Source organism: Lentibacillus sp. (assembly GCF_035301675.1).
Taxonomy (GTDB): Bacteria; Bacillota; Bacilli; order Bacillales; family Amphibacillaceae; genus Lentibacillus.
This window is the reverse complement of record NZ_DATGTT010000063.1, coordinates 1-44,401: the sequence shown is the minus strand read 5'-3', so window position 1 is coordinate 44,401 and position 44,401 is coordinate 1. Positions and strand designations below refer to the sequence as shown.

Genomic DNA, 44,401 nt, shown 5'->3' with positions numbered 1-44,401 from the left:
AAATACACGACGACTCCTGCGGGAGCAAAGGCATAGGTGAGACCCCGCAGGGCGTCAGCCCGAGGAGGCTCACCAGCCGCCCGCGGAAAGCGGCGTGTATTTCCGGAGCGGTAGAAGACGCACCAACTTATACCTTAAGTTATGTCGCAGTTTATGGATTTTGTTTCAAAAACGACAATCTTTTAAAACATAGCCAATATAAAAACGCCCGCCCCTCTGCTTTACAGCAAAGGGACGAGCGTTCAGCACGTGGTTCCACCCTCATTTCCGCAATAAATGCGGCTTCGTTTATCTTTAACGCAGACGATACGCTGCTGCTTACTCCTATTGTTCAACAGCAGAGTTTAAAGGTGGTAATCATTTACAGGGATAGCGGAAGCTTTCAGCCGGCGACTTCCTTCTCTTGTCTATCCAATAAAACAAACGATCATGTCCTTATCATTACTTTTCCATTCATCAATTTATTCCGCCTTAACAGGCTCCTCGCATCTAATGGTCAGTAACCCGCCAAAATACGGCGGCTAACTGACCTTAAATGCCCGATTCGGTTCAACTAACATTCAGTGGGAAGCTTTTTTCCCACTGAATGGAGTTTCACTTTATATAAATGGTATTATAGCTTGTGTATCAAATAAAATCAAGCCTAAGCATTTATTTTTTTATGTCATTTGGAAACGGAAAGCTGCTGAACGGCTCAAATTCGACCCGTTCCTGAAAGATATTAATCACGGTTAATGTTTTCGGATCTGATGGATCATCACCAAATAGCTTAATTTTTTCAGGTGCCATGGCAATCAGCGGTGACAAATTCAAGTCCTCATCATCAAGTCCGACTATGTAGAGCGGTTCTTTTTGCATAAGCACACGCATTTCCATCCGTGAAAACTGTTTGCCGTCCGGTTTAAAATAAGAAAACGGTTCTCCTTGTATAACATGAACGGTTTCAAACACGGGTTTTCGTTTTACGATATAATTCCTGAGCGTATCGATGAATGCCTGATGCTCCTCTTCCCGCTTAAATTCATCAATTGCAAGCCCGACATAGTGGATAAGCTGATCTTTAAACACTTTCAATTGAAAATTTATGAGTGAATCAAAATGAAGTATTTCGGCATTTTTAATATTTACCAGAAAGAGTGAATACAACAATTTGCTTGGATCCTTATTGTTTCTGACAAATTGACTGTCTTCATCATCCCCGGCAACAATCCAATGTGATAAATCCATGATACGTTCAATTTCATCCGAATTTGAATAATAATAATTATGTTTAATAATTCGGTTGATCATGTTTGTCAGCCGGTGTGCAACAAGCACTCTGACCATTGATCCGGCAACAGCTTCCATAAATTTGTCGCCGGACTCCTGATAATACAGCTGCAGTTGATTTCCCCATTCCTCTGTTGTTTTCCAGTGTAATTCAATTTTTTTATTCAATTGAAACAGATTTTCGCAAAAACTTATGGCTTCTTTATCCGACTCAAAGTATACTTCCAGCAAAAACATCACCCTCACCCAAGACCAAACTGTTACATTATATGGACATCCTTCTTAAAAAATGTATGGTCCCATGAAACTAGTAAATATCTATGGTCCGGGTGATTAAGATAGGGTGTAATACCCCGAAGGATACTCCAACCCACAGGCAAAAAGAAAGGTGCCATACCCGCAGTGGGCATAACACCTCTTAACTGTAATCTGATAGTGCATGAAAATCGTGACAATTATGAGTCACGGCGATTTTCACCGGACAACTTGACTTCCTTGCTGACCTGTTTGATCCGCTCAATGATCCGTCCTGCTTTGACCGTTTCACTTCCGCCGCGGTTTGTGATGGAAAGCTGCTCCTCCAGCTGCTTGAGACTGTAGTTGGATGTGAAAAATACCGGCAGTTTTTCCATCATCCGGTATTGTAAAATAGATCCAAGAATTTCATCCCTGAACCAGGCTGACTGCGTCTCCGCTCCAATATCGTCAAGAATCAGGACATCAGTTGTTTTGAAGTAATTGATTTTTTCGTTGATGGAATCGTCTTTGATAGAGCTTTTCATCTCACGGACAAATTCAGGCATATAGATGAGCATGGATGATATATGATAGTCTTTCAAAGCGTTCGCCAGCGCACCAAGCAAATATGTTTTTCCTACACCAAACGGACCGTGAAAGTAAATCCCTCTTGCAGGGAGTTCCGTACGGGCATTTTCCAGGAAAAGAAGCAGTTCACGGATACCGCCTCCTCTTTGCTTATCATGGTCAATATCATCGATGGTGGCATTTAATATATCTCTCGGCATATATAAACTTTGAATCAATTTTTGCTGTTCCCGTTGTTTTTCAGCATCAACAAATTTATGGCATTTCTCATATACCAGATGAATTTCACCATTTTCCACACGGAGAATTGGCGAATAGCCCTGAATCATGTTTATACAGCCACCAAGTGATTCACATCGGTCACATTGCTTGGACTGTGACTTATATTCATAAAGCTTTATCAGATTTTTATCGATTTCCTTTTGTGTAAGCTGCGGATGCAATGAGAGAAACTCACTGATTTCAGGATCATTCAGAACCTCCTCCCTTACCTTCAAGTAATTCTCCTTGAAATTGTTGTTTTGCTGCATCCATTTTTTTAATTCGGATTGTACCGGCTCCATTTATACCATCCTTACAAATGACTATTCTTCTTTTTGGAATACTTTTTGAGAAGTGCTTCCGTTTCTTCCCACTCCTTACCGTCATTGCTATCCTGTTTTACTGCACTGCCTGTTTCCTGTTTCTTTTTCCGTTCTTTAAACCAATCCGGTATAACCTCGTTTGATACAGGTTTCCGGTAGTTTTTAGCTTTATTTTTACGCTGCTGATACTGGGACTTTTGTTTTTTGGCAAATGCCATCGCCTCTTTTGCAGTTTTCAGATTTGCCCGCGACCAGTGGCTGGCGATGGTTTCCATATATGCTTTTGATAACTTCATATCAGTTTGCAAGAGAACATAATGAATCAGCACATTCATGACCGGCGAAGGGAGCCCCTGTGTCGTCATGACTTCACGAATCATTTTTAAGTCCTGGCCGGATGCCTGGCCGCCGCTCGATAAATCCTCAAGCAGGTTTCTGGGTGAGATATTTTCGAGCTTTTGAATCAGCTGTTCTTCTTTCGTTGTCGGTACATATTCAGTGGTTGGCTCGTTTTTTTGTTTATCGGTCAACCTGATTGAACTTTGCTGGTGCTTGGACTGAAACAGATCATGACATGCCTCTTTAAATTCCTTGGGGGCGAGCGTGTTCTCATCAGTCAGCGCCCATAATACGGCTTTTTCCACTTCAAATTCAACTAAATCATACAGTGTTATCATTTGCGACATCAATTTCTTGTTGGCTGTCGTCAACACTTTTTTGGAAGGAATCATTCGCGCCTGCAGCATTTGTTCCATCCAGGTAAAATCAATTGATGGAATGGTTTCTTCCACCGCGTGATGTTCCTCAGGCAACTCCATCCCTGTTGTGTGCGGTTGAAAAGTCTGGAAAACATCATTGAATGACGCGGTTATGTCCGTCCCTTTTTGGCCGGTCTGGATGCAAAACTGTTCCTGCAGTATAGTAAACTTCGCTTCTCCAATATGATGATACAGCAGCTGTGTAAGCATATCATCGGAAAAAAATTCAGCAGGGGCAAACGGACGCTGAATTTCATAAGCATATGTGTTTTGTCCACTGGATTCCTGCTGATAAGTTTTCAGCAGACCCACCCCTTCCAGTTTCAATCTGGCCCGGTAAATCTCATCCAGCGGCAAATCCATATAATTCATCAATGTATGATGTGTCTGGGCTGTGTCCCCATTCTGAAAATCCAATTCATTAATAAGTGTCTGATACAATGACATCGCTTGAATTCCAATCAGCGGCTGGTACAGGTGTGTTAATGATTTTGTATAGCCGGCGGGGAGGGTCCCCTTCAAAAAAACCCGATATCCTTCGATTGGCAAAATTTTTCCGATATCTCGCATGATGTTAATCCTTTCTTCTATCCAGCATACCGAATCGCTTATTCGGATTGTTCTTTATCGGATTTAATTAAATCTTTCAGTTCGTCCAAAAATACCGATATATCCTTAAATTGACGATAAACCGATGCAAAGCGGACATAGGCAACTTCATCAATCTCCGAAAGCCGTTCCATGACCATTTCACCTATCTCATTGCTCTCAACTTCGGAAACCGCTGTATTCCGGAGTTCTTTCTCCACATCGATTGCAATTCCTTCAATTTTTTCAAGGGGGACAGGCCGTTTTTCACAGGCCTTAATCAATCCCCTGATGAGTTTTTCACGACTGTATTCCTGCCGTGTGCCGTCCTTTTTGACGATAATCAGCGGCACTTCCTCAATCCGTTCGAATGTTGTGAACCGAAAGCCACACCGCTCGCATTCCCTTCGTCTGCGAATGGATTGGCCTTCTTCAATCGGGCGTGAATCCAATACTTTTGTACTCTTATTTTGGCAATTTGAACATCGCATGTTGTCCAACCCCATTCATTATTACTGCCGTTTATTGTCCACCAGCGGCAGTTCCTTGTCGACATATGTATACAATTGCTGAATCAGTCTGTAACTGTAACCAAAGTCAATTGGGAACATCGACTCGGTTGTGACCGAAAAATCAATCGCCGTTCTGTATGGTCTGACCATTATAACCGTCGCGACGATGAAGGCTTTTTTCCCTTTTACAATTGTTGCACTGATTTCCCCGCGGTCTTTGGAAACCGCATTAATATAGTACTTGGAATTGTTTTGAAACAAATTTTCCAGCACATTAAGGCCTTTTTCGCCTGTTGTTTTATAATAGTGTGTCTGCAGCGATTCATCAGTATGTACATCGCTTGTTTCGGCATGATCGCCGACATACCTTGCAATAGTCTGACGAAACGACATCCCGTCCACCTCATCCCAAAGAGCTTCTGGAGAATAGCTTACTCTTATTTCATGATAATCTATGTCTATATATTGTAACATGATTTTTATTGTTTCAGTAGGCTATTTTCATAAAGATTGCGGTTATCCGAAGCGCATATACATCCCGCATTCCTAAGACGGCTGGTGAACTCCCGTATATACAGGCCAATCAGTGAGTTTTAAAAGATTCCCCCTCCAACTGAACAAAAAAGATTGACCCTTCTTGCTGAAAAGGTCAATCTTTTTTACGCTTTTACATATTAATTATTCTGTTACTATGAAACTTTTACATGGTGCTGTTTCATATAGCTTCCGACATGTCTTGCGAGATCGACTACACGTGCGGAATAGCCCCATTCATTATCATACCAGGCTAAAATCTTAATCTTATTATCTTCCATTACCATCGTCGTAAGTCCATCTATAATTGCTGAATAATCGGTTGTTGTATAATCAATCGATACAAGCGGCTCTTCACTGTATTTGATAATCCCTTTCAGTTCCTTCTCTGAAGCTTCGCGGAAGATATTATTAACCATTTCTTCTGTTACGGATTCCTCTACATCAATGACAAGATCAACAAGCGAAACATTCGGAGTCGGAACTCTTAGCGCCATACCGTGCATTTTTCCTTCCAAATGCGGCATTACTTCGCCAAGTGCTTTTGCTGCACCGGTTGACGTCGGAATAATCGATTGTGTGCATCCGCGGGCACGCCGCAAATCTTTGTGCGGGTTATCAAGATTCTTTTGGTCGTTTGTAAACGAATGGACCGTGGTCATCAGACCGTTAACAATCGTAAAGTTATCATCCAGCACTCTGACAACCGGGGCAAGACAATTGGTTGTACAGGAGGCATTGGAGATAACCTCATCTTTTTTAGGGTTATACGATTGTTCATTTACACCCATCACAATCGTTTTATCGACTTGCTTTCCGGGAGCAGTAATGACAACTCTTTTGGCCCCTGCCTGGATGTGCCGGCCGGCTTCTGCTTTCGTTTTGAACTTACCTGTAGCTTCGATTACTACATCAATCTCGTGTTCTTTCCATGGAAGTTTTTCCGGTTCACGCGAACTGACAATATTTATGGATTCCCCATTAATTTCCAGACCATTTTGGAGCGCTTTCACTTCTCCGTCAAAAATACCATGGATACTGTCATACTTAATTAAATGTGCCAGTGTTTCGGGAGGATAATTGGCATTTATTGATACAACATCCAAATCATTATTTTTTACCGCCTGACGAAAGACCATTCGCCCAATGCGGCCAAATCCATTAATAGCAATCCGGGTTCTACTCATGTTTTCATCCTCCAATTTATGTTATACTCTTTTAACTTTGATTTGCAATTAGTATAACATATTAAGCTCAGAGTGTGCTATTTTTTTATAAAAAATTTCTCTTTATTTAAAAGATGTTTTATTGCCTATGTTAAAATAAGTATGAATTATCATACAAAGGAGGGGCAGGTTGACACATACATACAAAAAACCAGAGATAATGATTCTTGGCATATTCCATATGCGCGATACACCAGATTTATATAAAGCCCGACGTGATGATATCCATACTGAAGAAGGACAGCGGGAAATTAGGAAAGTTGTTGATTGCATCAAGGAATTTAAGCCGACAAAAATAGCATTTGAAATTGTTAAAGAAAAGCAGGGCACATTGCATGAAGAATATCGTCAATTTTTAAACGGCATGCTGGAGCCGGAAGTGAATGAAATCCATCAATTAGGATTCCGTGCAGCTGCTGAGCTGAGTCATGACACAGTGTACGCCGTTGATTGGATGGATGATGTGGAAAATATCGGACTGGGTGATGTCTTTGAGTGGGCTAAGAAACATCAGCCGGACATGGTTGAAATGATTAACGGGCACTACCGGCCGAAAATAAAGCAAGCAATAGAGGACTCAAGTATTATCGAACGCATAAAAGCCTTGAATACGGAATCAAATATCGAGTTGAATCACGAAATGTATATGGCCATCGCTCGTATCGGACAGTGCCCTGAATATGTTGGCATAGACTGGCTGAGGTGGTGGTATCAGCGAAATTTGATTATTTATGCCAACCTGGCTGAAATAACCTGTCCTACTGATCGCACATTGCTGATCATCGGCAGTGCTCACATTCATTTGATAACACAATTTTTAAAAGAAAGCGGGTTATTTAATGTCGTACCGGCGAATGGTTATTTGGCATGATTTTCTCAAATAGTTTAACCCTTTATATTGGCTTATTGCATGATTCAGTCTGGATAACAGTAGGAATCCAATCCTTATGTTTTGTTGTTCACAACTCATAAAGAGCTGAATTGTCCATCCTTTATCATAAACGAAGGAGACTGCAATAGTTCGAACAGTGGAAGAGGATATAATATAAACTTGGAAAAACTGTTGAATGCCGGAGTTCACAAAATGATATCTGTTAGTTAAGACAGAGCGCACAAAAACACCGCATCTAATCACCATGGTATGCCATTTTACGAAGCAAGAGATTTTGTATGTCGGTCCGGCTCAGTTCAAATACAACGCGTCCCGGACCGAACATCAATCAGACCATTATACAATCTCCCATTCCCTAAGCAGCGATTCCAACTGCTGATAGGAATCATGTTTTGACCCGTTGTTGTCAATAACGACGTCGGCAAGCTCCGCCTTTTCTTTGACGGGCATCTGTGCATTTATCCGCTGATAAGCTTCTTCCTCTGAATAGCCATCGCGTTCCATCAGACGCTCAAGCTGCACATCTTCATCAACATAGACAACAACGGTTTTATCCACAAAGTGCATCAGCTTGCTTTCAAATAACAAAGGGATATCGAGCACGACACATTTTTCATCGGATGCCGCAAATGCATCCCTTCGCTCAAGCATTTTTTCCCTGACAGCGGGATGCACGATATTATTTAACTGTTCACGTTTTTCCTCATTCTCGAATACAATCGCTCCTAATTTTTTCCGGTCGAGCGACTTGTCATCACGTAAAACATCCTCACCAAATTCATCGACAATCTGCTCATATGCTTTTCCTCCCGGCATAACAACTTCCCGAGATATTTTATCGGCGTCAATCACCGGGATATTAAAATCATCAAACATTAATGAAACAGTACTTTTGCCGCTTGCTATACTTCCTGTCAGTCCAATAACAAATGTCATTTGCAATCCTCACTTCATTCTTCATATAAACATTGCAAAAATTAGGATTATATATTTTAGTTACAATGTCATCCATGTCCAGCCTCAGTGCCCAGCAACTAGCGTGATTTCCCTCGCCTCCGTCGTCTCCCTGTAATGCCGTGTCTCCTTTATCTCCTGCGGTTCAGTAAAGTCCGTACGTCGCTAACCGGGCACTTACGCTTTTAGCTTTTGACACGAAACACAGACATGCGTGCCTCGACCGCCGATTTTCATTTTCACAATCGGTTTGCCACATGTTTTGCACGGTTCATTTTCTTGACCGTAGACAAAAAGCTCTTGCTGAAACATGCCCATATCACCCTGGGAATTGACGTACGACCGGATCGTGGTGCCTCCCTGAGCTACTGCTTCTTCCAAGGTGTGTATCGAAGCTTCCCAAATCGCTTTTACTTCCCTCTTCTTCAATTGTTTCGCTTTTGTTAATGGATGGATATTTGCTTTAAACAGCGTTTCGTCAACATAAATATTTCCCAGACCAGCAACAACCGTCTGATCCAATAATACTGATTTGATGACACGGTCGGTTATTTTCAGCTTCTGGTAAAGATAATCCGTCGTAAATACTTCATCAAACGGATCGGGGCCCAGTTGGTTCAGCGGCTTATTGTTCCGTTCATCACCTTTTTTGAATAGGTGCATCGTCCCGAATTTGCGTACATCGTTGTAGCGGAGTTCTTCTCCGTCACTGAATTTAAAAATGACGTGTGTATGCTTTTTTACTGGTTCCCCTGACGGATGGACATTGTACTTACCCTCCATCCGCAAATGGGATACCAGTACAGCATCATCCAGTTCAAACAACAGGAACTTGCCTCGACGATTGATATCATGTATCGATTGTTCTGTTAAAAGGTGTTTAAAATGTTCAATGTCATCGGGCTGTTTTATTATATTCGGCCAAAATACGGATACATCTGTAATGGTTTTATCAATAACAAATCGTTTGAGGGTATTTTTTATCGTCTCCACTTCTGGTAATTCCGGCATGCCATCTTCCCCTTATTTTGCATCAAACCAGCTATCACCATATTCATAGTCAACTTTCAATGGTACATTGAGATCAACAGTGTTCTCCATGATGGCTGGTACGATTTCTTTTAGTTGTTCAATCTCTTCTTTTGGTGCTTCCAGGATCAGCTCGTCATGCACCTGAAGCAGCATCTGTGTTTCGAGTTTTTCATTTTTTAATTTCTCATGCAGATCGATCATTGCTTTCTTGATAATATCAGCGGCACTTCCCTGAATAGGTGTATTCATTGCAGTCCGTTCAGCAAATGAACGCCGGTTGAAATTCCGGCTCGTGATTTCCGGCAAATAACGTCTGCGTTTCATGATCGTCGTCACATAACCCTGATGTTTTGCCTCCTGGACAATATCATCCATATACGCTTTTACGTCAGGGTAGCTTTCAAAATAACGTTCAATGAACTGCTTGGCTTCCTTCCTTGTAATTCCAAGGCTCTGCGAAAGCCCGTAATCGCTGATGCCGTAAACAATCCCGAAGTTGACCGCTTTGGCCTGGCGGCGCATATTGGCTGTGACCTCTTCCCGCTCAACATGGAAGACGTCCATCGCTGTCTGAGTATGAATATCAAGATTATTCGTGAACGCTTCAACCAGCTTTTCATCACCGGCAATATGTGCAAGCACCCGCAGTTCGATCTGCGAATAGTCAGCAGCAAACATGACCCAGTCTTTTTGAGACGGCACAAATGCCTGCCGAATCTTGCGGCCCTCCTCCAGCCGGATTGGGATATTCTGCAAGTTGGGATCGACCGAGCTCAAACGTCCTGTCTGAGTGAGCGCCTGGTTAAAGCGCGTGTGGATTTTATGGGTATCCTGATCCACCACTTTAAGCAGTCCGGCAATATAGGTTGACTGCAGCTTGCCCAATTGCCGGTAAAGGAGCAGTTTCGGAATAATATCATGTTCATTTTGCAGTTGTTCCAGCACATCCGCTGCAGTGGAATAGCCGGTTTTTGTCTTTTTGATGACGGGCAGACCGAGTTTTTCAAACAGAATCGGCCCAAGCTGTTTTGGCGAATTCAAATTAAATTCCTCGCCTGCCAGCTGGTAAATTTCCTGTTCCAGATCATTCAGCCGCTTCTTCAAATCATCGCCCATTTCCCGGATACGTTCAACGTCAACCAGCACACCGGTATACTCCATCTCGCCCAGAATAAGGGCAAGCGGCATTTCCAGTTCTTTTAGCAGTTCATATTGTTCATTCGTTTTCAGCTGTTCTTTCATGCTGTCTTTTATCTGAAACAGCACGTTTGTTTTTCGGACAACATGTTCACTCAGCTTGTCCTGTTCAGGCACTTTCATTTTGGCGCCTTTTCCGTAAACCTCTTCATCAAACAGCACATCTGTCACACCCATCCGATGAGCAATCGCCGGGATATCATGGTTATTCTCGGCAGGGTTGAGCAGATACGATGTCAGCAGCATATCAAACGTGATGCCTTTAATATGGATACCTTTGTTCAGAAAGATCACTAGCGTTTTCTTCGCATCAAAAACAACTTTTGACATGGAGCTGTCTTCAGCCCATGACTTAAATACTTCCGACTCAAGGGCCGTTTCAGTCGGAATAAAATATGCATTGGACTGATTCACAACACCAATGCCTTCAATCTTACCGTAGTGATAGTTTTCCTCAAGCATTTCAAGCACCAATGCGGTCTCATCGCCCAACATCTCTTCAGTGATGTCATCGACAATTGTATAATCGATATCACTTAGTTCATTCCTTTCCTCATCCTCGCCTTCTCCCTCTCCGTTAATCCGGTTCAATAGTGACTGAAAGCCCAAATCCTTAAAAATCGCACTGACTTCGGCTTGCGGATAACCCGCATATGTAATCTTCTTAAGCGAAACGTCAATTGGTGACTCACGGTCAATAGTGACAAGCTGCTTGCTCATGAACGCATCATCTTTGTGATTTTCCAGTTTTTCTTTTAATTTCTTGCCGCTCACATCATCAAGATTTTCGTAGACATTATCAACCGTTGCAAATTGTTTCAGCAGTTTGGCGGCCGTTTTTTCCCCGACACCCGGTACCCCCGGAATATTGTCCGAACTATCGCCCATTAATGCTTTTAGATCAATAATCTGTTTAGGGGATATGGACATCTTTTCCTGCATGAAATCGGGCGTATACGCTTCAATGTCGCTGATGCCTTTTTTGGTCAGATTCACTGTTACTTTGTCCGATACAAGCTGCAGCAGGTCTTTGTCACCGGAAATAACCGTGACATCCCAGTTCTCTCCCTGAGCCTGTTTTGAAAGCGTTCCGATAATATCATCAGCCTCATACAAGTCAAGCTGATAATGCGAAACATGAAACGCATCAAGCACTTCTTTCAAAAGCGGAATCTGCTCCGACAACTCAGGCGGTGTCTTTTGCCGGCCGCCTTTATATTCTTTATATGTTTCATGGCGAAAAGTTGTTTTGCCGGCATCAAATGCAACAAGCATATGTGTTGGTTTTTCATCCTCTATAATTTTCAGAAGCATGTTCGTAAAGCCATAGATGGCATTTGTGTATACGCCTTTATCATTATTTAATAATGGCAGTGCAAAAAATGCCCGATAAATCACACTGTTTCCGTCAATCAATACAAGTTTATTACTCATCAAAACGTCCTCCGATCATTCCGTTATCCCGCATCTGACTGGCATCAGGATACCCACTTTATTCTCACAAGGTAAAACCAGGGAGGGTGTAAGCAGGAAGCAATGCCAGTAAATGTCCGATTCTGTTCACTATTATTTTAACATAGTATAGCAAAAAGCACCCCTTAAGAGGATGCCGGATCATTTTTAGGTAAATGAACATGAAAGACTGACCCTTTATCAGGTTTACTTTCTACCGATATGTTTCCATCGTGCACTTCAACAATGTGTTTGACAATTGCCAAACCAAGCCCTGTGCCGCCGGTGTTTCGGCTTCGTGCCTTATCCACCCGGTAAAAACGCTCGAATATTCGCGTCACAGCTTCTTCCGGGATCCCGATGCCATCATCTGTCACCTGAATATGCACCTTCTCCCCTTCATCTGACACCGTCAGGTTCACTGTACCATTTTCTCCGGTGTAACTGATGGCATTGTTCATTAAATTGATGATTACCTGTTTGACTCGCTCACTATCAGCCTTAAGCATTATGTCATCTTTCACATTCGCTGTCAGCGTGATGCCCTCCTGCTTTGCACGCTGCTCAACAACCGGCAAGACTTCTTCAATCAGCTGATTCATATCGACATCAGTCCGCTCTATTTTAAATTCATCAGCTTCAAGCCGTGACAGAGTCAGTAAATCTTCAATCAGCCCCTGAAGACGTGAACTTTCATCATATATAATCGTTAAAAACCGATCCAGTGATTCCTTATCATCTTTTGCCCCGCTCAGCAGCGTTTCGGCAAAGCCGGTGATTGACGTAATCGGGGTTTTCAGCTCATGCGAAACGTTTGCCACAAAGTCTTTGCGCATCAATTCAAGCTTTTTCAAATGAGTGATATCGTACAGCAGCAGAACAGTACCTTTCAGCATTCCGCGTTCATTAAATATCGGTGCACCGACAATTTCGATGTATTTAGTGTCGATGTCGGCCGTCTGAGTGAATGAGTGTTTGATATTTGTCTCGTACAAAAAGGCTTCCTGGACAGTTTCATGTATCGTTTCATTTGCCAATACATTATAATATAAATAACCCTGATAGTCGTGTGCATTTCCGCCAAACATGGATATGAACTTGCGATTCACCAAGTGGACATATCCTTTCTCATCAATTAGCACTAAACCGCTCTGTGTATTGTCAATCACGGTTGAGAGCCTGTCCTCCTGCATCTGTTCCTGAATCTCAAATTCACTCAGGTTCCGTGCCAGAGCATTTAATTTGTTGTTCAATTCAGCGATCCTGCCGCCAGCAGAATGATGAATCCTTACCCGATAATTGCCTTTTACAAGCTCATTCACCGTCTGGGTCGTCTTTTTTATTGGCTTCATATATCGATCGTAAACATGAAGCATGATGACAAGCAGAATGAAATATTCCACAAATAAAATTGATCCAAGGATAATGTATTCAGATGTCAGTTGAGCTATAGCTATCCCTGTTACAGCAACAAGTACAAACAGGCCTGCATGGTAAGCTAATAGCGGTTTTTTAAATAAGGGAAGCATTATTTCGGTTCCTCCATTTTGTAGCCAAGCCCGCGCACTGTCTTAATGTAGACGGGCTTTTTCGTATCCGGCTCAATCTTTTCACGCAAATGGCTGACATGAACATCAACAATACGGGTGTCCCCGACGAAATCATAGTTCCACACGGCGCTCAGAAGCTGGTCCCGCGAAAGAACTTTTCCTTTATGGGAAGCAAGATAGTATAAGAGTTCAAATTCTTTTCTTGTAAATGTCAGCGCTTCGCCTTTTATTTCAGCCTCATAGCGATCAGGATAAATGATTAAATGCCCAATTTGCATTGATAGGGAATTTGCTTCTTCGGTTTTCTCTGACCGTCTTAAAATTGCCTTTATCCGAGCAACAACTTCTTTGAGGCTGAACGGTTTCGTCAAGTAGTCATCTGCCCCGATCTCCAACCCCAATACCTTATCAAATTCCTCATCCTTTGCGGTCAGCATCAAAATCGGAGTGTCAATCTTGTTTGCGCGCAGATGTTTGCAGACTTCCATCCCATCCATTTCAGGCAGCATCAGATCAAGGACAATCAGATCAAAATCTGCTGACTTGGTTTTAGTTATGGCTTCTGTTCCATCATAAGCAACATCCGTTTCAAAACCTGCCTGCTCAATATTAAACTTTAACAATGTCACAATTGATGCTTCATCATCAACAATCAGTATTCGCTTCCCCATCAGCAGCCCCCATTTCTTTCTAATCTGTACTATCTTCATCTTACAACGAAAGAAACACAAAGTGAACAGATGGGGATGTAAAGAAAAATTTACAAAAGACAATAGCGGCGTCATTAGCGTATTGTAATTTTTGTAAATTAGTTAATTTTAATAGAAATTCTCCAGTGAACTTCCTGTCAATGATTCAGGTTTATGAGCAGGTGAGGCATTCAGTTTTCCCTGTAATATTACATCACCATCATTATCAAAACCGACTACGGAAAGTGTTACTTCATGACTTTCAGTATCTATCGCAATGACTTCAAGTGTTATTTTCACCTCTGAATAATGAAACAGCGGTTTTGGGAACATCATTTCATGCCGGGTAATATGACTGCCTGGCCCGGGAAGATGCATGGAAACTATCGATGATACCATGCCAAACAGCATGACGGACGGAACGATAGGCTGTTTATATGGCGTTTGGGAGGCATAATCATGCTGAAGATAGAGCGGATTGGCATCGTCGGTTAAGCCTAAATATAATAATAAGTCCTTATCCTCGATTATATGAGATACTGTGTGGGAATCCCCGATTTTTAAATCCTCAATCTTTTTACCCAGTTTTCTTTTTCTGCCGATCATTTTATCACCCCTCGTATTTGTAAGCGCTTTCTATTATACCAAAAACTGTGAATTGCCGCCAACGGATTTGATAAAATGATAAGAAGCTTCCCTGTATGCCATACAGGGAAGCTTCTTCTGATGCATATTTACTTTAGTAAATCAAGTACATTCTTCACGGAATCTGCTGATTTATCTAATTGAGCTTTCTCACCATCAGTCAGATCAAGCTCTATGATTTCTTCCAGACCATTTCCACCGATGATAGTCGGCACACCGAGATAGATGTCTTTGTAGCCATACTCGCCTTCCAAGTATGCAATCGATGGAAGAACTCGGCGCTGGTCTTTCAGGATTGCTTCCGCCATAACGGTCAGGGAAGCAGCCGGTGCGTAATAGGCACTGCCATTGCCCAGCAGACCAACTATTTCACCGCCGCCTTTGCGGGTGCGCTCAACGATTTCATCGAGTCGATCCTTGGAAATCAGTTTTTCGAGCGGAATCCCGCCGGCATGAGAGTAACGGATTAATGGCACCATGTCATCACCGTGCCCGCCGAGAACAAAACCGGTAATATCTTTAACAGACAAGTTCAGTTCTTCAGCGACAAATGTGCGGAATCGTGCCGTATCCAGCACACCTGACTGCCCGATAACCCGTTCCTTAGGAAGTCCGGATTCATTGAATACGGTGTAAGTCATTGCATCTACCGGATTGGTCAATACAACAATTGTTGTATCCGGGGAATATTTTACAATATCCTTTGTGACGTTCTTCATGATTTTAGCATTGGTGTTTACAAGATCATCACGGCTCATGCCGGGCTTACGGGCAACACCGGCTGTGATGATGACAAGATCAGAGTCCTTCGTATCCTCATAATCTGCAGTACCGGTGATATTGGTGTCAAATCCTTGTACAGGACTTGCTTCTTTCATATCCAATGCTTTTCCTTTTGCCGGGTCTTCCTTATCCGGAATATCAACCAGCACGACATCCCCCAATTCTTTTTGTGCCATCATCAAGGCTGTCGTAGAACCTGTGAAACCGGAGCCAATGACAGAAATTTTTTTGCGTTTGCTAGCCATTCCAATCCTCCTTCCAACATTCAGAAAGTTTAATTTATAAGTGAAACTTGATAAAAGCAGCTGACAAAACAATAAGTAATGTCAGCCGCATGTATCCTTTCAAAGTAAGAGCACTTCCGCTTTCACTTAGCCCATGTTTTTAATCAATTCATCACCAAATCCGGATGTTTTCACTTCCTTTGCACCATCCATCATCCGGGCAAAATCATAAGTGACCACTTTAGAAGCAATTGTTTTGTCCATTGCTTTCATAATCAGATCACCCGCTTCTCTCCACCCAAGATGGTTAAGCATCAGAACAGCGGAAAGAATGACGGAAGACGGGTTAACTTTGTCCATGCCTGCATACTTCGGTGCTGTGCCGTGTGTCGCTTCAAAAATCGCATGACCTGTATCATAGTTGATGTTTGCTCCCGGCGCAATACCGATTCCGCCAACTTGTGCTGCCAGAGCATCAGAGATGTAGTCACCGTTCAAGTTCATCGTTGCAACAACATCAAATTCTTTCGGACGAGTCAGGATCTGCTGCAGGAAGATGTCGGCAATGGCGTCTTTGACCAGAAGCTTACCAGCGGCAACTGCTTCATCCTGTGCTTTGTTTGCCGCATCTTTGCCGTCTTTTTCAACAATACGGTCATACTCAGCCCATGTGAATACTTTGTCGCTGTATTCCTGTTCAGCAACTTCATATCCCCATGTTTTAAAAGATCCTTCCGTGAATTTCATGATGTTACCTTTATGTACTAAAGTAACATTCTTGCGCCCTTCATTAAGCGCATAATCAATTGCGGCACGCACCAGACGTTTTGTACCTTCTTCAGATACCGGCTTCACACCGATTCCGGAAGTCTCAGGGAAACGAATATTGTTGACGCCCATTTCGTTTTGCAGAAAATCAATGACCTTTTTCACATCATCTGAACCTTTCTGCCACTCAATACCTGCATAAATATCTTCAGTGTTTTCACGGAAAATAGCCATGTCCACATCTTCTGGATTTTTAACCGGTGATGGAACACCTGTGAAATATTGGACAGGACGCAGGCAGGTAAATAAGTCCAGTTCCTGGCGCAATGCAACGTTCAGGGAACGGATACCGCCACCGATTGGTGTTGTGAGCGGACCTTTAATTGCGATTTTATATTCGTCAATCGTTTTAAGTGTTTCATCCGGAAGCCATTCGCCGGTTTTATCATATGCTTTCTGACCGGCATAAACTTCTGTCCAGTTAATGGCTTTCTCGCCATTATAGGCTTTTTCCACAGCAGCTTCGATGACACGGCGTGCTGCGGCCCAAATATCCGGGCCAGTACCGTCACCTTCAATAAAAGGCACAATCGGATGATTTGGAACAGTCATCTTTCCATTATTATCAACTGTAATTTTTTCCCCTTGTGTCATAAAAAAATACCTCCTATTCTTCTTCAAACCATTATCAGTTTATCATAAAGTGCATTCAGCAGAAAGATTTGCTCTGCTGAATGGGCCACCAGTTTGATTTAGCGATTTTCAATAGCTATATATTCCTGAGTTTTTGGACCGACATATTCTGCACGCGGACGAATCAGACGGTTGTTATCGTATTGCTCCAGAATATGTGCAAGCCATCCGGATACACGGCTTGTTGCAAAGATTGGCGTGAACAAATCATGGTCAATTCCCAGGCTATGGTAGACAGATGCTGAATAAAAGTCCACATTCGCAGGCAGACCTTTTTCCTCTTTAATATACTCTTCAATTTTCACCGACATATCGTACCATTTTGCCTGCCCGGTGATTTTTGTCAATTCTTTCGACATTTCTTTCAAGTATTTAGCACGCGGATCGCCGTTTTCATAGACACGGTGTCCCATGCCCATGATTTTTTCTTTGTTTTCCATTTTTTCTTTGATATATGGAATGGCATTTTCCTCATCGCCTATCTCTGTAAGCATTTCCATTACACGCTCGTTTGCGCCGCCATGCAGCGGGCCCTTCAATGCACCGATTGCAGCCGTTATACCTGAATAAACGTCAGACAGGGTAGCGACACACACACGGGCTGTAAATGTGGAAGCATTCAGCTCGTGATCGGCATGCAGGATAAGTGCTTTGTTGATTGCCTCTTCTTCGGTATCCCCAGGCTCTTGTCCGTTCAGCATGTACAGGAAGTTAGCCGCAAAGCCTAAATCTTTTTTCGGTTTAACAGGGTCCTGCTTTTTCCGGATCCGTGCGAAGGCCGTCACTATAGTAGCTATTTTGGCCTGGAGGCGGACTGCCTTTCGTTTATTTGCAGCCTTATCCATCACGTCGGCTTCTTCATCATAAAGCCCCAAAATAGAAACGGCGGAGCGTAAAGCGGCCATTGGATGGACAGTTGACAGATCATATGAACGCAAATGCTCAATAATTGCCTCCGGGATCTCCATTTCAGCTGCCAGATCAGCTTTAAATTCATCCAGTTCTGCTTTTGTCGGCAGTTTCAAATTCCATAAAAGGAAGACAACTTCTTCAAAACTGGAATTTTCAGCCAAATCGTCGATGGTATAGCCGACATAAGTAAGCTGGTCATCGATAATTGAACTGATGGATGATTCCGTTGCGACAATCCCTTCTAGCCCTTTTGCCATAACAAACCCTCTCCTTTTTCTATGATATGTTCATTAAATTAGGATAAAGTAACGTGTTACTATTATGTGACAATATTTTAACAAATAACATTGCCATCCCCACAGACAATTATAAAGTATTATTCGCATTATGTGAATTGAAACCGATTAAGTTCAGCAATATTTTTTGCATAAATAAACATTCTTATAATATTTCCACCTTTTTCAGCACCGAAATTTCTGTCTCAAGTCTATTTTACCGTTTTTCGTCATATGTAAACTAGTACAGGCCATATTCTGCTTTCTGGGGGGTTCTGAGTGTATAAACAGAGAATGTACCAGGTCTTTCGGTTTTGCATAATCATATTATCCATTATGACGATGTTTTTTATCATACAATACACATTTTCTTATATTTACCCTTTTTTTCTGGCCATGATCCTTGCTTTGTGTCTTAACCCTATTGTTACATTTCTGGAGAAAACGATTAAAATGCCCCGCGGACTTGCTGCGTTTACCGCACTCACATTCACGGCAACAGCCTTAATGGGAATTATTTTTCTTCTGATTTCGGAGTTGATTCAAGGCACTGCTTATTTAGCAAAAAATTTACCAGATCATTTCCGCACATTTGCAATGATCGTGGAAACGTTTGTTAACGATCACCTTATCCCATTATACCATAAGCTTGCTTCCTTTGCGCATACACTAAGCCCTGACCAGCAGACAAGCATTAAAGAAAGCATCAACCACATCATTGATCAGCTTGTATTATTCAGTACAGATGTCATGCAAAATCTGTTACTTCACATACCTGGTGCATTGACCTTATTGCCTGGTTTTTTTACAGTATTCCTATTTACGATTTTGGCAGCGTTTTTCATGACAAAAGACTGGCACCGCCTTGTTTACACATTTAAAAACGTGATACCAAAAAATGTTCTGCATACGGGCAGCAGTGTCTGGAATCACCTGCGAAAAGCATTTTCCGGTTTTATCAAGGCACAATTGCTGCTTATCTCAATAACGTCACTCACAATATTCGTAGGCCTTTTACTGTTACAGGTTGATTATGCATTAACGATTGGGCTGTTTGCTGCACTGGCGGATATTTTACCGTTTATCGGAACAGGAATTATATTTGTGCCATGGATTATTTATTTGTTTTTAACAGGCAGCTACTCGCTGACCATTGGCTTATCGATTTTATATATGATTGTTGTCCTTCAGCGCCAGCTGCTTGAACCCAAAATAATATCAGACAAAGTGGGGATGAACCCCCTCGCAACCCTGATCGCTCTTTTTATTGGCCTCCAGATATGGGGAGCATTCGGGCTGCTCCTCGGACCATTTCTGGTGATTATCGGCAATGCTTTTTACCAGGCGGGAATCTTTCATAAGGCCGGCCGGTTCATTAAAGGAACATGATTTACCATCTGCGATAAATAAAGGTGCTCTTAGCCGCCAAATTTCGTAAAAGTCTTTCCAGCATGCCCTTAAAGGGACTGCGGGTGAACGGGAGCACCAGTATAAAACCCGCTATATCCGTCACAAAACCGGGAGCAAACAGAAAGACCCCGCCGACAAAAATGCAAATGCCATCGATAATTGCATCGCCTGGCGGCTGGCCTTGATTCATTTCATTCTGTGCCCTTCTCCATGCATCAAGACCCTCTTTCCGGGCAAGTGAGACACCAACGATTCCGGTTAAAATGATTAATCCAATAACCCACCATGGGCCAATAATGCCCCCTGCCCAGACAAATACACCAATTTCAACAGCCGGTATGATTATGAACGCAAGCAACAGCCATCGCATTGTTTGTTCCCCTTTCATCTGAAAACATGTGAAATGACAAAGTTGTTAGAGTACTCTTGCATGACCTTTGTAAATATCGCCTTTTGCCCCATCGATCGTAATATCATTTCCATCCTCAATTTTGTCAAATACGTCTTTGACACCGACGATAACTGGAATGCCAAGACTCAAACCGACAACAGCCGCATGTGATGTAATGCCGCCCTCTTCTGTTACAATGCCAGCTGCTTTTTCGACTGATTCCATCATATCGCGGTCTGTGCCGTACGTAACAAGAATGTCATTCTCAGTGACGTTCTCAGTTGCTTCTGCAGCATTTTTTGCAACGACAGCCTTGCCGTAAGCACTGCCGCGGCCTATGCCTTGCCCTTTAGCCATTACATCACCGATCACATGAACCTTCATAAGATTTGTAGTTCCACTTTCGCCGATTGGAACGCCGGCCGTTATAATAACTCTGCTTCCGCGTTCAAACAGGTTCGTACTTAATCCCATGTCAACTGCAATATCGAGCATTTCATCCGTGGAATCGGCCTTTCTTCCCATAACGGCATGCACACCCCATATGAGTGACAGCTGTCGATTAACATGTTCATTAAATGTCACGGCAATGATTGGTGCTTCCGGCCGGTATTTTGAAATCATTCTGGCGGTATGCCCGCTTTCTGTTGGTGTAATAATGGCACTGACTGTCAGGTTCATCGCCGTATGCGTGACTGATTGGCTGATTGCATCAGTCATCGTCATATCAACAGATTTTGAGCGATTGTCCAATATAAATTTATGATTCAGACCGCTCTCTGCCTTTAACGCAATATTGCTCATCGTTTGCACTGATTCCACCGGGTAATCCCCTGCAGCTGTTTCACCTGACAGCATAATGGCGTCTGTACCATCAAAAATTGCATTAGCCACATCGGACGCCTCAGCCCGGGTTGGTCTTGGATTGCGCTGCATCGAATCAAGCATTTGGGTTGCGGTAATGACCGGCTTTCCGGCCGTGTTGCATTTTGTGATCAGCTTTTTCTGCACAAGCGGCACATCCTCAGCAGGCGTTTCAACCCCTAGATCACCACGCGCGACCATCACGCCATTGCTCACTTCCAGGATGGAATCAATATTGTCGACCCCTTCCTGATTTTCGATTTTCGGTATGATTTTGATATGTGTCGCATCATATTCTTCAAGCAGTTCTTGTATTTCCATAATATCGGACGGACGGCGCACAAAAGAAGCTGCTATATAATCAACATCCTGTTCAATACCGAACTTGATATCTTCCGCATCTTTTTCCGTGATTCCGGGCAATTTCACACTGACATTCGGCACGTTAACACCCTTTTTGTTTTCAATTATACCGGAGTTAAGTGCTTTTGTTTTCAATTCCTGATTTTCATGATCAATTTCCAGTACTTCCAGTTCAATTAATCCGTCATCAAGCAAAATTTTAGAACCGGGATGGACATCATTGATCAGGCCGGGATAATTAAGGGAAAAGCGTTCAGCAGTTCCTTCCACTTCCTCCATGGTGACATGAACAATACTTCCTTTAATAATTTCAGCTTCCCCATGTTTAAAGGTCCCTGTCCGGACTTCAGGACCTTTTGTATCCAGAAGAATCGCAATTATTTTTCCTGTTTTTTCAGCAGCCTCCCTGATATTTTGAATCCGCTGCTCATGCTCATCGAAATCACCATGGGAAAAATTAAGCCGGGCAACATTCATGCCTCCCTCAATCAGCTGTGTCAGTGTTTCCACTGATTCTGATGCAGGGCCAATGGTGCATACAATTTTTGTTTTCCGCATTTCCAGCGCCTCCTTCTCGTAATCATATCGACAGTTCTTTGGATAATTGATACATGTTCATATCAATTGTATGTTTTTCCGCTAATACATCGGAAATATCATGGTTGACCAATTGGTTGTTTTGGATGCCTGCTATTTTTCCGGCTTTACCACTAAGCAGCAGGTCGATTGCCTGGGCGCCAAGCCGGCTTGCCAGCACACGATCAGATGCAGTCGGAGAGCCTCCGCGCTGAATATGTCCCAGCACAGTCACACGTGTTTCCAGGTCAGCCGTTTCTTTAATCTGATCGGCATAATCGAATGCACTGCCAACACCTTCTGCAAGAATGATGATACTGTGCTTTTTGCCACGATTCTGGCCACGTCTCAAACGCTCAATAATTTCATCCAGTTCATCCTGTTTTTCAGGAATAAGGATACTTTCCGCACCATCGGCAAGACCGGCCCACAATGCCAGATCACCGGCATCTCTGCCCATGACTTCGATAATAAAAGTCCGTTCATGTGAAGAAGCGGTATCACGTATTTTGTCGATCGCTTCGATAACGGTGTTTAAGGCAGTATCAAATCCAATTGTAAAATCAGTACCTGCAATATCATTGTCAATGGTACCTGGAATTCCAATGCACGGGTATCCTTTTTCGGTCAGTTTTTGCGCTCCGCGAAAACTGCCGTCACCACCGATTACAATCAGGCCTTCAATGCCGTATTTTTTCATTTGCTCGACACCTTTATTTTGACCCTGCTCGAATTTAAATTCCTCGCATCTGGCAGATCGCAATATCGTACCGCCGCGCTGAATGATATCACCGACAGAACCGATATTCATTTTTTCTATATTACCGTCAATAAGACCCTGAAATCCGTTTTTAATGCCATAAATTTCGATTTCGTGGTAAATGGCTTTCCGTACAACTGCACGGATAGCGGCGTTCATGCCCGGTGCATCTCCGCCACTTGTCAGAACACCAATCTTCTTCATGCTTTCACCTCATGTCTTCGTTGTTACTATTTCCAAGATAATCGTAAACAGCTAAAATATCAATTATTCAGCTGAGAATTAACATTCCCTTTAAAGTGCGAAAGAGGCTGACGCCTGTCAACCTCTCTTATAGCTGTTTATAATCACCGATTTTTTGATATTTTTCCCATCTCTTTTCAAGTAATTCATCTGAAGGTATGCCACTCAGTTCTTCCAGCGATTGAGCCAAAACAGCGTCAATATTTTCAGCCTGCATCTCAATATCACGATGTGCGCCGCCTCTTGGTTCCGGAATAATGTCATCTACAATATCGAGCTCTTTCAGGTCATATGATGTAATCTTCATATTTTCTGCTGCCTGTTTTGCCAGGCCGGAGTCTTTCCAAAGCAGAGCCGCTGCGCCTTCAGGTGAAATGACCGAATAGGTGGAATTTTCCAGCATGTGAATCTTGTCACCGACACCCAGTCCCAAAGCACCGCCGCTTCCGCCTTCTCCAATAACAATACAAATGATTGGCACAGTAATCCCGGCCATCTCCATCAGGTTCCTCGCGATTGCCTCGCTTTGGCCACGCTCTTCGGCAGCTTTGCCCGGATAGGCACCTTTCGTATCAATGAAACATATGATTGGCCGGTTAAACTTCTCTCCCTGACGCATATGGCGCAATGCTTTGCGATAACCCTCAGGATGCGGCATGCCAAAGTTACGGCGGATATTTTCTTTCGTATCCTTTCCGCGCTGATGACCAATAACGGTCACAGGTTTATCCCGGTACAGTGCAATGCCGGATACAATGGCTTCATCATCACCGTATAAACGATCCCCATGAAATTCAAGGAAATCTGAGAATAGCCGGTCAATATAATCCAGCGTTGTCGGACGTTCCTGGTGCCTTGCCATTTGAACACGCTGCCAGGGCTGCAGGTTCCCATATATGTCGTTTTCCAGTACCTCCAGCCGTTTTTCAAGCGTCGTAATTTCGTCGGTCAAATCTATTTCACTCTCGGCTGTATATGTTTTTAATTCAGCTATTTTGTCTCTCAGGTCCGCAATCGGCTTTTCAAAATCCAGCACTTGTTTCATGAAACTTCCCCGCCTTTCTGATGCATCAAGAGCAATTTTGAAAGGAGAGACTTCAAGTCATGCCGGTGAATTACCTTATCAAGCTGACCATGCTTCAATAAAAATTCAGCCGTCTGAAAATCATCCGGCAGTTTTTCCCGAATTGTCTGTTCAATAATACGGCGACCGGCAAAACCAATCAGGGCTCCCGGTTCAGCCAGATTATAATCACCGATCGACGCAAAGCTGGCAGACACTCCGCCGGTGGTTGGGTGTGTCATGACAGAAATCATCAAACCGCCCGACTCGGAAAAACGCTTCACAGCAACAGACGTTTTCGCCATTTGCATCAGGCTTAAAACACCTTCCTGCATGCGTGCACCACCTGAAGCAGTGAAAATAATAAATGGAAGTGATTGAGCGTTCGCCTTTTCAATGGCACGGGCAATCTTTTCACCTACCACCGACCCCATGCTCCCCATTCGGAAACTGGAGTCCATGACGGCAAAAGCGGTTATTTGGCTGTCAATTGAACCCTTTCCGGTCACGACACCTTCATTCAGACCGGTTTTGTTCTGGTCTTTCTCTACTTTAGCTTCATATTCGGGAAATTGCAGCGGATTTGTTGTTGTAACTTGCTTGTCCCATTCTTCAAACGAACCCTCATCGAATAAACTATCAATCCGTTCCCAGGCTGTCATCCGGTGATGGTAGTCGCAATTTGGACAAACGTTGATGTTTTTGTTCATTTCTTTTCGATAATAGATTTTATGACAATTCATGCATTTTTTCATTAATCCTTCGGGAACTTCAAGTTTGTTTTCTTCACTCGGTATCGTTGCGTATTTCTTTTTCTTGCCAAAAAAATCTTTAAGCAAGGGAATTCCTCCTTTTTTAAAACAGCAAAGGCAAGCGTTTATTCACTGTACTGAGGAAACACTCAGCTTACATCACATATATCCTCAGGGGGTAAAACCCGAAAAAGCCGGAGATTACTCACTTGCCGGCAGCGTAAAAAACAACTCTTCTATTTCACTATAATTATTGGAGCGATAAAGGTTTATAAGTTCCAAATAAAACGATTGATTGTAGGAAAGACTGGAAATGTTATCAGAAAATTCATCCATCAGCTGCCACACTCTGGCAAGCAGCAGATTTTCGGTTTTGTAAAATAAAAATTGAAAAAAAGCCACATGCTTCTCATTGCTGCTTAATGTACTGTCATGAACAATCCCATACAATTCTTCGATATCATCATCGCAAATATGGTCATAGGCTATTCTGGCCGCTTCCTTTTCAATAATTTTTTTGGCAAATAACAAATCATTCTTTGTCTTGGCTCCCTGAAGAACAAAAGACGAAAGCACTTCAACTGAATGATAAGGCCGGTATTGGCTTAAAAAAGTGCCCTCACCGTGCCTTGTTTCAATCAGCCCCAGTAACTCCATTGCCCGCAAAGCTTCACGGACTGAAGATCTGCCGGCATGCAGTTTTTCGGAAAGTTCCCGCTCAGATGGAAGTTTATCGCCCGGCTTTAAATCATGAGCATCGATATATTTGCGGATTTCGTGCAAAACCCCTTGATACACTTTTTGTTTTGGTGACATGGACACCGCCGCAGTCACTCCTTTAAGAGGTTTTTACTCCTCATCAATTTTTGAAAGCCTTCTTGTTTTTTCGGCCACTCTTTCCGGATCAACATTGATTCTGGCAACACCTGATTCCATCGCCGCCCGTGCAACGCTTGATGCTACCAGAGGCGCAACCCTTGGATCGAATGGAGCCGGAATAACATAGTCTTCGTTCAGCTCATCCTCTGTTATAAGAGACGCAATAGCTTCGGCTGCAGCTATTTTCATACGTTCATTGATGCGGGTCGCCCGCACATCCAGCGCCCCTCTGAAAATACCCGGAAATGCAAGGACATTATTTACCTGATTCGGGAAGTCGGAGCGGCCTGTTCCAATCACTTTGGCTCCTGCTTCTTTTGCGTCTTCCGGCAGAATCTCCGGATCAGGATTTGCCATGGCAAAGATGATTGGATCATTATTCATCTTTTCCACTTTTTCTTTTGATAATAGACCGCCGACAGATACACCGATAAATACATCAGCATCTTCTAGAATCTCTTCCAGCGACCCTTCTTTTTTATCTTTGTTGGTCATTTTGGCGACTTCTTCTTTTACCTCGTTCATGCCATAGCTTCTGCCTTCGAAAATAGCGCCTTTTGAATCACACATAATCATGTCACGAACGCCAAAGTTATACAATAATTTCATAATAGCTATACCCGCTGCACCGGCACCATTAGCCACAACTTTAATATCCGAAAATGATTTGCCGGATAGTTTCAATGCATTAATCAAACCAGCTGCAGTCACAATTGCTGTTCCATGCTGATCATCATGAAAAATAGGGATGCTCGTTTCTTTCTTCAGCCGTTCTTCAATGATGAAACAGTTCGGTGCTGCGATATCTTCCAGGTTGACCCCGCCGAATGTCGGCTGCATCATTTTAACTGTCTCAACGATTTCATCGACATCATGCGAGTCCAGACAAATTGGGAAAGAATCTACCCCCGCAAAACTTTTAAACAGGACAGACTTCCCCTCCATAACAGGCAATGACGCTTCGGCTCCTATGTTACCTAGACCCAGAACTGCAGATCCGTTGCTTACAACTGCAACCATGTTTCCCTTCATCGTATATTCATATACATCATCTTTACGATCATAGATTTCTTTACATGGCTCAGCTACTCCAGGAGAGTAAGCTAAACTTAAATCCCGTGAATTACGAACAGGGACCTTTGCTTCTGTTGAAAGTTTTCCTTTGTTCATTTTATGAATATGCAATGCTTCATTTCTTAAATCTGGCACACTATTCACTCCTTTATAAGGTAGCTCCAAAAATCATTTGGATATTCCTCCAAAACCGTCCACACAGTTGGACAGTCCAGAAGTCACTAAATGCTTTGGGTGTCAATCTGACAACAAGGTGGTCTGACCACTTAATGGTTTCATTATAACAAATCGCTTGTCTATGTAAAGAATAAAGTGAAACTTCATTCAGTGGGGTGATTTTTCCCCACTGAATGTTAGTTGAACCGAATCGGGCATTTAGGGGCAGTTGGCCGCCGATTTATGGCGGGTTTCGCTCTTCTTATTATCACTGTGTTTTGACCGAGTTCAGCACAACATTGTCAGCACCAAAATGATTTCGCAGTAAATCCAGACATGTTTCGTCAGGCTGAACAAAATAAGCATGTGATAACTGATAGGTTTTGCTTTCCTTCTGGTCATAGACTATGACAGGTGTTCTGCCGCGATTTTTGTTTGCGATACCTTTAATAACTGTAAGTGCATTATCACTATTATCTTCGGTTAATTTGATGAACAGGCGCTCACTTTGATTGATTTCCCATTCCTGTTCGTTAAACATCTCCATACTGGACATAATCCACTGAAGCTGACTGTTACGGCGCTCAACTTTTCCGGTGAATGTTACGAGCATCTCCTCTGAAAGCCAGCGATGAACTTCCCGGTACAAATCCGGAAACACGACGGCATCCATTTCTCCTGTTTCATCACCAACAGTCAAAAATGCCATTGGATCGCCGCGCTTCGTACGAATTGTTTTAATCGTTTGTACGATTCCGGCACTTTTCAGGTTTCGTTTTCCTTCCATTTTTTCAGCATCCAACATAGTGATATAATCATTTGCCTCTAATACTTCCCGGTAATTATTAAACGGGTGACTGGATACATAAATGCCCAGCAGTTCTTTCTCATCAGCCAGCTTTTTCATGAGACTGAAATCTTCTATCGCAACATAGTTTTCTTCCAGATCAAGCTTATCCTGGAACAGACTTGACTGCCCGCTGAATTCTTTAAACAACTCTCCCTGCTCCAGGGCCTGGTCAATCGATGCCAGAAGACTTGCCCGGTTTCCATAAACCTCATCAAACGCCCCTGCCATCACCAGTGTTTCCAGTGTCTTGCGATTGATGACCGAAAGCGATACCCGCAGACAAAAATCAAACAAACTACTGAACAGGCCTCCTTGTCTTACCCGGATTATTTCTTTAATTGCCTGATGCCCGATCCCTTTAATTGACTGGAAGCCCATCCGGATTTGCTGATTTTCCACAGTATATTTGCCAAAACTTTTATTGATGGAAGGCGGGGCTAACGATAAACCGGAAGCTTTCAATTCTTTTATATACATATCCGCTTTGTCTTGCTGGTTCACTGCTGAACTCAGTAATTCCGCAAAGAAGACGGCAGGGTAATGAGTTTTCAGATAGGCCAGCTGATAGGATATCTGACTGTATGCAACCGCATGGCTCCTGTTAAAACCATAGTTGGAAAACTTAACAATCCACTGGAAGATTTCCTCGGCGACAGATTCCGTATACCCGTTATCCAGACAGCCCTGAATAAAGACTTCGTGCTGCTTATCCATCATCTGCTGCTGCTTTTTACTGACTGCTCGGCGTAAAATATCAGCCTGTCCCAATGAAAACCCGGCAATTTTGTGGGCAATTTGCATAATTTGTTCCTGGTATATCAGGACCCCGTAAGTTTTTTTCAAAATTGGTTCCAGGTCAGGATGCGGGTATTCAATCTTCTCCTTACCATGCTTGCGGTTAATGTAGATCGGAATATTTTCCATCGGACCGGGTCGGAACAGGGCATTGACCGCCACAATATCCTCAAACGTTGTCGGTTTTAATCGCGCCAGTACCTGCTTCATCCCTTGAGACTCCAATTGAAAAACACCGTTCGTTCTGCCCTGTTGCAGCAGTTTGTAAGTATCTTCATCTTCGTCCGGTATATCCGCCAGTGTTATCATTTGTTTTTCCGTATACCGGAATGTCTGCAGGATCCTTTCCAATAACGTTAAATTGCGAAGCCCCAGAAAATCCATCTTTAACAGACCGATGGATTCGAGGTCATTCATGGCATATTGTGTCAAATACGTATCATGGGCCCCTGCGGTGAGTGGAACATGATTAGCAAGCGGCTCTTCGCTGATGACGACCCCAGCAGCATGTGTAGACATATGTCTCGGCAACCCCTCTAGTTTCGCAGCAACTGTAAACAGGACCTTCAGTTTGTCAGATTGTTTGATATACTGCTGCAGATCCTGAGATTCTTTCACATACGCTGCAATCGGGTATCTCGCTTGAACGGGTATTTCTTTTAAAATAAAATAGGCATCCTGCTGATCAACCGCCATCGTTTTAAACAGTTCACGCAATAATGACCTGGCTGCAAACGTGCCGAATGTAATGATTTGACCGACATGATCATTTCCGTATTTGTCACGGACGTAATCAATCACTTCATCCCGTCTGTGATCGGAAAAATCAATATCAATATCAGGCAACGTGACGCGTTCCGGATTCAGAAACCTCTCGAATAGCAAATTATATTTTATTGGATCAACTTCTGTAATTCCCAATACATAAGAGACAAGCGATCCGGCAGCAGAACCCCTGCCCGGGCCGACCAATATGTTATGTTCTTTTGCATAGGCAACAAAATCCCAAACAATCAAAAAATAATCACTGAACTGCATCGACTGAATAACATTCAATTCATAAGCAAGGCGTTCTTCTATTTCCTCTGTAACAGTCCCATACTTTTGTTTTGCATTTTCATGGCATATTTTTTCGAGGTATGTATGTGCATCTGTTTGTTCCGAAACAGGATAAGAAGGCAGCATCCTCGTCTCAAAGTCCAGCTTCACATTACAGTTCTCTGCAATGACAGCTGTCTCTTCAATTACTTCCGGCCAATTCCGTTCAAACAGCTCTTCAACCTCGGTTGCTGAACGCAAATAACGTTCTTTAATAGTACGGTCGGTTATACGAAGGGGCCATTTTTGGTTATGCCTCATCGCACGCAAACAATCGTACGCTGCATCATCCTTCTTATTGAGATACCTGACATCATTTACTAAAACCGCTTTTGTCTGATACGTTTCCCGGAATGCTTTGACGGCCTGATTAATCCTGTGTTCTTCGTGCAGGCCATGGTCCTGGACCCCGAGATAAAAATCTTCCCCGTCAAACATATGCCATCTTGTATCCAAGTATTCCTCCACCTGATTATATGGTTCATCAGCCAGCAGCGCTCCCAGCCTGGAGTCTGCTGTTATTAGAATACAGATCAGATCATCACTGTACGGCGCAAGCTCTGAATGGTCAATGCCGTTTTTTTGCGATAACTGAATATGTGTGCTTAATCGGATTAAATTTCGATAGCCCTGATTATTTTTAGCTAAAAGAATACAATAGTCCGGATCATCCTCTGAGGAAGTAACGGTCACGTTCATCCCGATGATTGGCTTTATCCCGTTCTGCTGACATGCTTTATAAAATGGGATAGCACCATATAAAACATGTTCATCAGTAAGAGCCAGCGCATCAAAATTTTCTTCCTGTGCTTTTTCAGCCAGTTTTTCAACGGTTATGGTGCTTTTCATGAAACTGTATCCGCTTCGGACTTGTAAATGCGTAAACGACATGCTATCCCACTTCTCCTTTTAGAGGTTGTTCAAAAAGTCCGGTAAAAACGGCGCTTGGAATTTCTTCATGACTTGCTTTTCCGCTGCTCATTAAATGCATACACTGCATTGCTCAATGCTTCACCGCCTCGAACTTCTTAGCCCTTTTTATCCCCCTTTTTGAACACCATTTTTACGTATGTACTCCAATTATAGCTAATCCTGGTGAAAACTGCATTTTATACATTTCATCTGCTCAGACATATCTTGTCCCGACAAATCATAAAATTCAGGTAGTATGGTTACAAGGAGCGTTAATGATGGAAGAACGGTTCATAGCTCAGCTCATTCATTGCTTTTTCATCGCATTCGGTGTCATTGTGGGCGGTGCCATAATCGGGAGCATTGGTGCATTCATGACAGGAGATGCACCTTTCACCCAAATGAACAGGATTGCAGACAGACTAAGAATCTGGGCAATTGTAGCAGCAATTGGCGGGACATTTGATGCCATCGCCAACTTTGAAAGAGGAATTCTGGACGGATCCACCTATGACCTGTTTAAACAGATCATGCTTATTTTGACAGCAATGGGCGGAGTTAAAGCCGGCATTATCATTATCAGTTGGGTGATTCAGGAGGATATCGGGTAATGCATATTCCGCCATATTATAAAAAGAAATCAGTTCAGCGTTTCCTGGTAGGTGCTTTTGCCGGTGCAGTCATAGCCTATTTTATTTTCATTTATATGCATGGTTCCATGTATGGACAGCTTTTGGAAGAGAATCGTGCCCTGAAATCAGAGGTGAACGAGTTAAAAAACCAAAATGAAGCATTATTGAAGGACAATGAAAATCTTGATGAAAAGTCAAAAGAACCGATTAAAGTGGAAACGATTGATATAACGATAAAAAATGAAGAAGATTTGTCTGACAGCTTAATTATACACGACCTGGAAGAGTTAATAAAAGAAGAAATTATTCATATTGTTGGTAAAGATGTATCAATAATTTCCGAGAGCGATGGCTTATTAAAAGCTACAATCGAGAACAAAGATTTCACGGTTGATGATTTCACCTATCAATTTACTGTCGATACGCTCATAATCCATCACACAGTCAAGGTGGCAGTCGAAGCTGAGATAGGCGAATAAATCGCCATATATTTCTATTGAAAAGGGCTATTCCCGTTTGGAACAGCTCTTTTCACGCTTTATAATTCAAACATACTTGATTAAGATCCTTGATCACCTTATCTGTTTCTTCCCAGGTCTCGACAGTGGCTCCCGAAGCCATTGGATGTCCCCCGCCATTATATTTGGCGGCAATTTCATTAATGGCCGGTCCTTTTGAACGAAGACGCACCCGGATAATATCTTCTTCTTCAATAAATAATACCCAGGCCTTGATACCTTCAATATTGCCCAGAACTCCTACAAGCTGACCGGTTTCATTCGGGCTGACCCTGTACTTATCCATCAGCTCCTTTGTCAATTTAACCGTACTCAATCCAGAGCCGGAAAGCTCAAATTGTTGCAGAATATAACCCTGTAGTTTCGCAATATTCTCTTTTATATTATAGATGCCGTCATAAAGATTTGGACGGTCAAAATTATACGTCACAAGTTCAGCGGCGTGCTGAAATGTTTTCTTGGTTGTGCTTGGGAATAAAAATCGTCCGGTATCACCGACGATTCCGGCATAAATAAGGCGTGCTGCTTCATCACTGAAGACAAACCCGTCATTTTTTGCGTGTTGACACAGATCATAAATCATTTCGCAAGTCGAACTGGCACTCGTATCCACCCACATTACATCGCCATACGAATCAACTTCCGGATGGTGGTCGATTTTAATCAGTTTTTCGCCCATATTATACCGTTGATCATCTATACGGGCGGCATTAGCCGTATCACAGGCGATCACAAGCGCACCTTTATATGTATGATCGTCAATCCCATCCATCGATGCGAGAAAATCCAGGGATGAATCCCCTTCCCCAGCAATATAGACGTTTTTATCCGGAAATGATCGCCTTATGATTTCTTTAAGGCCTGCCTGCGAACCAACCGCATCCGGATCTGGACGCACATGCCGGTGGATGATAATCGTGTCATATGATTTGATTGTCTGAATAATGCATTGTATGCTCATTTAATTCTCCTGACTTTGTCACATTTAGTGGATCCTATCTCTTTTCTATCAACCAAAAAAAAGCTACAATATAATAAGACTTATTAATGACCATTTGAACAATCTCTATTAACAGGAGCAGATGAAATGATTATTTTTCCCATTGTTATCGTACTCTCACTCGTATTTTGGGTCTATTACAAAGTAGCCATCCTCAAAAGTGATGACGGGCTGACTCAAGCTTATTTTAACGCAAAATCCCGTATCTGTCTCGGAAGTTTTATCTTCTTTTTTGCCATTAATCAATATATATTTTATCAAACAAAGCTGTCTTTATTTATCGGTATCGTTTTTTTATTTTTCGGCAGCATGAATTTGTATGTTGGATTGAAAGAAACCAAACATTATCGTCAGGAATGGGAACGGCTGAATGCATAGTGAAACATCATAGAAGAGCAATCCTGGAATCGGCGATACAGCCGATTCCTTTTTTGATAGTGCTGCTTAACGGTCAATTAACTGGGCCATCAGCAGTCCCTTTCCGACCATTTTTTTGCCGTTGAAGACCTCGATATCCATTTTGGCATAAATACGTCCGGCTTCCATCAGTTTTGGCTTGATGGTCAGATCGCTGTCAATCTGTACCGGCTTTAAATAATAGAGCGTCAGATTTTCTACGACAAGATCACCTTTTTTATAGTGTCGCAGCAGCTGACTGCTTGCTTCCGTCATTAGCGCTGTGAACACTCCATTGGAAAGGGTCCCGAGCTGGTTTGTCATTTGCGGTGTCACATGCGTATGAAAAACTGTCTGATCCTCTTCTGCAGGAACTACATTGCTTGCAACGATATCATCAATTGTTTCGCCGGTATGCGGCTGACGCTGAGTTTGCTGTAATGCCTTCAGAACGTCCTGACGTGACACCACACCAATCAGCCTGTAGGAGGAATCAACAACCGGAACCAGTTCAATCCCTTCCCATACCATTATATGGGCAGCATAAGCCAGAGAGGTTCTTTCCTGTACGGTTATTGGATTCCGAGTCATAATTTTTTCAACGAGCAGGCTTTTGTCTTTTTCAATCAGGTCCTTTGATGTAATCATCCCGGCTACCCGTTCTTTTGCATCGACGACCGGATACCTTGTATGGGCAGATTGCTCGTTCAGCTCATACCAGCGTTCCAGTTTATCTTTTGTATATAAATACAATGATTCATTGTAAGGTGTATAAATATCGCCCACCGTTACAACATCCTTCTTGATCATCTGGTCATAAATCGCCCGGTTGATCATTGCAGCGACCGTAAATGTATCATAGCTTGTCGACATTATCGGCAGTTGTTTTTCATCTGCCAGCCGTTTAATATCATCGTTTGTATCAAAACCGCCCGTAATTAAGACAGCAGCCCCTTCATTTAATGCCAATTCATGTGCCTTCACCCGGTTACCGACAATCAACAGTGACCCTGCTTCGGTATATCGCATCATAGCTTCAAGCTGCATCGCACCGATGACAAATTTATTCAATGTTTTATGCAATCCCTCACGACCGCCCAATACTTGTCCATCCACGATTTTAATGACTTCCGCATATGTCAGCCGTTCAAAATTCTCCTTCTTCTTCCGCTCAATTCGGATTGTCCCCACGCGCTCAATCGTACTGACAATCCCCTGATTTTCAGCATCTTTTATAGCTCGATAGGCAGTCCCTTCACTCACATTCAACGTTTTGGCAATTTGCCTGACCGAAATTTTATGCCCGATTTCCAGCGATAAAATATGCCGCAAAATTTGTTCATGTTTAGTTGCCATCCGGTTCACCGACTTTCAAACTGTACTAATAATTATACTTACCATTAATTATACAGTTGATACAGTTAAACCTCAATGGTTAAGCTTGCTGACGCCGCCTTGTACTTTCCTGTTCCATAACAGGAGGCTCTGTCATTTGTAAAAGTGTAGCAAAATTTGCCCCGACCACGAGAATAAAAAATCCGAGCCATGCTCCCCAAAACAGAAATGCTTCCGGTGTGACAGCACTGGGTATAACAGGCCAAGCAACATACAGGAAAAAACCTGCCATAAGCAAACGCAATATCGCATAATGCTGCAAATCAATCCCTCCTTTGGTGTTAATCTATGAGATAGACTGGATGTACAGAACTTTCCGGGAGTGAATCTTTCATTTCTTTACAGCAAGCCTGTAAAATACCAGTTTATTAAAGAATCACTATAGAAATAAGTTACCACCGCCGCAGCCACAATATACGGGCCGAACGGAACCGGCTGTTTCCGGTCAATAACCTTAAAAAGAAGCAATCCAAGTCCAATAACAGCGCCAATCGCGCAGGAAAGAAATAAAGTCAGGAATGTTTTCTCCAGTCCCAGGACTATGCCCAAGAGACCAAACAGTTTCATATCTCCTGCTCCCATACCGCCGCGGCTTACGAGAATGATCACCGCCAGAATCAGCACACCGGTCAGAGCTCCGGCAATGGGAGACCACCACGGTTCAAGCGGCTGAATAACACGCATTATGATAAATAAAGGCAAAAAGAAAAGCAGGATTTTATTAGGAATCAGCATATATCTTATATCTGAAACGAGAATAATCATCAACATTGAGATGAAGAACAACGCGGTCAACAGTTCCGGGGCCAGCCCTGTTTCAATATAGCAAAATGCAAATAACACACCGGTGATCAGCTCTATTGCCGGGTACAACAGTGAGATGTTTTCTTGACAGCAGCTACATTTCCCACGCTGAAGTATGTATGATAAGACCGGGATGAGTTCATACCATTTCAATTGGTGGCTGCATTGGGGACAAAAGGACCGGGTATTGACGAAGGGCTGCTTTTGAGGAATTCGCATTCCGACAACATTGAAAAATGAGCCAAAAATTAAACCCAGAAGGAAAAATAGCAGTATTAACATGGTATCCATAGCTGTGCTCCTTGATAAAATTTTAAAAATTAAAGTGCAGTTATATTATAGCATGTTCCGGAGCGTATGACTGGGGGAATTGACAGAAACTATGAAAATGGCATGATTAGCAGCAATAAGAGAATTAATTTGGAAGTTCTTATCGTTACTATAAGGGTAAACAACATCGAGAAGTGTATAATGGCTTACTAAATTTTCGAGTAGCCGCATTTAGCATCTTCTTTCATCTCCGGAAGCCTTGGAAATTATGAAGCTAATCGTGGAATGATCACATCAGGCTTTTGAAGTGGGATATGATAATTTTCGGCACACGCCGAAAATCAACATTATAAAATGATACATTGATTTTTAAACAGGGGCGCGCGATTTCTTGTGGACGTCGCGCGAAATCCCATGGGGGTCGCACGAAATCAGCCGGTCCTCGCACGATTTCGTGCCAACCTCGCGCGAATTGCTTTACCTCTTCTCCCCCATTTCCCAATCCCGCGCTAGGATCACAACAGTTATCCATAATCGTGGATTTTAATAGTACGCTAAACTATTAAAAAACGTGAGCGTCGATGCTCACGTTTTTTCTTTATAGATCTACTGAATCGCCTATTTTCATTGCGAGACCATTGCCGGTTTTAACTCTGGAAACAAATTCCTCGGGATCCTGTTCAATCACAGGGAATGTATTGTAATGGACAGGGACAACTGTCTTTGCATTAATCCAGTCTGTTGCAATCAATGCGTCTTCAGGTCCCATCGTGAAATTATCACCAATCGGGACAAAGGCAATATCAATATTATTCAGATCACCGATCAGCTTCAGATCACTGAACAATCCGGTATCGCCAACATGATAAATAGTCTTGCCATCAACTGTCAGTAGTATTCCACCCGGCATTCCAGTATAAATGATAGTGCCATCTTCTTCTGTAAAGGACGAGCCGTGAAATGCCTGAGTATATTTCACTTTTCCGAAATCGAATTCATGTGCCCCGCCAATATGCATATTGTGAGTGTTCAAGCCTTTGTTTCCAAGGTAATCGGCAAGTTCATTCGGGGCAACGACCAGTGAATCATTGCGTTTGGCAATTTCTTCGGTATCCCCAACATGATCGTTATGTCCATGTGTCAAAAGGATAACATCTGCCTCAACAGATCCTGCATCCAAATCACACGCTTCGTTTCCGGAAATAAACGGATCAATTAAAATGGTGTGCTTGTCTGTTTTAATGCGAACTACAGAATGTCCATGATAAGATACTTTCATGAATATCGCTCCTTTTGCAAAATAGTCTATACTCTATATATTCAATAGAGACACCGCTAATTCCTTTACCCGTTTTTGTATTTTTTATTCATACCGATTCAAGTTGCTCATTTAGAGAGGCTTGAGAAACTTTAGATCTTAACTTCTTACGACGAACGTGTTTCGAACTATTCTTTTCCCATTTTCTTCTTAAGCTCTGCCAGTTCATTGTCAACTTCACTATCGTTATTCAAATTGTCAAATTCCTCATCCAATGAACGGCTCTTGTGTGAAAGATCATCACTGGTATCGGCTTCTGCTTCATATTGCAGCACTTTTTCTTCCATCCGTTCGAAACCTTTTTTCGATTCATCACTTCCGATCGCCGACATGGTCCGATTCATTTTTGTTTTCGTCTTAGCAGACTCCGCTCGGGCCTGCAGTGAGTCTTTCTTCAATTTCATTTGCTGGTATTCTTTTTTCATTTCATCGAGTTTATCCCGTAACTCTTCGCTGTCTCTGCTCGCCCGCTCCCATGATTCCCACAGTAATTCGGCTTGTTTTTGATGTTCTGCTTTATCTTCAAGAGCCCGTTTAGCCAAGTCTTCATTATCCGCCTCAATTGCCTGCTCAGCCTGATTTTGGCGCTTCTCAACTTTGATCTGTGCATCGTCAGCTTTTCGTTTCAACATTTTTTCATTTGCCACTTGTTTGGCAACAGCAGATTCGACTTCCTGTATATCACTTTCCATATCCCTTATAAACTGATCGAGCATTTTCACCGGATCTTCCGCTTTATTCAGCATAGCATTCAGTTCAGAGCCTACAACAGTCGACACACGTTTAAAAAATTTAAACATGGGGGTATCCTCCTTATTTTTATTTTTCCACCTTACCATTTCATTTAAACTGTCATTGTCACGATTCTCCCGGTAATACGACTCTGATCCGAAAAGGTTTCATTGAATAATGTAAAACTTAATCAGTAACGGTATACCTCCAGTTACATGTGGGACAAACGACTTTTTAGGTACAGTTTGTTATACTGTACTATACCATCATAAATAGGAGTGCTTACAATGGCGGAAAGACTTAACACACTTTACAGCAAACTTGAACATAATGATCTGGACAGTATACTTGTCACATCCAGTTCCAATTTTTTTTACTTAAGCAACTATTACACAGACCCGCACGAACGTGTTATCGCTGTATATGTCAGCAGACATCATGACCCATTAATGATCATTCCAGCACTTGAGAAGGATGATGCCAAAAATGCTGGCTGGGAATATGACATGATTTCATATAGTGACAGTGAAAATCCGTGGGAACTGTTTTACCAATTCCTGAAACGTAACGATAGTATTCCGAAATCCATGGCAGTGGAGCAAAACCATCTGACAATGGAACGTTTCAGCCAGGTAAAATCAATGCTTTCGGATACAGAGTTCAGCGATGCACAGGAAATACTGGCCAATTTAAGGGTCATCAAGGATAAGCAGGAATATGCACGCCTAAAACAAGCTGCTGAACTTGCTGATTTCGGAATAAAGACAGGCATCGAAGCCATAAACAGCAATATGAGCGAATTGGAAATCATTGCAAAAATTGAATATGAACTGAAAAAGCAGGGCGTTCAGCAAATGTCCTTTTCAACAATGACTTTATCCGGTTCCAAAACTGCCTCACCGCATGGCACACCGTCCATGAAAAAGATTGAAAAGGGAGATCTTGTGCTATTTGATCTCGGGGTCGTTTTTGAAGGTTATTGTTCCGATATCACCCGGACAGTTGCGTATAAATCGATCAGCTCGGAGCAAGAAAATATTTACAACACCGTATTGGAAGCAGAGACAAAAGCAATTCAAGCTTCCCAAAACGGAACAGCAGTCGGCGACATTGACTTAGCTGCACGACGGCAAATTGAACAAGCCGGCTATGGCGATTTTTTTGTGCATCGCGTCGGGCACGGGATTGGGATTGAGACGCACGAATACCCATCGATGCACAGTCAAAACAAACTGGAACTTAAGAACGGCATGTGCTACACAGTTGAACCAGGAATTTACGTGCCGGGACAGGGCGGCGTACGAATTGAAGACATGATTTTCATGACTGACGATGGCGCTGAAACATTAACCAAATTTCCAAAAGAACTGCAAATTATTGATTAAAGCGGATTACCGAAAAAGCAGTCCCTGAAAAATCTAAGCAGTTCTCTTACCGTGGAGGAAACTTAGATATCAATATGATTGTTTTATTAAATAGCAACGTTTTTAGACCGTTATTAACAGGAAAATTAACTTGGACACATTAAATAACATTGCTTGCTTTGTGGTCCAGTCGTTAAAAATAAAACAGCTCAGTTTATATTTGACTGAGCTGTTTTATTTGATATTCCACAAGCGCGCCCTCGTATTGATCAATTATGCATTTCTGAGTTTAAAGAGAGCGATATCTGATTTCATGCTCTTTTCATTTCTTTATTCATATTTATTAGGAGATCAAGAATTTGCTTATCCAACGTTTAGCACTTTCAAGTGGTTCATCCTCCTTGACCTTGATCCCTTGATCGATTACCTGCCTCCGCAACGCTTCTAAGTTTTCCACATTGAATGCTGGATGTGCCTTATTAGCAGGAATAAAATCTTCTTGAATTCCTATATGAAGTTGATGTGCTCCGCATTGTAACCAAATACCACCACGTTTTGCCAAGTTTGAGCATAACTTGAATTTTCATAATTGTACTTATTTCATATTAATACCTATTTCCGGATAGTTGGCATCCGTTTTGTCGTCAGAATTGAGTGGCTAGCCGGCTGGAATATGTTCAACATTCAATTCACTTATATCTTGATTCTCTCCAAGCTGCAACCAAATTCGGGCATATATGGCAGCCGAATCAGGCAAAGAATACAGTATTGTGAAAGTATCAATTCCGAGTGAGACAATTTCTTATGGCAGATTTATCCCGCATGTAACGGGCAATAAGACCCGCACTTGAAGATTCGAGGTGGATCCAGGAAGGTTAAGTGGGAATCAGCTGCCCGTAAATGTCCGATTCATTCAACTAACATTCACTTTGTCCTCTTTCTGATAGGAGGTTTTTTATATTGACCAACCTAAAATTCTAGGATGTTATACGAATAAATGTAAAGGGAATTGAGAAACAAAGAAGTAGTCTTTGAAACACTTTTAATAGATTTTGAATGAAATTTATGGCACAATTAAAGTAAGATAAAAGTCTCATCGAAGTATATTAGCAAGAGTTATTTTTTAAGGAATATTTACAGTATAGAAGAAATAAAATGAAATTGGCTGTTTTTCGAAGCCGAAAGCGAGCCGCAAGCTGCCACTTGCGACCCGGACGGTTAAGAATAGAGAGTGCGGCGACTTCGAAAAGGGAACGGAAAAAAGTAATTACTTACACCTGAACTTCAAAAACGGCAGCGGAATTACTTTTTTCCATTCGAATCAACCATAAACAATACGAGCGTACCAAACATGAGCATTAACTCGAGTGTGCTGTCAATTGGTATCACGTACTCCAACCCCCTTCACATAAGGAATTTGAAGTCGCCAAGTACAAGAAGTCATTCTTCCACTGCCTTACCCAAGGCACACCCTAATATAACCTGTCCCTATCATTATACTACAGAGTAATTTGAAATACTTGTAATTTTCGGTAAAATGATGAAATATTCCTAATACATCTGTTAAATAGGTGTATGGAATCATTATATGTTTGCCTAACTTTTTTCATATATCTTCACTTGCTGCATTAGCTTGTACAAAATAGTATCCTAGACCTGTGCACTCTATCCTTTAGATATTCATATCAACAAGTAAAAACCCCCCCCTTCATATACAAATTCTTTTCACAGCCATGTACACATTTGCTGGAAAAACAGCAATCATAAAAAATTGCTAAGAGTTTCCTTGTAATATGTTGCCCTTTTTTCACCCAAAGCAAGACGGAATACATCATTTCAAAAACACCTGAGACCAGCACAATGGGCCGTCGTATGGGAAGTGTTTTCGGGACAATCTTACGGATGCCTCGTTCATGGACGAAATGCAATCACAACGTATTTCGATACGATTGGCTTGAAGATTCTTAAAAGCAAATTGAGTCACTCTGTCCACAGCTTCACTCATAAATCCCTGTCTAGAAGCAGATTGCCTAATCCAGTAACCAATCTCAAAGCGACGCACTTGCCAATCTATCCTTATCAGGCTGCAAGTACCTATGAACGTTCCAGAAAATTTATCTAGTATGTAAAAAGTGAAGGCGTCACGCAATAAAAAATTCGCCCGATGTTTACGAGCATTTGCTTCAGTCTCTTCGGTTTGTGGAATATGGTCAGCCCATTTCTAATTCAAAAGACTCTCTTATTGCCTTATTAACCATTACTCCATCGCCGCTCTGAGGTGCTCGCAATAAAAGTCTTTCGGTTTCAAACTGTTCCGGTATATCAAGAAGAATTGGATTCATGACCATGCCCCCGTAACTTTTAAATCTTCTCGACTTTTCTCCAGCACTTAAATTAATAACAATTATGTCAAATTCCCATCATTCGCACAATGAGCTATTCAAGAATCTGAGAAGTTAAAACAATAACAAGCTCAGCTTTTATTCCTGATCAATTCGGGCCCGTTTACTTAAACCATAATCAATACAAAAATTATAAAAACAATTACTGGGAGGATCATAATTGACCAGTTTAGGCATTGTAGCAACCATGTTTCCTTTATCTCCGGCGGCCAGTGGGGCAGATTGGCGATAAAAAGAGAGTTCTCGAATGGGGAGTAAAAAAGTATGTTTGGAAATAAATGAGAATCATTGAAAGGCATATAGCCTTTCCGACTTCTATATGCAATTATGACATTTCCAGGTGTAGCTCTGAAATAAAATCTGATTATACCTCATAACCCCATGTTTTACGGTAAATAAGAAAAAGTTTGCTCATTTTCTAACTATGGTAAAAACGGAATAAAAGAGGGACTTTATTTCAAAGCCACAACAAGCCTTAATATCCTTTACCTTTAAACTTAATGACTTATTTCTTCTTTGCCAGCTCATCCCGATCCAGTGCTCGAGGGGGCTCTTCCATCCATTCATTTTTAATCATAATTTTTGCTCCATCCTCAGCATATTTAAGGATTTCACCTGATAACCTGGTATATTGCGTGCCTAAGTCTCTTCTGGGAGACATTGACATACTTGTGCCATAAATCCCAACACTTAAACCAATTAAAACTGTGGTTAAGTACATCATAAACTTATCAGAAAACGTAAATGTAGTTGAATCTGCGACTTCTGTATTCCATGTCATAGGTACAGGTATATCATCCTCAACCAAAATGGAGCTAAAAACTTCACAATGCTTTTGGGCAATTTCTTTTCCCCTGACAAGAAACTGTCTTACTTCTTTAGACTGTGCAACCTGACTAAATCCAATCATGACTGCTGCGCCTAAGGCATTTCTTTGAAAATTCATGTTAAGATCTGTCATCTCTGTACCTGTTAATGGTCTTCTTTCCCCAAAATAACCAGCAAGGAAACTTTTACTTTTTACAAAATCATAACTTTCTGGTATGGGAAGGTTTGGCGTTCTTATAAAAATCCCTTTTGATAACAATAATTCCCTTATTTCTCTTAGTATTTCTGTGGCTTCCTGATGGCATTCAGCAAAAAAACTATAAACATCTGCCCTGACACCCAGTTGTATCCCAAGTGAATATGCTTGCAAAGTTATTCCTCCCATTGTATGGAGGTAATGCAAAATAAAAGTGTCCGAGTATAGTTTGGGGGCAGTTATATCAACATCTTCCTCCATGTTAAACCCATATGGTATAGGGTACCTTTCTCTGTTAAAAATTTCAGTTATTTTTTGAATATGTGACTGAGCTAACTTTAAGGAATGTTGAACAATAGGTCTTATTTCTTCATCCTCAACCTTAGCTAAAAAATATTGAAATTGACATACATTTGCACTTTCTTCCATGTATACTGTCCAAAGCTGTGAAATTTCTGCTGATGTCAGTTTGACATTTTTTTCAGGTTCCAATTATTTCCCCTCCAATAACTCCTGATGTTACTTTAGTCATCCCCAATAATTACCTGTGGTATGTATTAGCACTTTGCAAATAACTTATTTTCCCTTTCCCTTATGCATATTTTTGATTGTGTACTCAACATACGGGCCGTCTTGCGACGAATAATTTATATTGTGAGGCAGACAATAAAAACAAAAATATTTTTTGGAGGAATCGAATCATGGCAAACGAATCCACCGTGCAACTGACATCTGCTGAGCTATCGCAAATTTGGACATCCTACCAAAACGATACAGCATCCATATGTATCCTGAAATATTTTTTGAAAACGTGCGAAGATCCTGATACACATACCATTTTAGATCACGCTTTAAAATTGTCCGAGGCGCACGTCGCGAAACTGACGGCTATATTCAACGGGGAAGATTATCCGGTGCCCGCCGGATTTTCAGAAAACCAGGACTTAAATATCGAAGCACCAAGGCTATTTTCCGACCAGTATTTGCTCCATTTCATGTTTCAAATGTCACAAATATCACTTAATGCATACAGTGTTGCCAAGTCATTGGCTGTCAGATCCGATATTGATGCTTACTTTGCCGAATGTCTGCAAGAATCCACAGAATTAAACACGATGGCAAAACAGGCTTTACTTTCAAAAGGACTCTTTGTCCGCTCCCCTTACATCCCTTACCCAGAGAAAGTTGATTATGTCAAAAAGCAATCATTTATGACAGGGTGGTTTGGTGAAAGACGGCCGCTCTTGTCATTGGAGATCGCCAATCTGTTTGCCAATTTCCAGCGTAATTCTTTGGGGGTTGCGACATTGGTGGGATTTAGTCAAATTGCTCAGACCAAAAAGGTGGGCCAATTTTTTACACGAGGCAAGGAAATAGCCGATAAACATAATGAAATATTCGGTTCTATTTTGCGTGAGGATGATTTGCCTGTACCGATGACATCCGATACATTTGTGACTGAATCAAAGGTTCCGCCTTTTTCCGATAAAATGATGCTGTTTATCGTAACGGCACTGATCGGCCTAGGGATGGGCTATTACGGAACGAGTATTTCCACGAGTCTCAGACGTGATTTAACGGTTCATTACGACCGGTTTATTCACGAAATCCTGAAATACTCGGAAGACGGTGCTAACCTATTTATTGAACATGGATGGATGGAAGAACCTCCCCGCGCGAGTGACCGGGACGAACTGGCCAACAATTAAAATGAATACATGAAAGTTTTCTTCAACAAAATGGCCCGACAATGGCAAATTGGACGCTATCTATTATTCCGGAAGTGCGCCCGATTGAAGAAGATTATCTCTTAAGTTTTTTTCTGAAAAAGTTTGAACCAATCAATAATGCGATTCCTATAACAACCAAAGGAATTGAAAAGGAAGTGAGAAGTTCAGGTGTACCTGTAACATCTGAACTTGTTTCATTAAATGCAGCGCCAAAGGCAAAGGTCCACATTCCAGTGAATGCAATTACTTTTCCTGTTCGGTTAAACCT

At 42.1% G+C, this 44,401-nt stretch carries 42 protein-coding genes and 2 pseudogenes; 9 read left to right on the top strand and 35 right to left on the bottom strand.

From position 1 onward, the window contains the following. A pseudogene (locus tag VK097_RS11255) lies at positions 1 to 503 on the top strand (hypothetical protein); the annotation flags it as partial. Positions 504 to 651: 148 nt separating this feature from the next. Here VK097_RS11255 and ytxC read toward each other — a convergent pair. The 6 genes from ytxC to VK097_RS11225 all read right to left on the bottom strand — a co-directional run bounded on the left by ytxC (position 652) and on the right by VK097_RS11225 (position 6,257). Further along, entirely contained in the window at positions 652 to 1,500 is an 849-nt protein-coding gene (ytxC, locus tag VK097_RS11250; protein WP_324211896.1) for a putative sporulation protein YtxC, read from the bottom strand. Between the two features lie 224 nt (positions 1,501 to 1,724). Continuing rightward, a complete protein-coding gene (gene dnaI / locus VK097_RS11245; protein WP_324211895.1) occupies positions 1,725 to 2,657 on the bottom strand; it encodes a primosomal protein DnaI in 933 nt (310 codons plus the stop codon). 11 nt (positions 2,658 to 2,668) lie between these two features. Beyond that, the gene (locus VK097_RS11240) at positions 2,669 to 4,006 is read right to left on the bottom strand and encodes a replication initiation and membrane attachment family protein (RefSeq protein ID WP_324211894.1); all 1,338 of its coding nucleotides are present in this window, start codon (positions 4,004 to 4,006) and stop codon (positions 2,669 to 2,671) included. A gap of 38 nt (positions 4,007 to 4,044) precedes the next feature. After that, positions 4,045 to 4,515: a transcriptional regulator NrdR gene (gene nrdR / locus VK097_RS11235; RefSeq protein WP_324211893.1), complete on the bottom strand. Its 471-nt coding sequence runs from the start codon at positions 4,513 to 4,515 to the stop codon at positions 4,045 to 4,047. A 21-nt stretch (positions 4,516 to 4,536) separates the two neighbouring features. Then, complete coding sequence (locus VK097_RS11230; RefSeq protein WP_324211892.1) at positions 4,537 to 4,929, bottom strand: cytosolic protein; 393 nt, start codon at positions 4,927 to 4,929, stop codon at positions 4,537 to 4,539. Positions 4,930 to 5,225: 296 nt separating this feature from the next. Beyond that, on the bottom strand, positions 5,226 to 6,257 hold the full coding sequence (locus VK097_RS11225; protein WP_324211891.1) for a glyceraldehyde-3-phosphate dehydrogenase: 1,032 nt from the start codon (positions 6,255 to 6,257) through the stop codon (positions 5,226 to 5,228). 169 nt (positions 6,258 to 6,426) lie between these two features. Between VK097_RS11225 and VK097_RS11220 the strand changes: the two genes are divergently transcribed. Continuing rightward, complete coding sequence (locus tag VK097_RS11220) at positions 6,427 to 7,167, top strand: DUF5694 domain-containing protein (protein ID WP_324211890.1); 741 nt, start codon at positions 6,427 to 6,429, stop codon at positions 7,165 to 7,167. 357 nt (positions 7,168 to 7,524) lie between these two features. Here the strand turns inward: VK097_RS11220 and coaE are convergent, their stop codons facing one another. From coaE to citZ, 9 genes are all read right to left on the bottom strand, one after another. Further along, positions 7,525 to 8,124: a dephospho-CoA kinase gene (coaE, locus tag VK097_RS11215; protein ID WP_324211889.1), complete on the bottom strand. Its 600-nt coding sequence runs from the start codon at positions 8,122 to 8,124 to the stop codon at positions 7,525 to 7,527. A 195-nt stretch (positions 8,125 to 8,319) separates the two neighbouring features. Further along, on the bottom strand, positions 8,320 to 9,153 hold the full coding sequence (gene mutM, locus VK097_RS11210) for a DNA-formamidopyrimidine glycosylase (protein ID WP_324211888.1): 834 nt from the start codon (positions 9,151 to 9,153) through the stop codon (positions 8,320 to 8,322). A gap of 12 nt (positions 9,154 to 9,165) precedes the next feature. Then, entirely contained in the window at positions 9,166 to 11,805 is a 2,640-nt protein-coding gene (polA, locus tag VK097_RS11205; RefSeq protein WP_324211887.1) for a DNA polymerase I, read from the bottom strand. A gap of 164 nt (positions 11,806 to 11,969) precedes the next feature. Continuing rightward, complete coding sequence (gene pnpS / locus VK097_RS11200; protein WP_324211886.1) at positions 11,970 to 13,352, bottom strand: two-component system histidine kinase PnpS; 1,383 nt, start codon at positions 13,350 to 13,352, stop codon at positions 11,970 to 11,972. After that, positions 13,352 to 14,044 carry a response regulator transcription factor gene (locus VK097_RS11195; protein ID WP_324211885.1) on the bottom strand — a complete coding sequence of 231 codons (693 nt, stop codon included), beginning with the start codon at positions 14,042 to 14,044 and terminating at the stop codon, positions 13,352 to 13,354. The genes pnpS and VK097_RS11195 overlap by 1 nt, the downstream gene beginning before the upstream one ends. Positions 14,045 to 14,191: 147 nt before the next feature. Next, positions 14,192 to 14,668: a MaoC/PaaZ C-terminal domain-containing protein gene (locus VK097_RS11190; RefSeq protein ID WP_324211884.1), complete on the bottom strand. Its 477-nt coding sequence runs from the start codon at positions 14,666 to 14,668 to the stop codon at positions 14,192 to 14,194. Positions 14,669 to 14,796: 128 nt separating this feature from the next. Next, positions 14,797 to 15,735, bottom strand: coding sequence for a malate dehydrogenase (mdh, locus tag VK097_RS11185; protein WP_324211883.1), 939 nt, complete (start codon positions 15,733 to 15,735; stop codon positions 14,797 to 14,799). Positions 15,736 to 15,861: 126 nt separating this feature from the next. Continuing rightward, positions 15,862 to 17,136 carry an NADP-dependent isocitrate dehydrogenase gene (icd, locus tag VK097_RS11180; protein WP_324211882.1) on the bottom strand — a complete coding sequence of 425 codons (1,275 nt, stop codon included), beginning with the start codon at positions 17,134 to 17,136 and terminating at the stop codon, positions 15,862 to 15,864. A gap of 98 nt (positions 17,137 to 17,234) precedes the next feature. After that, positions 17,235 to 18,344 (bottom strand): citrate synthase, encoded by a 1,110-nt coding sequence (citZ, locus tag VK097_RS11175; protein WP_324211881.1) that lies wholly within the window; start codon positions 18,342 to 18,344, stop codon positions 17,235 to 17,237. Between the two features lie 297 nt (positions 18,345 to 18,641). Between citZ and ytvI the strand changes: the two genes are divergently transcribed. Continuing rightward, entirely contained in the window at positions 18,642 to 19,751 is a 1,110-nt protein-coding gene (gene ytvI, locus VK097_RS11170; RefSeq protein WP_324211880.1) for a sporulation integral membrane protein YtvI, read from the top strand. 1 nt (position 19,752) lies between these two features. Here the strand turns inward: ytvI and VK097_RS11165 are convergent, their stop codons facing one another. From VK097_RS11165 to dnaE, 8 genes are all read right to left on the bottom strand, one after another. Next, the gene (locus tag VK097_RS11165; protein WP_324211879.1) at positions 19,753 to 20,142 is read right to left on the bottom strand and encodes an FxsA family protein; all 390 of its coding nucleotides are present in this window, start codon (positions 20,140 to 20,142) and stop codon (positions 19,753 to 19,755) included. A gap of 45 nt (positions 20,143 to 20,187) precedes the next feature. Further along, a complete protein-coding gene (gene pyk, locus VK097_RS11160) occupies positions 20,188 to 21,948 on the bottom strand; it encodes a pyruvate kinase (RefSeq protein WP_324211878.1) in 1,761 nt (586 codons plus the stop codon). 22 nt (positions 21,949 to 21,970) lie between these two features. Further along, positions 21,971 to 22,930 (bottom strand): 6-phosphofructokinase, encoded by a 960-nt coding sequence (gene pfkA / locus VK097_RS11155; RefSeq protein ID WP_324211877.1) that lies wholly within the window; start codon positions 22,928 to 22,930, stop codon positions 21,971 to 21,973. Between the two features lie 127 nt (positions 22,931 to 23,057). Beyond that, positions 23,058 to 24,014 (bottom strand): acetyl-CoA carboxylase carboxyl transferase subunit alpha, encoded by a 957-nt coding sequence (locus tag VK097_RS11150; protein WP_324211876.1) that lies wholly within the window; start codon positions 24,012 to 24,014, stop codon positions 23,058 to 23,060. Then, positions 24,011 to 24,871, bottom strand: a complete 861-nt coding sequence (accD, locus tag VK097_RS11145; protein ID WP_324211875.1) for an acetyl-CoA carboxylase, carboxyltransferase subunit beta — start codon at positions 24,869 to 24,871, stop codon at positions 24,011 to 24,013. Before accD ends, VK097_RS11150 begins: the two co-directional genes overlap by 4 nt. Before the next feature lie 114 nt (positions 24,872 to 24,985). Then, positions 24,986 to 25,600: a FadR/GntR family transcriptional regulator gene (locus tag VK097_RS11140; RefSeq protein ID WP_324211899.1), complete on the bottom strand. Its 615-nt coding sequence runs from the start codon at positions 25,598 to 25,600 to the stop codon at positions 24,986 to 24,988. A gap of 33 nt (positions 25,601 to 25,633) precedes the next feature. Continuing rightward, positions 25,634 to 26,833 (bottom strand): NADP-dependent malic enzyme, encoded by a 1,200-nt coding sequence (gene ystJ, locus VK097_RS11135; protein WP_324211898.1) that lies wholly within the window; start codon positions 26,831 to 26,833, stop codon positions 25,634 to 25,636. A 328-nt stretch (positions 26,834 to 27,161) separates the two neighbouring features. Next, positions 27,162 to 30,527 (bottom strand): DNA polymerase III subunit alpha, encoded by a 3,366-nt coding sequence (gene dnaE, locus VK097_RS11130; RefSeq protein WP_324211874.1) that lies wholly within the window; start codon positions 30,525 to 30,527, stop codon positions 27,162 to 27,164. A gap of 299 nt (positions 30,528 to 30,826) precedes the next feature. Here dnaE and ytrH point away from each other — a divergent pair, with 299 nt between their 5' ends. Both ytrH and ytrI read left to right on the top strand, forming a co-directional pair. Further along, positions 30,827 to 31,159, top strand: a complete 333-nt coding sequence (gene ytrH, locus VK097_RS11125) for a sporulation membrane protein YtrH (RefSeq protein ID WP_324211873.1) — start codon at positions 30,827 to 30,829, stop codon at positions 31,157 to 31,159. Further along, positions 31,159 to 31,659 carry a sporulation membrane protein YtrI gene (gene ytrI, locus VK097_RS11120; protein WP_324211872.1) on the top strand — a complete coding sequence of 167 codons (501 nt, stop codon included), beginning with the start codon at positions 31,159 to 31,161 and terminating at the stop codon, positions 31,657 to 31,659. Before ytrH ends, ytrI begins: the two co-directional genes overlap by 1 nt. A 52-nt stretch (positions 31,660 to 31,711) precedes the next feature. Here ytrI and VK097_RS11115 read toward each other — a convergent pair whose 3' ends face one another. Further along, entirely contained in the window at positions 31,712 to 32,659 is a 948-nt protein-coding gene (locus tag VK097_RS11115) for a DHH family phosphoesterase (protein WP_324211871.1), read from the bottom strand. A 126-nt stretch (positions 32,660 to 32,785) separates the two neighbouring features. Here VK097_RS11115 and VK097_RS11110 point away from each other — a divergent pair, with 126 nt between their 5' ends. Next, the gene (locus VK097_RS11110; RefSeq protein WP_324211870.1) at positions 32,786 to 33,076 is read left to right on the top strand and encodes a YtpI family protein; all 291 of its coding nucleotides are present in this window, start codon (positions 32,786 to 32,788) and stop codon (positions 33,074 to 33,076) included. Positions 33,077 to 33,142: 66 nt separating this feature from the next. Here VK097_RS11110 and VK097_RS11105 read toward each other — a convergent pair whose 3' ends face one another. The 5 genes from VK097_RS11105 to VK097_RS11085 form a co-directional block, all read right to left on the bottom strand. Then, positions 33,143 to 34,450 carry a DRTGG domain-containing protein gene (locus VK097_RS11105; protein WP_324211869.1) on the bottom strand — a complete coding sequence of 436 codons (1,308 nt, stop codon included), beginning with the start codon at positions 34,448 to 34,450 and terminating at the stop codon, positions 33,143 to 33,145. A gap of 79 nt (positions 34,451 to 34,529) precedes the next feature. After that, positions 34,530 to 34,751, bottom strand: coding sequence for a hypothetical protein (locus tag VK097_RS11100; RefSeq protein WP_324211868.1), 222 nt, complete (start codon positions 34,749 to 34,751; stop codon positions 34,530 to 34,532). 77 nt (positions 34,752 to 34,828) lie between these two features. Next, positions 34,829 to 35,575, bottom strand: coding sequence for a prepilin peptidase (locus VK097_RS11095; protein WP_324211897.1), 747 nt, complete (start codon positions 35,573 to 35,575; stop codon positions 34,829 to 34,831). A gap of 586 nt (positions 35,576 to 36,161) precedes the next feature. Then, entirely contained in the window at positions 36,162 to 36,842 is a 681-nt protein-coding gene (locus VK097_RS11090; RefSeq protein ID WP_324211867.1) for a metal-dependent hydrolase, read from the bottom strand. A 167-nt stretch (positions 36,843 to 37,009) separates the two neighbouring features. After that, a complete protein-coding gene (locus tag VK097_RS11085) occupies positions 37,010 to 37,681 on the bottom strand; it encodes a PspA/IM30 family protein (protein WP_324211866.1) in 672 nt (223 codons plus the stop codon). Between the two features lie 219 nt (positions 37,682 to 37,900). Here VK097_RS11085 and VK097_RS11080 point away from each other — a divergent pair, with 219 nt between their 5' ends. Continuing rightward, on the top strand, positions 37,901 to 38,998 hold the full coding sequence (locus VK097_RS11080) for a M24 family metallopeptidase (protein ID WP_324211865.1): 1,098 nt from the start codon (positions 37,901 to 37,903) through the stop codon (positions 38,996 to 38,998). A gap of 322 nt (positions 38,999 to 39,320) precedes the next feature. Here VK097_RS11080 and VK097_RS11075 read toward each other — a convergent pair whose 3' ends face one another. From VK097_RS11075 to VK097_RS11065, 6 genes and pseudogenes are all read right to left on the bottom strand, one after another. Continuing rightward, entirely contained in the window at positions 39,321 to 39,539 is a 219-nt protein-coding gene (locus tag VK097_RS11075; protein WP_324211864.1) for a VOC family protein, read from the bottom strand. 99 nt (positions 39,540 to 39,638) lie between these two features. Further along, positions 39,639 to 39,713 (bottom strand): annotated as a pseudogene (locus tag VK097_RS15535) (YdeJ family lipoprotein); the annotation flags it as partial. A 949-nt stretch (positions 39,714 to 40,662) separates the two neighbouring features. Then, positions 40,663 to 40,905: a DoxX-related protein gene (locus VK097_RS15530; protein ID WP_491713025.1), complete on the bottom strand. Its 243-nt coding sequence runs from the start codon at positions 40,903 to 40,905 to the stop codon at positions 40,663 to 40,665. Continuing rightward, complete coding sequence (locus VK097_RS15440) at positions 40,809 to 41,126, bottom strand: GNAT family N-acetyltransferase (RefSeq protein ID WP_414672178.1); 318 nt, start codon at positions 41,124 to 41,126, stop codon at positions 40,809 to 40,811. The genes VK097_RS15530 and VK097_RS15440 overlap by 97 nt, the downstream gene beginning before the upstream one ends. Before the next feature lie 61 nt (positions 41,127 to 41,187). After that, positions 41,188 to 41,319 carry a hypothetical protein gene (locus VK097_RS11070; protein WP_324211863.1) on the bottom strand — a complete coding sequence of 44 codons (132 nt, stop codon included), beginning with the start codon at positions 41,317 to 41,319 and terminating at the stop codon, positions 41,188 to 41,190. Between the two features lie 565 nt (positions 41,320 to 41,884). Further along, positions 41,885 to 42,895 (bottom strand): DUF3231 family protein, encoded by a 1,011-nt coding sequence (locus tag VK097_RS11065; RefSeq protein WP_324211862.1) that lies wholly within the window; start codon positions 42,893 to 42,895, stop codon positions 41,885 to 41,887. 209 nt (positions 42,896 to 43,104) lie between these two features. Here VK097_RS11065 and VK097_RS11060 point away from each other — a divergent pair, with 209 nt between their 5' ends. Together VK097_RS11060 and VK097_RS11055 are read left to right on the top strand one after the other, a co-directional pair. Next, positions 43,105 to 44,112, top strand: coding sequence for a DUF3231 family protein (locus tag VK097_RS11060; protein ID WP_324211861.1), 1,008 nt, complete (start codon positions 43,105 to 43,107; stop codon positions 44,110 to 44,112). Between the two features lie 41 nt (positions 44,113 to 44,153). After that, positions 44,154 to 44,401, top strand: a 248-nt coding sequence (locus tag VK097_RS11055) for a hypothetical protein (RefSeq protein ID WP_324211860.1), incomplete at its 3' end; no start/stop codon positions are given.

Excerpts from the sequence above, each read along its gene's own strand:
- dnaI (WP_324211895.1), bottom strand. The coding sequence starts at position 2,657 with ATGGAGCCGGTACAATCCGAATTAAAAAAATGGATGCAGCAAAACAAC.
- VK097_RS11240 (WP_324211894.1), bottom strand. The coding sequence starts at position 4,006 with ATGCGAGATATCGGAAAAATTTTGCCAATCGAAGGATATCGGGTTTTT.
- nrdR (WP_324211893.1), bottom strand. The coding sequence starts at position 4,515 with ATGCGATGTTCAAATTGCCAAAATAAGAGTACAAAAGTATTGGATTCA.
- VK097_RS11230 (WP_324211892.1), bottom strand. The coding sequence starts at position 4,929 with ATGTCGTTTCGTCAGACTATTGCAAGGTATGTCGGCGATCATGCCGAA.
- VK097_RS11225 (WP_324211891.1), bottom strand. The coding sequence starts at position 6,257 with ATGAGTAGAACCCGGATTGCTATTAATGGATTTGGCCGCATTGGGCGA.
- coaE (WP_324211889.1), bottom strand. The coding sequence starts at position 8,124 with ATGACATTTGTTATTGGACTGACAGGAAGTATAGCAAGCGGCAAAAGT.
- mutM (WP_324211888.1), bottom strand. The coding sequence starts at position 9,153 with ATGCCGGAATTACCAGAAGTGGAGACGATAAAAAATACCCTCAAACGA.
- polA (WP_324211887.1), bottom strand. The coding sequence starts at position 11,805 with ATGAGTAATAAACTTGTATTGATTGACGGAAACAGTGTGATTTATCGG.
- pnpS (WP_324211886.1), bottom strand. The coding sequence starts at position 13,352 with ATGCTTCCCTTATTTAAAAAACCGCTATTAGCTTACCATGCAGGCCTG.
- VK097_RS11195 (WP_324211885.1), bottom strand. The coding sequence starts at position 14,044 with ATGGGGAAGCGAATACTGATTGTTGATGATGAAGCATCAATTGTGACA.
- VK097_RS11190 (WP_324211884.1), bottom strand. The coding sequence starts at position 14,668 with ATGATCGGCAGAAAAAGAAAACTGGGTAAAAAGATTGAGGATTTAAAA.
- mdh (WP_324211883.1), bottom strand. The coding sequence starts at position 15,735 with ATGGCTAGCAAACGCAAAAAAATTTCTGTCATTGGCTCCGGTTTCACA.
- icd (WP_324211882.1), bottom strand. The coding sequence starts at position 17,136 with ATGACACAAGGGGAAAAAATTACAGTTGATAATAATGGAAAGATGACT.
- citZ (WP_324211881.1), bottom strand. The coding sequence starts at position 18,344 with ATGGCAAAAGGGCTAGAAGGGATTGTCGCAACGGAATCATCCATCAGT.
- VK097_RS11165 (WP_324211879.1), bottom strand. The coding sequence starts at position 20,142 with ATGCGATGGCTGTTGCTTGCGTTCATAATCATACCGGCTGTTGAAATT.
- pyk (WP_324211878.1), bottom strand. The coding sequence starts at position 21,948 with ATGCGGAAAACAAAAATTGTATGCACCATTGGCCCTGCATCAGAATCA.
- pfkA (WP_324211877.1), bottom strand. The coding sequence starts at position 22,930 with ATGAAGAAGATTGGTGTTCTGACAAGTGGCGGAGATGCACCGGGCATG.
- VK097_RS11150 (WP_324211876.1), bottom strand. The coding sequence starts at position 24,014 with ATGAAACAAGTGCTGGATTTTGAAAAGCCGATTGCGGACCTGAGAGAC.
- VK097_RS11140 (WP_324211899.1), bottom strand. The coding sequence starts at position 25,600 with ATGTCACCAAAACAAAAAGTGTATCAAGGGGTTTTGCACGAAATCCGC.
- ystJ (WP_324211898.1), bottom strand. The coding sequence starts at position 26,833 with ATGAACAAAGGAAAACTTTCAACAGAAGCAAAGGTCCCTGTTCGTAAT.
- dnaE (WP_324211874.1), bottom strand. The coding sequence starts at position 30,527 with ATGTCGTTTACGCATTTACAAGTCCGAAGCGGATACAGTTTCATGAAA.
- ytrH (WP_324211873.1), top strand. The coding sequence starts at position 30,827 with ATGGAAGAACGGTTCATAGCTCAGCTCATTCATTGCTTTTTCATCGCA.
- ytrI (WP_324211872.1), top strand. The coding sequence starts at position 31,159 with ATGCATATTCCGCCATATTATAAAAAGAAATCAGTTCAGCGTTTCCTG.
- VK097_RS11115 (WP_324211871.1), bottom strand. The coding sequence starts at position 32,659 with ATGAGCATACAATGCATTATTCAGACAATCAAATCATATGACACGATT.
- VK097_RS11110 (WP_324211870.1), top strand. The coding sequence starts at position 32,786 with ATGATTATTTTTCCCATTGTTATCGTACTCTCACTCGTATTTTGGGTC.
- VK097_RS11105 (WP_324211869.1), bottom strand. The coding sequence starts at position 34,450 with ATGGCAACTAAACATGAACAAATTTTGCGGCATATTTTATCGCTGGAA.
- VK097_RS11095 (WP_324211897.1), bottom strand. The coding sequence starts at position 35,575 with ATGTTAATACTGCTATTTTTCCTTCTGGGTTTAATTTTTGGCTCATTT.
- VK097_RS11090 (WP_324211867.1), bottom strand. The coding sequence starts at position 36,842 with ATGAAAGTATCTTATCATGGACATTCTGTAGTTCGCATTAAAACAGAC.
- VK097_RS11085 (WP_324211866.1), bottom strand. The coding sequence starts at position 37,681 with ATGTTTAAATTTTTTAAACGTGTGTCGACTGTTGTAGGCTCTGAACTG.
- VK097_RS11080 (WP_324211865.1), top strand. The coding sequence starts at position 37,901 with ATGGCGGAAAGACTTAACACACTTTACAGCAAACTTGAACATAATGAT.
- VK097_RS11070 (WP_324211863.1), bottom strand. The coding sequence starts at position 41,319 with ATGAATCCAATTCTTCTTGATATACCGGAACAGTTTGAAACCGAAAGA.
- VK097_RS11060 (WP_324211861.1), top strand. The coding sequence starts at position 43,105 with ATGGCAAACGAATCCACCGTGCAACTGACATCTGCTGAGCTATCGCAA.